Raw genomic sequence first — 57,671 nt, forward strand, 5'->3', positions numbered from 1 at the left:
CGCCGATGGTAGTTGGGACCTTGTCCCTGTGAGAGTAGGACGTCGCCAAGCAAAAACCTAAGTCGATTCGACTTAGGTTTTTTTGTGCTTATTTTTATTTACTAAATTTCATAATCCATAAATTGAATGACGCTAAAGAAGAAAAAAGAATGGAATAGAGGCTGTTTAAAGTACTAGCAATGATTTTTTGTTTTCTAGGTTTTCCGAGTGTTCCTAAAATAATCGTTAGGATAGGAAACGTTATTTCTACCACAAGTATATATTTAAAAAAGTGGGATGATATAAATAAGTATTCAATCATTACAGCAAAGACTGCGATAAAAAGGAATAAATACGAAAAAAGTGTAGTTCGTTTTTTCATTATTGTCTTCCTTATAAATAAAATGAATATAAATGATATGCTTTATATTAAAGCATACGGAATAAGTATACAAACCGTTATGTGTACAATAGATCTCTAGAAATATAAATTCTAATTTCTTATCCTTCTTGCATATAGTTACAATTATTCTTTTGAATATAACTAAAACACGAACGTTATTGGTGAGTAATAAAAAAACATTCGATTATTTATTGACATTGTTTATGAAATATTGTTAATATAGCCATAGAAAGAATAATATATAAGACCTCATATAATCGCGGGGATATGGCCTGCAAGTCTCTACCTAACGACCGTTATTCGTTAGACTATGAGGGAAAGTCACTCGGTATTTTTCTATTCACAAGGGATACGTATGCCTGAGTAGAGCACTTTCTCTCATAGTAAAAGAGAAACTGTTCTATTTCAGGCTTTTTTTATTTGAATCGGGGGGATTCTAATATGAAATCACTAGTTGGAGTCATAATGGGAAGCACGTCAGACTGGGAAACAATGAAATATGCTTGTGACATTTTAGATGAATTAAATATACCGTATGAGAAAAAAGTTGTATCTGCTCATCGGACTCCGGATTATATGTTTGAATATGCAGAGACGGCTCGTGAACGTGGGTTGAAAGTTATTATTGCTGGAGCTGGTGGAGCAGCGCATTTACCAGGGATGGTTGCAGCGAAGACGAATCTTCCTGTAATCGGAGTTCCAGTTCAATCAAAAGCGTTAAACGGCTTAGATTCATTATTATCCATCGTCCAAATGCCAGGAGGGGTTCCAGTTGCAACTGTTGCAATTGGTAAGGCTGGTTCAACAAATGCTGGTTTACTTGCTGCACAAATACTTGGATCATTCCATGATGATATACATGATGCATTAGAATTGAGAAGAGAAGCAATTAAAAAAGATGTGCGCGAAGGTAGTGAGCTAGTATGACGAGAATCATTTTACCTGGAAAAACAATCGGCATTATTGGAGGCGGCCAGCTAGGAAGAATGATGGCATTGGCAGCTAAGGAGATGGGATATAAAATTGCTGTTTTAGATCCTACAAAAAATTCACCATGTGCACAAGTTGCTGATATTGAAATTGTTGCACCATATGACGATTTAAAAGCAATTCAGCATTTAGCGGAGATCAGTGATGTTGTCACATATGAATTTGAGAATATTGATTATAGATGTTTAAAATGGCTTGAAAAACATGCTTACTTACCGCAAGGCAGTCAGTTGTTAAGTAAAACACAAAATCGTTTTACAGAAAAGAATGCGATTGAGAAAGCTGGGCTACCAGTAGCAACGTATAGAATAGTTCAAAATCAAGATCAGCTTACTGAAGCAATCACTGAGTTATCATATCCTTCCGTCTTGAAAACGACGACAGGCGGATATGATGGGAAAGGTCAAGTTGTTTTAAGAAGTGAGGCTGACGTTGATAAAGCGCGAGAGCTTGCGAATGCAGCAGAGTGTATTTTAGAGAAATGGGTGCCTTTTGAAAAAGAAGTATCAGTTATTGTGATTCGTAGTGTAAGTGGTGAAACGAAAGTATTTCCGGTAGCGGAAAATATTCATGTAAATAACATTTTGCATGAATCTATCGTTCCAGCTCGCATTACAGAAGAACTTTCTCAAAAAGCAATTGCTTATGCAAAAGTGCTCGCGGATGAACTAGAACTTGTGGGAACACTAGCGGTAGAGATGTTTGCTACAGCTGATGGTGAGATTTATATTAATGAATTAGCACCAAGACCTCACAATTCAGGACACTATACACAGGATGCATGTGAAACGAGTCAATTCGGTCAACATATTCGAGCAATCTGTAATTTACCTCTTGGAGAAACAAATTTGTTAAAACCAGTTGTCATGGTAAACATTTTAGGCGAACATATAGAAGGGGTCCTAAGACAAGTGAATAGATTAACCGGGTGCTATTTACACTTGTATGGAAAAGAAGAAGCAAAAGCGCAGCGAAAAATGGGGCATGTTAATATTTTAAATGATAATATTGAAGTCGCTCTAGAAAAAGCGAAGAGTTTGCATATTTGGGACCATCAAGAACAACTGTTGGAGGGAAAAAGATGATTAGTCGTTATACACGCCCAGAAATGGGTGCAATTTGGACGGAAGAGAACAAATTTAAAGCATGGTTAGAAGTTGRGATTTTAGCTTGTGAAGCATGGGCTGAGCTTGGCGATATTCCAAAAGAAGATGTTAAAAAAATCCGTGAGCATGCATCATTTGATATTGATCGTATTTATGAAATTGAAAAAGAGACACGTCATGACGTAGTTGCATTCACTCGTGCTGTATCAGAAACACCAACATTAGGTGAGGAACGTAAATGGGTTCATTACGGTTTAACATCTACAGACGTAGTAGATACAGCGCTATCTTACATCTTAAAACAAGCGAATGAAATCATATTAAAAGACTTAGAAAACTTTGTAAGCATTTTAGCTAACAAAGCGAAAGAGCATAAATACACGATCATGATGGGAAGAACACACGGTGTTCATGCAGAACCAACAACATTTGGTTTAAAACTTGGTCTTTGGTATGAAGAAATGAAACGTAACGTAGAGCGTTTCAAACAAGCTGCTGATACAGTTCGCGTTGGTAAATTATCTGGTGCGGTTGGTACATACGCAAATATCGATCCATTCGTAGAAAAGTATGTTTGTGAAAACTTAGGATTAGAAGCAGCACCAATTTCAACACAAACATTGCAACGTGATCGCCATGCTCATTACATGTCAACACTTGCACTAATCGCAACATCTATCGAAAAGATGGCAGTTGAGATTCGTGGTTTACAAAAGAGTGAAACACGTGAAGTTGAAGAGGCTTTTGCAAAAGGCCAAAAAGGCTCTTCTGCAATGCCACATAAACGTAATCCAATCGGATCAGAAAATATGACTGGTTTAGCTCGTGTTATCCGCGGTTATATGATGACAGCGTATGAGAATGTTCCATTATGGCATGAGCGTGATATTTCTCACTCTTCGGCAGAACGCGTAATTTTACCAGATGCTACAATCGCATTAAATTACATGTTAAATCGTTTCGGTAATATCGTTAAAAACTTAACTGTATACCCAGAGAATATGAAACGCAATATGACAAGAACATACGGCTTAATTTATTCTCAGCGTGTAATGCTTACATTAATCGACAAAGGTATGGTACGTGAAGAAGCTTATGATATCGTACAGCCTAAAGCGATGGAAGCTTGGGAAACACAAGTACAATTTAAAGAGCTTGTAGAAGCTGATGAGCGTATTACGAGCAAGTTATCACAAGAAGAAATTAATGAATGCTTCAACTATGAGCATCATATGCAACACGTTGATACAATCTTTGAACGCCTTGGGTTAAACGAAGCGTAAAATTTCATATGGCACAGAATAGAGTCATTCTGTGCCATTCTTTATAAAAACATTATTCACATTTTTCAAACTACAGGGGGCTTGCGAAATGCAAAAGCTAGAATTGCTGTATGAAGGTAAGGCAAAAAGAATTTATCGTACAGAATCAGCAGATATGGTTTGGGTAGAGTACAAAGATAGTGCGACTGCTTTCAATGGGGAGAAAAAAGAGACGATTACAGGAAAAGGTCGTTTGAACAATGAGATTACAACTTTATTGTTCAGAAAGTTACAAGAAGTAGGAATAAAAACACATTTTGTAGAGAAGTTATCTGAAACAGAGCAACTTGTTAAAAAAGTGAGTATTATTCCTCTAGAAGTTGTCACAAGAAATGTAATTGCAGGAAGTCTTTCAAAACGATTAGGAATGGAAGAGGGAACTGTACTTGCAGAACCGATCGTAGAATTTTACTTCAAAGATGATGATTTAGGAGATCCGCTTGTAACGGAAGATCATATTCGTGTATTAAACGTTGCATCACCAGAGCAAGTAAGCGTATTACGAGATATGGCTCTACAAATCAATCAAGTGTTGATTGATCATTTCGCAAGCTGTCGTGTAAGACTAGTAGATTTCAAATTAGAGTTTGGTGTAACAGATGAAGGAAAAATCATTTTAGCAGATGAAATTTCACCAGATACTTGCCGTTTATGGGATGAAACGAGCAATGAAAAATTTGATAAAGACGTATTCCGTCGTGACCTTGGAAATTTAACAGAAGCTTATGAAGAGATTTTAAAACGTTTAGGGGGAATTTCACATGTATAAAGTTAAGGTATATGTAACGTTAAGAGAAAGCGTATTAGATCCACAAGGAACAGCAGTAAAAGGGGCACTTCATAGTCTTTCGTTCACAGAAGTACAAGACGTTCGAATCGGAAAATATATGGAATTAACAATTGATAAATCAGTATCTGACCTTGACGCAAAGGTAAAAGAAATGTGTGAAAAACTATTAACAAACGTTGTAATGGAAGACTTCCGTTATGAAGTTGAGGAGGTTGTCGCACAGTGAAATTTGCAGTCATAGTATTCCCAGGTTCGAACTGTGATGTCGATATGTTCCATGCAATTAAAGATGAGCTTGGTGAAGAAGTAGATTACGTTTGGCACGATAGAGAGAATTTAGATGAATATGATGCAATTTTACTACCTGGTGGATTCTCTTACGGTGACTATTTACGTTGTGGTGCTATTTCTCGCTTCGCGAATGCAATGAAAGCAGTGCAAAAAGCTGCTGAGCAAGGAAAGCCGATTTTAGGTGTATGTAATGGATTCCAGATTCTTGTTGAATCAGGATTACTACCAGGAGCGTTAATGAGAAACGAAAACTTAAAATTTATGTGCCGAACAGTTCAGCTGCGTGTTGAAAATAATGAAACGATGTTTACATCACAATATGAAAAAGATGAAGTAATCAATATTCCAATCGCGCATGGTGAGGGGAATTACTATTGTGATGAAGAGACTCTTAAACAATTAGAAGAGAATAATCAAATCGCATTCCGTTACGTAGAAAATCCGAATGGAAGCGTTTCAGATATTGCTGGTATTGTAAATGAAAAAGGAAATGTACTTGGTATGATGCCACACCCAGAGCGTGCTGTAGATGAATTACTTGGCGGTGCTGAAGGGTTAAAAGTCTTTCAATCTATCTTAAAACAGTGGAGGGAAACATATGTCGTTAATGCTTGAACCAAATCCAACACAAATTAAAGAAGAGCGCATATATGCGGAAATGGGGCTAACAGACGAAGAGTTTGCCATGGTTGAAAAGATTTTAGGCCGTCTGCCAAATTATACAGAAACAGGATTATTCTCTGTTATGTGGTCTGAACATTGCAGTTATAAAAATTCAAAACCAGTACTTCGAAAATTCCCAACAACAGGTGAGCGTGTTCTGCAAGGACCTGGGGAAGGTGCTGGAATTGTAGATATCGGTGATAATCAAGCGGTTGTATTTAAAATGGAAAGTCATAACCATCCTTCTGCTATTGAACCATATCAAGGAGCAGCAACAGGCGTTGGTGGTATTATCCGTGACGTATTCTCTATGGGAGCACGCCCGGTAGCTCTATTAAACTCACTTCGCTTCGGTGAATTACAGTCACCACGTGTGAAATATTTATTCGAAGAAGTAGTAGCAGGGATTGCAGGATACGGTAACTGTATCGGCATTCCGACTGTTGGCGGCGAAGTACAATTTGATCCATGTTATGAAGGAAATCCACTTGTAAATGCAATGTGCGTAGGCTTAATTAATCATGAAGATATTAAAAAGGGGCAAGCGCACGGTGCTGGAAACACAGTAATGTACGTAGGAGCATCAACTGGTCGTGACGGTATTCACGGTGCAACATTCGCATCTGAAGAGTTATCTGAAAGCTCAGAAGCGAAGCGTCCAGCAGTTCAAGTAGGAGATCCATTTATGGAGAAACTTCTTATTGAAGCTTGCTTAGAACTTATTCAGTCGGATGCACTTGTTGGAATTCAAGATATGGGTGCAGCTGGTTTAACATCATCTTCTGCAGAAATGGCAAGTAAAGCAGGTATGGGTATTGAAATGTACTTAGATGATGTACCACAACGTGAAACAGGAATGACACCATATGAAATGATGCTATCTGAATCACAAGAACGTATGCTAATCGTTGTGAAAAAGGGTAGAGAGCAAGAAATAGTAGATTTATTTGAGAAGTATGGTCTTGCAGCCGTTACGATGGGGAAAGTAACGGAAGACAAAATGCTTCGCTTATTCCATAAAGGTGAAAAGGTAGCTGAAGTACCAGCAGATGCTCTTGCAGAAGAAGCACCAATTTATCATAAGCCATCAAAAGAAGCAGCATACTTTGCTGAATTCCAGGCAATGAAAATGGAAACACCAAAAGTAGAAAATTATAAAGAAACGTTATTCGCTCTATTACAACAACCGACGATTGCAAGTAAAGAGTGGGTTTATGATCAATATGATTATCAAGTTCGCACAAGCACAGTTGTTACACCAGGTTCAGATGCAGCAGTTGTACGTGTACGCGGTACAGAAAAAGGATTAGCAATGACGACAGATTGTAACTCTCGCTACATTTATTTAGATCCAGAAGTGGGCGGTAAAATTGCAGTAGCAGAGGCAGCACGTAATATCGTATGTTCTGGGGGAGAGCCACTTGCAATTACAGATTGCTTAAACTTCGGTAATCCAGAAAAACCAGAAATCTTCTGGCAAATTGAGAAATCAGTAGATGGTATGAGTGAAGCTTGTCGCACATTACAAACGCCAGTTATCGGCGGAAACGTATCAATGTATAACGAACGTAGTGGTGAAGCTGTATACCCAACACCGACAGTTGGGATGGTTGGACTTGTACACGATTTAAAACATGTAACAACACAAGAGTTTAAGCAAGCTGGCGATTTAGTTTATATCATCGGAGAGACGAAAGCTGAGTTTGGTGGAAGTGAATTACAGAAAATGATTCACGGCAAAATTTTTGGTCAATCACCAAGCATCGATCTAGACGTAGAATTAAAACGTCAAAAACAAGTATTAGCAGCAATTCAAGCTGGCCTTGTTCAATCTGCTCATGATGTTGCAGAAGGTGGTTTAGCAGTTGCAATTACTGAGAGTGCAATTGGTGCAAATGGTTTAGGTGCTACTGTGAAATTAGACGGAGAAGCAACAGCGGCATTATTTGCTGAATCACAATCTCGCTTCGTTATAACTGTAAAACGTGAAAATAAAGAAGCGTTTGAGACGGCGGTAGAAGCAATTCAAGTTGGAGAAGTGACAAATACAAATGAAGTAACAATTCATAATGAAGAAAATGAAGTATTACTTACAGCAAATGTAGATGAAATGAGAAAGGCTTGGAAAGGGGCAATCCCATGCTTGCTGAAATAAAGGGGTTAAATGAAGAATGTGGCGTTTTCGGAATTTGGGGGCATGAAAATGCAGCACAAGTTTCGTACTACGGATTGCATAGTTTACAGCACCGTGGACAAGAAGGCGCAGGCATCGTCGTAAATAATGGTGAGAAAATCGTCGGTCACAAGGGGTTAGGTTTAATATCGGAAGTATTTTCAAGAGGTGAGCTAGAAGGCTTAAACGGAAAATCAGCAATTGGACACGTACGATATGCGACAGCTGGCGGAAGTGAAGTTGCTAACGTTCAACCATTATTATTCCGTTTTTCTGATCATAGTATGGCATTAGCTCATAACGGAAATTTAATTAACGCAAAGATGCTTCGTCGTGAATTAGAGGCAGAGGGAAGTATTTTCCAAACAAGTTCAGATACAGAGGTACTTTTACATCTCATTAAACGTAGTACGAAAGATTCTTTAATTGAAAGTGTAAAAGAGGCTCTAAATAAAGTGAAAGGTGCGTTTGCATATCTTTTACTAACTGGAAATGAAATGATCGTTGCGCTAGACCCGAATGGATTCCGTCCTCTTTCAATTGGAAAGATGGGAGATGCTTACGTTGTAGCATCAGAAACATGTGCTTTCGATGTAGTAGGTGCAACATACATTCGTGATGTAGAACCAGGTGAATTACTTATCATCAATGATGAAGGAATTCATGTAGATCGTTTTACAAATGAAGTAGATCATGCAATTTGTAGTATGGAGTACATTTACTTTGCACGTCCGGATTCTAATATTGCAGGTATTAACGTCCATGCAGCACGTAAAAACATGGGAAAACGTTTGGCGGCAGAAGCTCCTATTGAAGCTGATGTTGTTACTGGTGTACCAGACTCTAGTATTTCAGCGGCAATTGGTTATGCGGAGGCGACAGGAATTCCATATGAGTTAGGATTAATTAAAAATCGTTACGTTGGACGTACGTTTATTCAACCTTCTCAAGAACTGCGTGAGCAAGGGGTTAAGATGAAGCTTTCAGCAGTAAGAGGCGTAGTTGAAGGAAAACGAGTTGTGATGATTGACGATTCTATCGTAAGAGGAACGACGAGTAAACGAATTGTTCGTATGCTTCGCGAGGCTGGAGCGACAGAAGTCCATGTAAGAATTGCTTCACCACCTCTTAAGTATCCATGTTTCTATGGCATTGATATTCAAACGAGAAAAGAATTAATCGCAGCAAATAATTCAATAGAAGAAATCCGTCAAATCATCGGAGCAGATTCTTTAACGTTTTTAAGTGAAGATGGATTAGTAGATGCAATTGGACGTCCATATGAAGGGAAATACGGCGGTCTATGTATGGCGTACTTCAATGGAGATTATCCAACAGCTCTTTATGATTATGAGCAAGAGCTTTTAGAAAGTATGAAATAAGAAGAAAAAAGCTTCTACTTCTTTTGATGTAGAAGCTAGCTTCTTTCTTAAAATGGCCCGCCCTGAATAGGGAGAAATTAAAAGACGAGGTGTAGATAACGATGGCGAATGCATATAAGCAAGCAGGAGTAGATATTGAAGCTGGATATGAAGCGGTATCTCGCATGAAAAAACACGTACAAACAACAATGAGAAAAGAAGTACTAGGCGGTCTAGGCGGTTTTGGAGGTATGTTTGATTTATCAAAATTTGCATTAGAAGAACCTGTATTAGTATCTGGAACAGATGGCGTGGGAACAAAATTGATGCTCGCTTTTATGGCAGATAAACATGACACAATTGGTATTGATGCAGTAGCAATGTGTGTAAATGATATTGTTGTCCAAGGAGCAGAGCCGCTTTTCTTCCTTGATTATATTGCTTGTGGTAAAGCTGAACCTAGTAAAATTGAAAACATCGTCAAAGGTATATCAGAGGGCTGTCGCCAAGCTGGTTGTGCATTAATTGGTGGAGAAACAGCTGAAATGCCAGGAATGTATTCTATGGAAGAATACGATTTAGCTGGTTTTACAGTTGGAATTGTTGATAAAAAGAAAATTGTAACAGGTGAAAAAATTGAAGGTGGTCAAGTATTAATTGGCTTAGCATCTAGCGGTATTCATAGTAATGGTTATTCTTTAGTACGAAAAGTATTACTAGAAGATGGAGAACTATCTTTAGATCGCATTTACGGACGCTTAGAACTACCTCTTGGTGAAGAATTATTAAAACCAACGAAAATTTATGTCAAACCTATTTTAGAACTATTGAAGAAATATGAAGTATACGGTATGGCGCATATTACAGGTGGCGGATTCATTGAAAATATTCCACGTATGTTACCAGAAGGAATCGGTGCAGAAATTGAATTAGGATCTTGGAAAATTCAACCGATCTTCAGTTTACTTCAAGAAGTGGGAAAACTAGAAGAGAAAGAAATGTTCAATATTTTTAACATGGGTATTGGTATGGTAGTAGCGGTGAAGGAAGAAGAGGCAAAAGATATCGTTCGTCTTCTTGAAGAGCAAGGAGAAACAGCTCGTATTATTGGACGTACTGTACAAGGAACTGGCGTTACCTTCAATGGGGGCACGGCACTATGAGTAGATTAGCAGTTTTTGCTTCTGGAAGCGGCTCTAACTTTCAATCTCTCGTTAATGCGGTAGAAGAAAAAAGATTGGATGCAGAAATTAGTTTATTAGTATGTGATAAACCAGAAGCACGTGCTGTTGGACGGGCACATTATCATCATATTCCGTGTTTCGCCTTTTCAGCGAAAGCATATGAGTCAAAAGAAGCATTTGAAAAAGAAATATTAAAGAAGCTAGAAGAGTATGAGATTGATTATGTTATTTTAGCTGGATATATGCGTTTAATTGGGCCGACTTTATTAGGAGCGTACGGTGGGAAGATTATTAATATTCATCCGTCACTATTACCGAGTTTTCCTGGTAAAGATGCTGTCGGTCAAGCGTTAGAAGCAGGTGTGAAAGTAACTGGAGTAACAATTCATTATGTAGATGCAGGTATGGATACAGGTCCAATTATTGCGCAAGAAGCAGTAGTTGTTTCTGAAGGGGATACGAGAGAAAGCTTACAAAAGAAAATTCAACAAGTTGAACATAAATTATACGTAAATACAGTGAATCAAATTGTTCAGTCTGCGAAAGAAACAACTGTTAACTAACATACAACCAGGGGTGAAGGATAAATGAAAAAGCGTGCATTAGTAAGTGTTTCAGATAAAACAGGAGTAGTAGAATTTGTTAAAGGTTTACTAGAACAAGGGATTGAAGTTATTTCAACAGGTGGTACGAAAAAATTACTAGAAGAAAACGGCTTACAAGTAATCGGTATTTCTGAAGTAACTGGTTTCCCGGAAATTATGGATGGACGTGTAAAAACATTACACCCAAATATTCATGGTGGTCTATTAGCGGTTCGTGATAATGAAACGCATGTAGCGCAAATGAATGAGTTAGGTATGCAGCCAATTGATTTTGTTGTTGTTAACTTATACCCATTTAAAAAAACAATCGCTAAGCCTGATGTAACATTTGCTGATGCAATTGAAAATATTGATATCGGTGGTCCAACAATGATTCGCTCTGCTGCGAAAAATCATAAATTTGTATCAGTAATTGTAGATCCAGTAGATTACGATGTTGTATTAGCAGAACTGAAAGAGAACGGTGAAGTAAAAGAAGAAACAAAACGTAAATTAGCAGCGAAAGTATTCCGTCATACAGCGGCATATGATGCGTTAATCTCTAACTACTTAACAGAGCAAATGGGTGAAGAAAGCCCAGAAACATTAACAGTGACATTTGAGAAAAAACAAGATTTACGCTATGGAGAAAATCCACATCAAAAAGCAACCTTCTATAAAGCACTATTCGCTGTAACTTCTTCTGTTGCATACGCAGAACAATTACACGGTAAAGAATTATCTTACAACAATATTAATGATGCAGATGCAGCACTTAGTATTGTAAAAGAATTTACAGAGCCAGCAGTAGTAGCAGTAAAACATATGAATCCATGTGGTGTTGGAGTGGGTACTGATATTCATGAAGCATACACACGCGCTTATGAAGCAGATCCAGTATCAATTTTTGGTGGAATTATTGCAGCAAATCGTGAAATTGATAAAGCTACAGCAGAAAAGTTACACGAAATTTTCTTAGAAATCATTATTGCACCTTCTTTCTCAAAAGAAGCTTTAGAAGTATTGCAAAGTAAGAAAAACTTACGTCTACTAACTGTAAATATTGAAAAAGCGACAAGTGCAAGCAAAAAACTAACTTCTGTACAAGGTGGTCTTCTCGTTCAAGAGGAAGATACGTTATCATTAGATGAAAGTACAATTTCAATTCCGACAAAACGTGAACCATCAGAGCAAGAGTGGAAAGATTTAAAACTAGCTTGGAAAGTTGTAAAACATGTGAAATCAAACGCAATTGTTTTAGCGAATGATAACATGACAGTTGGTGTAGGCGCGGGACAGATGAACCGTGTAGGTTCTGCAAAAATCGCAATTACACAAGCTGGCGAAAAGGCACAAGGTAGCGCACTTGCATCTGATGCTTTCTTCCCAATGCCAGATACAGTAGAAGAAGCAGCAAAAGCAGGGATTACAGCAATCATTCAACCAGGCGGATCAATCCGTGACGAAGATTCTATCAAAGTTGCGGATAAGTATGGGATTACGATGGTGTTCACTGGCGTACGTCATTTCAAACACTAATAGAGGATATTTAAAAAGTCCGGTCAAGATAACTGTCGCATGTCGTCGTTGCATTGCCAGTGCGGTACTCATGTAGGAAAGCTACATTCCGTGTCCTCCTGTCAAATGCGCCTCGACCTGCTCGGTTCTCTTGATCCTCTCTTTTAAACTTTTATTGATATGGATATTTAAAAGGTCCGGTCAAGATAACTGTCGCATGTCGTCGTTGCTCTTGATCCTCCCTTTTAAACTTTGATTGATATGAAAACAAACTAGGAGCAGAGCTTCTAGTTTGTACTTATTTAAGTATTGGGGGATGAAATATGAATGTTTTAGTAATTGGCCGCGGTGGGCGTGAGCATGCTTTAGCTTGGAAGTTTGCGCAATCTGAAAAGGTGGAAAAGGTATATGTAGCACCTGGTAATGAAGGTATGCGCGATGTTGCAACACCAGTTGATATTGATGAAAATGATTTTGATGCATTAGTTTTATTTGCTAAAGAGAATAAGGTTGAATTAACTTTCGTTGGACCAGAAATTCCGCTTATGAATGGAATTGTTGATCGATTTAACGAAGAGGGACTTCGTGTGTTTGGCCCAAATAAGGCGGCTGCTGTTATTGAAGGTAGTAAGGCTTTTACGAAAGAATTGATGAAAAAATATGATATTCCAACTGCGGCATATGAAACTTTTACAAACTATGAAGAAGCAGTACAGTATATTCAAAAAGTTGGTGCGCCAATCGTTATTAAAGCTGACGGCCTAGCTGCTGGTAAAGGTGTAACGGTAGCAATGACGCTTGAAGAAGCATTACAAGCTGTGAAAGAGATGCTACAAGATGTGAAGTTCGGCGAAGCGAGCAAGAAGGTCGTTATTGAAGAGTTTTTAGATGGACAAGAATTTTCATTAATGGCATTTGTAAATGGAACAACTGTGCATCCGATGGTAATTGCGCAAGATCATAAACGAGCTTTTGATGGTGATAAAGGTCCAAATACAGGCGGAATGGGTGCGTATTCTCCAGTACCACAAATTTCGGAATCAGCAGTTCAAGAGGCGATAAAAACAGTATTACATCCAACTGCTAAAGCGATGATTGCAGAAAATCGATCGTTTACAGGGATTTTATATGCGGGACTTATTTTAACAAATGATGGCCCAAAGGTAATTGAATTTAATGCCCGCTTTGGCGATCCTGAAACGGAAGTAGTATTACCTCGCTTAGAAAATGATCTAGTTGATGTATGTAACGCTGTATTAGATGAAAGTGAATTAACGTTACAGTGGTCAGAGGAAGCGGTAATTGGTGTTGTACTTGCTTCGAAAGGATATCCGGAAGCATATAAAAAAGGTGACATTATTAAAGGATTAGATGCACTGGAAGATGTAATTGTTTTCCATTCAGGTACAGCGATGAAGCATGGTGACTTTGTAACAAATGGTGGCCGTGTACTATTTGTTGCTTGTAAGGCGGACAGTTTACAAGCAGCGAAAGATAAGGTGTATAAAGAAATCGGTAAAATTGAGAGTGATGGTCTATTTTACCGAAGTGATATAGGATATCGTGCAATTGGGCATGAGATGACGAGAAGCTAATATGTAAAAATCCCGCTGAGAAATCAGCGGGATTTTTTATGCATCTTTATCTTTTTTCAATTTTCCTTTTTGCTTTGCCATTTCTCGAAGCAAATATTCGATGTGTGCATTGACGCTACGAAACTCATCATTCGCCCATTTTTCGATGACAGCGTGTAATTCAGGATCAATACGTAATGGAAAGCTTTTCTTTTTAGCCATAATGATTTACAACCTTTTAGTATAGGCTTCCTGTATTAATAACTGGTTGCGCACCTTTATCTGAAACGATGGCAACTAATAAGTTGTTTACCATATTTGCTTTACGCTCGTCATCGAGTTCCAGTACGCCTTCCTCATCTAACATATGGATTGAATCTTTTGCCATCTTCACAGCACCTTCAACAATCTCTTTTCTAGCAGCTAATACTGCTTTTGCTTGTTGACGTTGGAGCATTGCATGGGCAATTTCTGTTGCGTAAGCTAAATGTGTTAAACGAGTTTCTAATACTTCTACGCCAGCGATTTCAAGGCGTGCTTCTAACTCACGTTTTAATTCTTCAGAGATTTCTTCCGTGTTTCCGCGTAACGTGATGCAAGTTTCATCTTGGAAATTGTCATAAGGATATTTTGTTGCAACGTGGCGGATTGCTGTTTCACTTTGAATTTCTACAAATCGATCGTAATGTTCAACACCGAACATTGCTTTTGCAGAATCAACAACTTTATATACGATAACGGCTGCAATTTCAATCGGATTTCCCTCAACATCGTTTACTTTTAATTTCTTACTATTAAAGTTTTCAACACGTAACGATACAGTTTGACGGAATGCGAAGGGAATTGTTAAAAATAAACCGTTTTGACGAATTGTTCCTAAATAATTACCGAAAAACGTAATGACTTTCGCTTGGTTGGGTTGAACAATACCAATACCTGTAGCAAGAACTGCGGCTAAAATAATAGTTAATGCTGCTCCTATGAAAATTTCTTGTATAAGGAAAAATACACCAATAGCGGCTAAAATCAAAATTCCAATAATCCCAAGAAAACCATTAACATAAAATACTTGTTTTTCTTTCATATGATCGCCTCCTGATATAAAAATGATATCACTTTTATATCATTTTAAGCAAGGTATTTACACCTAATTTTCTGAATTTTATTGATTGGGTACCTCTTATGTATATTTTAAGGTCTAAAATGAGAATGTACGTTCTGTTTTATGGTAAAATAAAGAAGACTTAACCGCCCACTGCAGCAGCTAAGTCCCTTTGAGAGCATCTTGCATCGTGACAAATGATTCAAAGCGGTTTTGCCAGGATTATATCTTCAATCGCTGACTCAATCTCTTTGTCAGAAGCGTCAAAACTTCCATTTGACCGTGGTTTGTCGTGATTGGAAGTTTGATTCACTTCTTCTTTAGCATGTCCCTTTTCAGTAAAATTCATGCTAGGCATTTTTAATGCCCCCATATTCATGTATTTTCCGAATTTCCACATTTCAACAACAGGGCAGAAACGAACAATTCCCTCTGCAATTTTCATTGCACCAATCCATAGCAATACGTTAGACCAAGTACACCACGGCTTGCGTACAAGTTTAGCGCTACTACAGCCGAAGAGGATAAGTCCGAGTGTAATTCGAATTAGGGCATTTATTGTACCGATGTTTTGCTTCATTAGAAAAACACTCCTTTTTATGAAAGTTGAAATAGATAATACTATTTCTTTTATTAGTATTCCGTGTGATTTTTGGGATATGTAATCCAACATTTGACGTTGAAAAAGATGTTGGAATGTGCGTGTGTGTAAGTAGCTTTTTTTGTTATAATGAAAGAATGCATAAAAGGAAGTTCAAAATTAAATCCTCTAGATTGAAAAAATGTGGAAGAGGGAATTCCAAACTTAATTCTCCGTTTTAAACAAATATTTAAGATGAAGTTAAAAAATCCTAATGAAAATAAACTGTTATTTTGAGCAGAAATATATAAATAGAGAAAAGAAAGGGTGTTTTCATGTACGATATTTCCGGGTGGAAACATGTATTTAAGCTTGATCCGAATAAGGAGTTAAGTGATGAACATTTAGAAATGATTTGTGAGTCTGGAACAGATGCTGTTATTGTAGGCGGAAGTGATGGAGTGACAATTGATAATGTACTACACATGCTAGTTAGCATTCGTAGATATGCGGTTCCTTGTGTGTTAGAGGTTTCTGATGTGGAAGCAATTACACCAGGATTTGATTTTTATTATATCCCAAGCGTTTTAAATAGCCGAAAAGTAGAATGGGTAACAGGCGTTCATCATGAGGCTTTGAAAGAATTTGGGGATATTATGGATTGGGATGAAATTTTCATGGAGGGGTATTGTGTTTTAAATCCTGAAGCGAAAGTAGCTCAGCTTACAGATGCGAAATGTGATGTAACAGAAGATGATGTGATTGCATATGCGCGTTTAGCAGACAAGCTATTACGTTTACCGATATTTTATTTAGAATATAGCGGTACGTATGGGGACAGTGAACTTGTTAAAAATGTAAAAGCAGAATTAAAACAAGCGAAGTTGTATTATGGCGGCGGTATTTCTAATGCTGAACAAGCGAAGGAAATGGCGCAATACGCTGATACAGTTGTTGTTGGAAATATTATTTATGATGATATAAAAGCAGCGTTAAAAACAGTTAAAGCAGTAAAAGGAGAGTAGGTGCAGGCGTATATGAGTAAGACAGACAGGTTATTAAATGGTTTAAATCCGCAGCAACAAAAAGCAGTACAAACAACGAATGGGCCACTTCTATTAATGGCAGGTGCAGGTAGTGGTAAAACACGTGTGTTAACACATCGTATTGCGTATTTACTTGGTGAAAAAGGTGTAGCACCATGGAATGTACTAGCTATTACCTTTACAAATAAAGCGGCTCGTGAAATGCGTGAGCGTATTGATACACTTGTCGGACCAGAAGCAGAAGATATTTGGATTTCTACGTTCCACTCTATGTGTGTACGTATTTTACGACGTGATATCGATCGTATTGGTATTAATCGTAACTTTACAATCTTAGATTCAGGCGATCAGTTAACGGTTGTGAAGAAAATCATGAAAGAACGTAATATTGATCCGAAGAAATTTGAGCCTCGCTCTATTTTAGCGGGTATTAGTAATGCGAAAAATGAATTGTTATCTGCAGATAAATATGCAAAGAAAATTACAATCGCTGATCCATATGAAAAATTAACGAGCGATGTATATACAGAATATCAAAAACGTCTTCTGAAAAATAATTCATTAGACTTTGATGATTTAATTATGACAACGATTCAGTTATTTGAACGTGTTCCAGAAGTACTAGAGTTTTATCAGCGCAAGTTCCAATATATTCACGTGGATGAGTATCAAGATACGAACAAAGCGCAGTACCTTCTTGTTAAACATTTAGCAGCACGGTTTAAAAATTTATGCGTTGTAGGTGACTCAGACCAGTCTATTTACCGCTGGCGCGGGGCTGACATTTCTAACATTTTGTCATTTGAAAAAGACTATGAGAATGCGCAAGTTATTCTGTTAGAACAAAACTATCGTTCGTCACAAAATATTTTAAATGCAGCGAATGCTGTTATTGAAAAAAATTCAAACCGTAAACCGAAGAAATTATGGACAGATAATCAAGTTGGAAGCAAAATCTCATATTACCGTGCTGCAACGGAAAAAGACGAAGCATATTTTGTTGCGAAAAAAATCCGTGACGATATTCAAATGGGTAAACGAAAATATACTGATTTTGCAGTGTTATATCGTACAAATGCGCAGTCTCGTATGGTCGAGGAGATTTTCCTGAAATCTAATATTCCTTACAAAATTGTCGGCGGTACGAAGTTCTACGATCGTAAAGAGATTAAGGACATTTTGGCGTATTTACGTTTAATTGGGAATCCAGATGATGAGATTAGTTTCGCACGTATTATTAACATGCCAAAGCGCGGAATTGGTGCGACTTCTATCGATAAAATTATTAATTACGGTGTACAAAATGGAATTTCATTAACTGCTGTATTCGATGAGATTGAGCATGTTGGAGTAAGTGCAAAAATTACAAAGGCAGTAAAAGAATTCGCAGGTTTATTACACAATTGGGTAAATATGCAAGAGTATTTATCTGTTACGGAATTGGTAGAAGAAGTTATTGAAAAAACAGGCTACCGTGATATGTTGAAAAACGAGCGTACTTTAGAAGCGGAAGGTCGTTTAGAGAACTTAGATGAGTTTTTATCTGTTACGCAAACATTTGAATCTCAAAGCGAAGATAAGAGCCTCGTTGCCTTCTTAACAGACTTAGCGCTTGTTGCTGATATTGATCGTGTCGATGAAGATCCAACTGCTGGTGAGGAAGTTATTTTAATGACGATGCACTCAGCGAAAGGGTTAGAGTTCCCAGTTGTCTTTATTGTTGGGTTAGAGGAAGGAATATTCCCGCATACTCGTTCTCTAATGGAAGAAGATGAAATGCAAGAAGAGCGTCGCCTTGCTTATGTAGGTATTACGCGTGCAGAAGAAGAGTTATATTTATCCAATGCACAAATGCGTACTTTATTTGGTAGAACAAGTATGAATGCCGCATCGCGATTTATTACAGAAATCCCGGCAGAGCTAGTGGAATCGTTAAATGAAACAGCGCCGAAGCGTGAAACATCGTTTGGTGCAAAAGGAAGAACGGCTAGTAGCAGTAGAACGACAACGACAACTACAACACGCTCTCGTTCAGCTTTCGCACGTCCGACGGCTAAGACGACAGGCGGCGAACAAATTGGCTGGGCAGTAGGAGATAAAGCTTCCCACCAAAAATGGGGAGTCGGTACAGTTGTCAGTGTAAAAGGTGAAGGTGATGCAAAAGAATTAGATATTGCGTTCCCAAGCCCAATTGGTGTTAAACGTTTGTTAGCAAAATTTGCACCTGTGACGAAACAATAGGAAAGGAATGAGGATATGTCAAAAGAGATAGCAAAACAACGTATAGAAGAATTGCGTGATTTGTTAAATACATTTAACTATCAGTATCACGTATTAGACAATCCTTCTGTTTCTGATGCGGAGTATGACCGTAATATGCAGGAGCTTATAAAATTAGAAGCAGAGAATCCAGAGTTTATGAGTGAAGACTCTCCCTCCATTCGCGTTGGGGGGACTGTTCTTGATATATTTGAAAAAGTAACACATAAGTCACCGATGTTAAGTTTAGGAAATGCATTTAACGAAGGAGATTTACGTGATTTCGACCGACGAGTACGCCAAGGAATTGATGATGCGAATGTAAGATATATATGCGAATTAAAAATTGACGGACTTGCTGTTTCACTTCATTATGAAAAAGGACGCTTCATTCAAGGGGCAACACGTGGTGATGGTGTAACAGGTGAAGATATTACCCAAAATTTAAAAACGATTAAAGCGATCCCGCTCCGTTTAAATGAAGAAGTAACGTTAGAAGCACGAGGCGAAGCTTATATGCCGAAGCGTTCATTCGTTAAGTTAAATGAAGAAAAAGAACAAAATGGTGAAGATGTATTTGCGAATCCGCGTAATGCGGCGGCAGGTTCAATACGCCAACTTGATCCAAAAATTGCAGCGAAGCGTAACTTATCTATGTTTGTGTATGGTCTTGCGAATGTAGAAGAAAAAACAATTCCATCACATAGTGAATCGCTGGATTTCTTAGGTGAACTTGGATTCAAAACAAATCCAAATCGACGTACATGTGAGACAATTGAAGAAGTTATAGCTTATGTAGAAGAATGGCAAGAAAAACGTCCGCATCTTGATTATGAGATTGATGGAATCGTTATAAAAGTAGATGATGTTGCTCTTCAAGAAAGTTTAGGAACTACAGCAAAGAGTCCAAGATGGGCAATTGCTTATAAATTCCCGGCTGAAGAAGTTGTAACAAGATTAACAGGCATTGAATTAAGTGTTGGTCGCACAGGAGTTGTAACACCGACAGCAGAGCTAGAGCCAGTGCGAGTAGCTGGTACTATCGTTCGTCGTGCTTCTTTACATAACGAAGATTTAATTCGTGAAAAGGACATTCGAATTGGTGACTATGTTGTAGTGAAGAAGGCTGGAGATATTATTCCTGAAGTTGTGAACGTTATTTTCGATAAGCGTACTGGTGAGGAAGAAGAATATCATATGCCAACGCATTGTCCAGCATGTGAGAGTGAACTAGTTCGTTTAGAAGAAGAAGTAGCACTTCGTTGTATAAATCCAACTTGTCCAGCTCAAATTCGAGAAGGGTTAATTCATTTCGTTTCAAGAAATGCAATGAATATTGATGGACTTGGAGAACGTGTCATTACACAACTCTTTGATGCGGATTATATTCGTACATTTGCTGATTTATATTCGTTGACGAAAGAGCAATTATTGCAGCTAGAACGATTCGGTGAAAAATCAGCAACGAATTTAGTGCAAGCAATTGAGAATTCTAAAGAAAACTCATTGGAGCGATTATTATTTGGCCTTGGTATTCGCCATGTCGGAGCAAAAGCAGCACGTACATTTGCAGAGCATTTCGAAACGATGGATGCGCTTGTGAAAGCAACGGAAGAAGAACTAAAAGCAATTAATGAGATTGGTGAAAAAATGGCTCAATCCGTCGTGACGTATTTTGATAATGAAGACGTATTAGAGTTATTACAACAATTTAAAGAGTATGGCGTGAATATGGCATACAAAGGTATAAAAATTGCTGATTTACAAAATGTTGAGTCGTACTTCGCAGGAAAAACTGTCGTTTTAACAGGTAAATTAGAAGTTATGGGACGTAGTGAAGCGAAGAAGAAGATTGAGGCATTAGGTGGAAAAGTCACAGGAAGTGTTAGTAAAAGTACGGATTTAGTTGTTGCAGGTGAAGCAGCAGGTTCGAAATTAGCACAAGCGGAGAAGCATAATGTTGAGGTTTGGAATGAAGAGAGGTTCTTACAAGAGCTAAATAAGTAAGAGGTGCAAACTTACCATGAAAAAAATAGCATTAGCGGTATTAAGCCTTGGTCTACTTGTAAGTGGATGTAGTGCAGGTGCCGATAAAGATGAAAAAGTGGCTGAGAAATCGGGGAAAGCAAAAGAACAAGCAATCGTTCCGAAGTACTCTATTTCGGATGAATATTATAAGACGACTATTCCATTTTATGGAGGAAACGCCCGTGGCTTAGTTGTGCAAGGAGTAAGTAATCGTCTTGATATAGATGAATTTGAAACAGGATTAATGCGTATTGCGAAAGAATCATTTAGTACGAAAGATAATGTTTTAAAAGGCGGAAAGTCCCTAAATACTCAGTATATACAGATGCTTGTTAAAAGAAAACGTACAGATGCAGAGCAAAAGGAACTAGAAAATACACTAAAAAAAGATGCGGTTAAATTCCCGAACATAGGGTTAAATCCCGCATTAGGTGCAGGATCCGAATCATTAGAGGCAAAAAATAAAAAAAATCCAATATATATTTCAAATATTTTAGAGCATGATTATTATGTGAACAAAGGCGAAAAAGATGAGCGTAGTGGCATTGTAGTCGGTTTAGCAATGAATTCGGTTCATTATTATGAGGAAGAGCATGGGTATCCGCGTGAGGCTGCGATTTCGAATGAAAAAATGTTAGCTGAAGGGAAAAAAATGGCGCCAGAAATCTTGAAAGTTATGCATCAACAAGATCCTGAAACAAAAAACCTTCCGATAACATTTGCAATTTATCGTCAGGCTCCGAAGTCTTCGCTCGTACCAGGTAACTTTGTTTCTTATGCGAATGTTGAAAAAGGCAGTGAAACGGTTGAGGATTGGAAACAAATTAATGAGAAATATTATTTGTTCCCATCTGAACAAGCGAAAACAGATAATAAACGTGAAGACCTTGCGAGAGTATCGAACTTTAAAGCAAAACTAAGCGATTATTTCCAAGGCGACTATACAGCTGTTATCGGTACTGGTATGTATAGAGATGATGAATTAAGAGAAATAAAGCTTGATATTCCTGTCCAGTTTAATGGGAAAGCAGAAATAATTGGTTTTACACAATATGTAGCTGGGCTTGTTATGGAATACTTCCCGAATTATATGAAAGTACAAGTAACGATTAAATCTGTAGAACGTCCAGAAGCGATTATTATACGTGAAGCGAAGCAAGATGAACCATTTGTGAAAATTTTAGATTAAATAGAAGGGCCGTTCCTTTATGGAACGGCTTTTTTTCTTGGGTAATTTTGTTATAATTTAAAATGTTATAAATAATGGGGGTAAGGGGTAAAGCACATGGACGAATTAAGTTTTCAAGTCATTATTTTATTAATTGCATTCGGCTTTTTAGCAGCTTTTATTGATTCAGTTGTTGGCGGTGGAGGATTAATTTCGCTTCCAGCACTTATGTTTGTTGGTTTACCACCAGCTTCGGCAATTGCAACGAATAAATTAGCTGCAACGATGGGGACGTTTACGAGTGCAGTTTATTTTATTCGATCAGGAAAGGTCGATTTTAAAATTGTAGGAAAGTTAATCCCGTTAACTGTTATAGGAGCGGTCGCAGGCGCTTTAGTAGTAAAGTTTATTCCGCCGGATATTTTACGTCCGTTAGTGCTTGTGATGTTGGTGTTTATTGCCATTTATATTATTGCAAAAAAGGATTGGGGAAGTGTATCTACCTATAAGAAGATGACGAAAAGAAAAACATTAATATTTTTCTTTGTTATTTTAATGATAGGGTTTTACGATGGATTTTTTGGACCAGGGACAGGATCCTTTTTAATTTTTGCATTTTTATTAGTTGGTTTGGATTTTATTCAAGCGGCAGCATCTGGAAAACTTTTGAACTTTGTTAGTAATATCGTATCTTTAATTACTTTTTTATTTTTAGACGTAATTCATTTTGAATACGGTATTATTATGGGATTGTCGATGATTTTTGGCGCTTATTTTGGATCGAAGTTTGCAGTCCAAAAAGGTGTTGGATATGTAAGAACTTTATTTTTGTTAGTAACTATTTTATTGATTGGAAAAAACATTTTGGAATATACTCATATTTTGTAGAGTTATACGTATGTATAACTCTATTTTTTTATTATATTTTAAAAATTAATTAATTTTTAAAATATAAGTCTAGGAATATTTGAATAAATCTAAATTATCGTGTAGAATAATGTTGTAAAATGTAAACGTTTTTCTAAGGGGAGGCTAAAAAGAATGGTAGTAGCATACAAACATGAGCCATTTACAGATTTTTCAGTGGAGGCTAACAAATTAGCGTTTGAAGAAGGTTTAAAGAAAGTAGAATCTTATCTTGGACAAGACTATCCATTAATTATTGGGGGAGAAAAAATCACTACAGAAGACAAAATTGTTTCTGTAAACCCTGCAAATAAAGAGGAACTTGTTGGTCGCGTTTCAAAAGCAAGCCGTGAGTTAGCTGAAAAAGCAATGCAAGTAGCGGATGAAACATTCCAAACTTGGAGAAAATCAAAGCCAGAAATGCGTGCAGACATTTTATTCCGTGCTGCAGCAATCGTTCGTCGCAGAAAGCATGAATTCTCTGCTATTCTTGTAAAAGAAGCAGGTAAACCATGGAATGAGGCAGATGCTGATACAGCAGAAGCAATCGACTTTATGGAATATTATGGTCGTCAAATGTTAAAATTAAAAGACGGAATTCCAGTAGAAAGCCGTCCAATTGAATATAATCGTTTCTCTTACATTCCATTAGGAGTAGGTGTTATCATTTCTCCTTGGAACTTCCCATTCGCAATTATGGCAGGTATGACAACAGCTGCTTTAGTTTCTGGTAACACAGTATTACTAAAACCAGCTAGTACAACTCCTGTAGTAGCAGCGAAATTCATGGAAGTGTTAGAAGAAGCTGGCTTACCAGCTGGCGTAGTAAACTTCGTTCCAGGTAATGGTTCTGAAGTTGGTGACTACTTAGTAGATCACCCTCGTACACGTTTCGTGAGCTTCACTGGATCTCGTGATGTAGGTATCCGTATTTATGAGCGTGCAGCGAAAGTAAACCCAGGCCAAATTTGGTTAAAACGCGTTATCGCTGAAATGGGTGGTAAAGATACAATCGTTGTTGATAAAGAAGCAGATCTTGAATTAGCAGCTAAATCTATCGTAGCATCAGCATTCGGATTCTCAGGACAAAAATGTTCTGCATGTTCTCGTGCAGTAATCCATGAAGATGTATACGATTACGTATTAAATCGTGCTGTTGAATTAACGAAAGAATTAACAGTTGCTAATCCAGCTGTTTTAGGTACAAACATGGGTCCTGTTAATGACCAAGCTGCATTTGATAAAGTGATGAGCTATGTTGCAATTGGTAAAGAAGAAGGTAGAATCTTAACAGGTGGCGAAGGAGACGATTCTAAAGGCTGGTTCATCCAACCAACAATCGTTGCTGACGTTGCAGAAGATGCTCGCTTAATGAAAGAAGAAATCTTCGGACCAGTAGTAGCATTCTGTAAAGCAAAAGACTTTGATCATGCACTTGCAATTGCAAACAATACAGAATACGGTTTAACAGGTGCTGTTGTTACTAATAACCGTGACCATATTGAAAAAGCACGTGAAGAATTCCATGTGGGTAACTTATACTTCAACCGTGGATGTACTGGTGCAATCGTAGGTTACCAACCATTCGGTGGCTTTAACATGTCTGGTACAGACTCTAAAGCTGGTGGCCCTGACTACTTAGCACTTCACATGCAAGCAAAAACTACTTCTGAAACTTTATAAGAAATAGTAGAAGAGATCTTCGCAGTCTGCGAAGATCTCTTTTTTTTTTTTTTTTTGAAAAAATTTCTATATATGGATTAAGATAGATATAAGTAGAGAAACTAATAATGTAATAAGGTTTACTTCAGTAAATAAGGTATATTATATTTGTTGAATAGATTCTCTTTAAAGACAAGAAAAGTAGGTGAACAAAGTGGGAAAATATCAATTGGATTACAAAAGTCAGGTATCTGTGGCAAAGTTTCATGAAAAACAGACGCCTGCCAAATTTGATAAAAAGCAGCAAATTGAAAAATTGCGTGCGGAGTATTTGAAAAAGAAGCAAAAACAAACAGATAAATAATATGTTACGTTTTTAATAGGAGAAACTAGTTCTAATTACCGTATATTACCATTCGATAATTAGAACTAGCTAAATCCTATTAATATCGGGATAAACATGTAAATAGAAACAAAACAATGAGAAAAGTTGACTTATTAGTCATATTTTTTAGTATTCATTTTAAGGATTTCCTGTATAATACAATTTGAAAGAAAATCTATGGTTTGACAAGAAACACTCTTTTCGGTTTTGCTCATTGAAGGGAGTGTTTTTTTGTAGCCACAAACTCCTCTGTACTCATTACAGTTGCGTATACTCCATTTAAACTAGCCAAAATTGTGTTATGAATATAAACGGCTGGTATAGTAGCATTCTTAAAAGAAAGATCTTTTGTAGCACAAGCATCATGTATAACGGTACATGGAAAGCCGAAATCAAAAGCAGCCCTTACGGTAGCATCAATACACATATGAGTCATCATCCCGCATATGACGACGTGTTCAATGTCTAAACGTTGTAATTGTTCTAGAAGATCAGTTTCGCGAAAACTATTTGGATAATGTTTGAGTATAACGGTTTCTTCTCTAAGTGGACGTACGCTTTCATGAATATGTACACCCTCTGTATTGGGTAGGAAAAAAGTAGCGTCATCTTTTATTGCTACATGTTGGATATGAAAAATAGGTTCGTTTTTCGTTCTAAAGAGTTGTAGCAGCTGACGAGCATATTTGCTTGCTTCTATTGGATTACGCAATTCCATCTTTCCGTGTTGAAAATAATCATTTTGAATATCAACGAGTAAAAGAGCTGTTTTCATATATTTATCTTCCTCCGGTTTCATATTCAAATAATGGTATTCAATTTATAGAGGTGATTCTCCTTTTAAAAAAATATGAAGGAGAAGAATTTTACATAACTTTAAAAAGCAATATTATATTGTGATTTTTTATTTGAAAATTTTAATAGAGAAATAATTAATATTTTTCTAAAAAATGTATTGACTCTTATTATTCTGAGTTCTATAATGAGAATTAATTAAACGACAATTAAATCGATACATTCTTATCCAGAGAGGTGGAGGGACTGGCCCTACGATACCTCAGCAACGGGTTTTTTAATACCGTGCTAACTCCAGCAAGCCTTATAAAAGGCTTGGAAGATGAGAAGATGTGACCGAGTACATATAAGTGCTCTCCTTCTTATCTTTACGGTTGATAAGAAGGAGAGCACTTTTTATTTTACCTCGAAAGCTCTACTTCAAGTTTTTACAGCATATAGGAGGGGAAAAAATGATTTCTTTTAACAACGTAAGTAAAGTATATGAATCAGGTGGGCAATCTGTTCATGCGGTGGAGGATGTAACATTATCAGTTGAGAAGGGCGAAATTTTTGGCATTATCGGTTTTAGTGGCGCTGGAAAGAGTACGTTATTACGCCTAGTAAATATGTTAGAGAGACCAACGGCGGGAACGATTTCAATAGATGATAAAGATATTACATCACTATCGACGAAAGAATTACGGAAGCTAAGACAAAGAATCGGGATGATTTTTCAAAGTTTTAATTTATTTAATTCAAGAACAGTGTTTGGGAATATTGCTTATCCATTAAGGTTAGCGAAAGTACCAAAAAATGAGATAAAAGAAAGAGTAAATGAACTGCTAAAGTTTGTAGGATTAGAAGATAAAGCAAACTATTATCCAGAGCAACTATCAGGCGGACAAAAGCAGCGTGTTGGCATTGCAAGAGCTCTTGCAACATCGCCAGACATTCTTATATGTGATGAGGCAACATCAGCTTTAGATCCAGAAACAACGACAGAAATTTTGAACTTATTAAAGAAAGTAAATCGAGAATACAATGTAACAATTCTTCTTATTACACATGAAATGCATGTTGTGAAAGAAATTTGTCACCGTGTAGCTGTAATGGAGAAGGGAAAGGTTATTGAAGAAGGAAAACTGTTTGATGTTTTCACACAACCAAAAACAAAGACAACTCAAAACTTTGTACGCTCCATTATTAATGATCATTTACCGGAAAGTGTTCTAGGGAAAATTCAAAATGGTGGACAGATTTATCGCTTAACATTTACTGGGGAAGAGACAGGGCAGCCGGTACTATCATATATCGCGAAAAACTATAACGTCGATGTAAACGTACTGTATGGAAATATTATTGAACTCCAAAATGTGCTATTTGGAAATCTTCTTGTAGAATTGCAAGGTGAACAGAAGGAAATTCAAAAAGCATTACAACATCTAAGACTGCAAGTGCAGCTGAAGGAGGTAGAAGCTCATGCGAGTTGATTGGAGTATATTTTGGCCTCGCATAGTAGATGCGACGGGGGATACCCTCTTAATGGTAATCGTAACCCTTATATTTGCTACAATTCTTGGTATACCCCTAGGTTTACTGTTGTATGTAACGAGGAAAGGAAACTTTTTAGAAAATAAATGGGTCTTTTCTATTCTTAATATCATTATTAATACAATTCGTCCGGTTCCATTCATCATCTTCTTAGTAGCTTTAAGCCCACTAACAAGAAGTGTTATCGGAACGACGATTGGAACAGCAGCAGCAATCTTTCCAATGACGTTAGTTGCGTCAATTGGTATTGCTAGAATGGTTGAAACAAATCTTGTTTCAGTTCCAAAGGGAGTCATTGAAGCAGCTCAAGCGATGGGTGCTTCACCATTTAGAATTGTTTTTGAAATTCTTGTACCAGAAGCGTTAGCGCCATTGATTTTAGGTGTTACGTTTATGACAGTTGGTTTAATTGAATTTTCTGCAGTTGCTGGGCTTGTCGGTGGTGGCGGTCTTGGTGACTTAGCGATGACATATGGTTATCAACGTTTTGATACATCAGTTATGTTCGTAACGGTCGTTTTACTTATTATTCTCGTACAGGTAGCTCAAAATTTAGGAAACTACTTTGCGAAAGTCTTTTTACGTAGATCATAAAAAGGAAGAGGGGAAAAGAAAATGAAGAAAATTTTAGCATTTGCATTATCAGCGATTGTAGGAATTTCAGCGTTAAGCGGCTGCTCAAGTGGAGACACGGGGGTAGGAGCAAAAGAGAAAGTAGTTCGCGTTGGCGTAACCGGAACAGATGGAGACGCTTGGGAAATTTTAAAGAAAAAAGCTGAAAAAGAGGGAATTAAAATTAAACTGGTTGAGTTCTCTGATTACACAACGCCAAATAAAGCGTTAGCTGATGGAGATATTGAACTAAACTCATTCCAGCACGTTGCTTTCTTAGAGCAATTTAAAAAAGAGCATAAGTTAGATATTACAGCTGTCGGTACAACGCAAATTGCACCAATGGGCTTATACTCTGAAAAATATAAGAAGGCAAATGAAATTCCAGATGGTTCAGAAATTGCGATTCCAAATGATCCAACGAACCAAGCTCGTGCATTAAAACTTCTTGATGCAGCTGGATTATTAAAGCTTAAGAAAGACTTTGGCTTATTCGGAGATCCAAGTGGCATTGCTGAAAATCCGAAGAAGTTAAAAATTACACCGGTTATCGCACAGCAAACACCTCGTGTATTAAAAGATGTTGCAGCTTCAGTTATTAATAACGGTGTTGCTGGTCAAGCTGGATTAGATCCAGCGAAGGATCCAATTTTCTTAGAAGATCCAAAGAATGAAAATGCGAAGCCATATATTAATATTTTCGCAGCTCGTACAAAAGATAAAGATGATCCAACACTGAAAAAAGTAATTGAACTATATCATTCAAAAGAAGTAACAGATGCAATTAAGAAAGAAACAAATGATGGTTCCATTTCAGTAGATCTTTCACTTGAGGAGCTTGAAAAAATCGTAAAATAATTATCGGGTTTAACGATTAACAGTAGGAACCCCTCCGCTGTTAGCTCGTTCAACATATAATCTACTTAACAAACAAAACCCTAATTCTGTACCTTCCAATTCTGTATAACGTAGAATCCAATGTTTGTTAAGTAGAGTGATGGACCAGGAGTTTTCCTGGTCTTTTTTTATGAATGAAAGTAGCTAGCGAATAGTAAGGTAATCCAAATTATAAAAGGGTAAGCAAATAAGCTGAAAATGAGTGTAATTATGAATTGTTTTTTATGAATGAGGTGTTTTTCGAATGAAAAAAAGAAAATAGAAAAAATCATAATGAAAACGGCTGATATTACGCCAGGATTATATGAACGATAAATGAAAAACAAAATAATATGTTGAACAGAGTTGAAGAATATCGCCCCCTGTATAAAAATAATCCAGTATATAGAAGACAAGAAGTTTAGTTGATATAGAAAGACGATAAGTAAGACAAAGATTGTTAATACGAAAATCGCAATGAAAAATTGTCGGCTTGTTATAAAATGAATTGAAAATTGATTAGCAAGATATTGTGGCATTTGAAAAGATTCTTCAAGGTTATGAACGAAAAATAATAAAGGAATGATCCAGGGTATAATAGTTGAATGTTTTTTCATCAACTTACATCACTCCAATAAAATATAGAAAGCCTAAAAAAGGCCCTCTATACAGGGATAGTTATTCAATTATGATACTTTTTAAATTATCCTCATGATGCTCTTGTTTTTTCGGATAAGTAGCTAGTTCCTCTTGCAAAATGTTTAGTGCTTGCTTAGCTGATTGCTGGATTGGGGCAGGTAACTCTTCTAATATATTCATACCGACTTTTATTTTTGTACGAATTACCTTCCTTAGTAGTTCCTCACGCATGCACTACACCTCCAAATCGAATGTTTAGTACATCATCTTCGAATTTTGCTCCTTGAATAGAAAGGTGTGTTAACGTTTTTGGTAATGTGATGTTCCGTTTCACAGAACCTGAACGAATGATAAGTTCATCACCTTTTTGATTTAATGAAAGTTCACTTTTGTTTGAGAAGGGAATGGAGAGAACGAAAATATACTCATCGCCATCTTTTTTTACATATTGAGTGCGACCGTTAAATTTCACTTCCGTAGGAGAAGAATCTGATTTAAATAAAGCATCTCCTACACGCTCTAACATAGACAAACCGACAACCTCTTGTTCAAACATAGGAGCTTCGTAAATAGGAAGCGGCTGAAAACTATCTTGAATCAATGTTTTATATTTCTTTTGAGTATCTTTCCATGCTTGAAAATAAGGATCGGTGACAGTGTTAGGGATGACGCGATTAATCATAATGGCATCCACGTTATAATCGTATAAGTTTAAATACGTAAAGCTGCGCTGAGCTTCTTTAATGACCATCTTTTCAGGATTTACAACGATGCGGATACTTGTTATGTCTCGGTTTGATAAAATATCTCTCATTTCTCCAAGTTGTTCAAGTGTATTCGTTAATTCGTCCATAATATCATCGGTTGGAAGGGGGACACCAAGAAGTGGTTGAGCTACAGGACGAACAACTTTTAAAACTTTTCTTTTAATAGGAAAGAGTTTTTCCATCCACCAGCCGAGCATGTCTGGAAAGCTGAGCATTGCTAATGTTTCTCCTGTTGGAGCACAATCAATGATAATAACATCATATGTGTTTTGTTTATAATAATCGAGTACGCGAAGTAAGCTAATTAAATCTTCCATACCAGGAAACATCGTTAATTCTTCTGTTGTAATATCATCAGCTGCTTTGGAGGTGAAGAGTAGCGTAATATATTTCTGTAATTTCCCCCAGCCTTTTTCCATCTCATAAATCGTATTAATTTCTTGTGCCCACAAATTTTCACGAATTGCTAATGGCTCAGAAGATAGCTTTATACCAAATGAATCTCCTAAACTATGAGCAGGATCTGTACTCATTACTAATGTTTTTAATCCTTGTTTTGCGCTTTGAAGTGCTGTTGCTGCTGAAATGCTAGTTTTTCCTACGCCGCCTTTACCTGTATACAAAATAATTCTCATTATTCTATCCCCTTTGTTTCGAGTATCGAATATTACGAGTTCCGAAATAAAATGTTGAATAAAAACCCAACTAGGGTTTTATTCAATCGGAATGTTTTTCATTTTAGGTGTAGAAACCTTTTCTTCTGTTTTTTGCTGTGACGTAGCAATGTGATTCATGATCTTTTGGAAGATTTGTAGTAAGAATGCTTTTTCTTCTTCTGATAATGCTTCTGTCACTAGGTTAAAGTAATGGGCTGCATTTTGTTTTACTTCTTGAACGAGCATTACGCCGTTTTCTGTTAAACGAATTAATACAATGCGTCGGTCGTTTTCATCACGGTACCTTTCAATATATCCCTTTTTTACGAGGCGATTTACAACACCTGTCGTTGTACTCATCGGTATATCAAGAAGGTCAGCGATTTTTGTCATTGTAATATCTGTATTTCGCTCCATCCAAAGTAAACAAAATACTTCTGTTTTAGAAAGTGTTAAATCTAGGCTTACCCATTCTTCAGGATAAAAAAGTTTCTTGGCGTTATCTAGCAGTAAGTCTAAAAAATGTTCGTATTGCAACAATTATTTCCACTCCCGTATATTTCGAGGTTCGTAATATTTGTTTTTATTTTATGCAGAATTGAAATAAATGTCAATAGTTTTAACTGTTTTTTCAGATTAGACAGAAAACTAACTTTAAAATAGTATTCTTTTATGATAGATTTATAAATATAAAACTAGAATTTACATAAAAATCCATCATAGTAAATATACTTATCTATAATGGATGTACAGCTAACGAGGGGGAGAACAATGAGAAGACGTAATACGCAAGCGTTCACGTTTTTAGCATGGACTTCATTTGTTTGTGCACTTTCAGGTATGCTAATTGGAATTTATACGTTAGATGAAACGCTTAGTGTAAAAGGATATTATTTAATTGGAACATTATTTTTAACGATGTCTTGTTTTGTATTACAAAAAACAATTCGTGATAATGAAGAAGATAACGAGAGATTTCCGAAAAATAAACCGTTAGATAAAGAGTAAATCGTAAAGAAAGGCATTTGCCTTTCTTTTTTTATGTAAAAATGCAGTAAGTGCCGTGTGTTGACTTGCTTGAAGTACTGAAAATTTGGTATCATCAATAGTATTGTAGATTGAACGATATATTATGGAGGTGGCCTAGCCGTGTCAAGAATTTCCGTTGAGAATGTAAAGCACGTAGCACATTTAGCACGTCTTGCAATTACTGATCAAGAAGCTAAAAAATTTCAAAAACAACTAGATGCAATTGTTACATTTGCAGAACAGTTAAATGAATTAGATACAACTGATGTAAAACCAACAACTCATGTATTAACTATGAAAAATGTTATGCGTGAAGATGTACCAGAAAAAGGTTTACCAGTCGAAGAAGTATTAAAAAATGCACCGGATCACAAAGATAATCAAATCCGTGTTCCAGCAGTATTAGAATAGAGGAGGGGAATTTCGATGTCATTATTTGATCATTCCGTATCAGAGTTACATAAGAAGTTAAACAACAAAGAAATTTCCGTTACAGATTTAGTAGAAGAATCTTACAAACGTATTGCGGATGTTGAAGATAACGTAAAAGCTTTTCTTACATTAGATGAAGAAAACGCACGCGCGAAAGCGAAAGAATTAGACGCGAAAATTGGTGCTGAAGATAATGGTTTATTATTCGGTATGCCAATTGGTGTAAAAGATAACATTGTAACTAACGGTCTTCGTACAACTTGTGCGAGCAAAATGTTAGCAAACTTTGATCCAATTTATGATGCAACAGTTGTGCAAAAGCTAAAAGCTGCTGACACAGTTACAATCGGTAAGTTAAATATGGACGAGTTCGCAATGGGTTCTTCAAATGAAAACTCAGGTTTCTACGCTACGAAAAATCCATGGAACTTAGATTACGTTCCAGGCGGATCTAGTGGTGGTTCTGCAGCAGCTGTAGCAGCAGGAGAAGTATTATTCTCTCTAGGTTCTGATACGGGTGGTTCTATCCGTCAGCCAGCTGCATATTGCGGCGTTGTAGGTTTAAAACCAACTTACGGACGCGTATCTCGTTACGGATTAGTAGCATTCGCATCTTCACTTGACCAAATCGGACCGATTACACGTACAGTAGAAGATAATGCATACTTATTACAAGCTATTTCAGGTATTGACCGTATGGATGCAACTTCTGCTAACGTTGAAGTAGGAAACTACTTAGCTGGTTTAACAGGCGACGTTAAAGGTTTACGCATTGCTGTACCGAAAGAATACTTAGGAGAAGGTGTTGGCGAAGAAGCTCGTGAGTCAGTACTAGCTGCTTTAAAAGTATTAGAAGGTATGGGCGCAACTTGGGAGGAAGTATCTCTTCCACACTCTAAATACGCTCTAGCAACGTATTACTTATTATCTTCTTCTGAAGCATCTGCTAATCTTTCACGCTTTGATGGCGTACGTTACGGTGTTCGTTCTGATAATGTAAATAATTTATTAGACCTTTACAAAAACACACGTAGCGAAGGTTTTGGTGATGAAGTAAAACGTCGTATTATGCTTGGTACATTTGCACTTAGCTCTGGTTACTATGATGCATACTACAAGAAAGCACAACAAGTACGTACATTAATTAAAAACGACTTTGAAAATGTATTTGCTAACTACGATGTTATTATTGGACCAACAACGCCAACTCCGGCATTTAAAGTGGGCGAAAAAGTTGATGATCCAATGACAATGTATGCAAATGACATTTTAACAATCCCAGTAAACTTAGCGGGTGTTCCAGCGATTTCTGTTCCATGTGGATTCGGTGCTAACAACATGCCACTTGGTCTACAAATCATTGGTAAACACTTCGATGAAGCGACAATTTACCGCGTTGCACATGCGTTTGAGCAAGCAACAGACTATCATACAAAAAAAGCAAGTCTGTAAGGAGGCGAGCATAGATGAATTTAGAAACAATTATTGGTTTAGAGGTTCACGTTGAGTTAAAAACAAATTCGAAAATTTTCTCTGCGAGTCCAACAGAATTCGGAGCGGAGCCAAATACACAAACAAGTGTAATTGACTTAGGATACCCAGGGGTACTTCCTACTTTAAATAAAGAAGCAGTTAACTTTGCAATGAAAGCTGCAATGGCATTAAACTGTGAAATCGCAACGGAAACGAAGTTCGACCGTAAAAACTATTTCTACCCAGATAATCCGAAAGCTTACCAAATTTCTCAATTCGATAAGCCAATTGGTGAAAATGGTTGGATTGAAATTGAAGTAGATGGTAAAAAGAAACGTATCGGTATTACACGTCTTCATTTAGAAGAAGATGCTGGTAAATCAACGCATACAGCTGATGGTTCATTAGTAGATTACAATCGTCAAGGTATGCCTTTAATCGAGATCGTATCTGAGCCAGATATGCGTACGCCAGAAGAAGCATATGCATACTTAGAGAAGTTAAAATCAATCATTCAATACACTGGCGTATCTGATTGTAAGATGGAAGAAGGTTCCTTGCGTTGTGATGCGAACATTTCCCTTCGTCCAGTTGGACAAGAGAAGTTCGGTACAAAAGCGGAACTGAAAAACTTAAACTCATTCACTTACGTACAAAAAGGTCTTGAGCACGAGCAAGTGCGCCAAGAGAAAGAATTGTTATCTGGTGGTATCATCCAACAAGAAACACGTCGTTATGATGAAGCAACGAAGAAAACAATCTTAATGCGTGTGAAAGAGGGATCTGACGATTACCGTTACTTCCCAGAGCCAGACTTAGTTGAACTTTACATCGATGATGAGTGGAAAGAAGAAATTCGTGCTTCGATTCCAGAACTTCCAGATGCACGTAAAGCTCGCTACGTTGCAGAAATTGGCTTACCAGCTTATGATGCACACGTATTAACATTAACGAAAGAGATGTCTGATTTCTTTGAAGCAGCAATTGAAGATGGAGCAGATGCGAAACTAACATCAAACTGGTTAATGGGTGAAGTGCTTGCATACTTAAACAAACAACAAAAAGAATTAAAAGACGTTGCATTAACGCCTGCTGGTTTATCTAAAATGGTTCAATTAATTGAAAAAGGTACAATTTCTTCTAAAATCGCGAAGAAAGTATTTAACGAGTTAATTGAAAAAGGTGGAGACCCAGAGGAAATCGTTAAAGCAAAAGGTCTTGTTCAAATTTCTGACGAGGGTACACTTCGTAAAGTTGTAACAGAAATTCTTGATAATAATGAGCAATCTATCGAAGACTTTAAAAACGGTAAAGACCGTGCAATTGGCTTCTTAGTTGGTCAAATTATGAAAGCTACAAAAGGACAAGCAAATCCGCCGCTTGTTAACAAAATCTTACTTGAAGAGATTAATAAGCGATAATAATAGTAACTTGTAAAGATTAAGCAGAAAAACACCCGTACATGGGTGTTTTTCTAGGTTAATCAAACGTTTGTTTAAATGAGAGAAGATCGTTTAAACAAACGTTTGATTAACTGTCAAAAGTGTAAAAATGTTTGTATAGCAACTATGGTATGATAGTTGCAAAAAGGTGGGAATAATGATAAATCTAGACATAGAGGTTTTTTTCATCTCATGAAATAATAGATAATTATTATTCGTTATATGTAAATTGTTGTGAGGAAATAGATGGACATAAATTTTTTGTCAAATAAAACAAAACCATTGAAATGAATATTTACTTTTGATGGACTACACGAATCGGGTTCTTACTGCCTGTTTGAGCGAGATAAAAGAAGGATAGGAAGATGAGAGGAGGTAGGCATGGGAATACTGAATAGAAGTTCGGTATGTTCTTTTTCAATATATAAAGAAATTTCCTGTGCTAATAAATGATGAAGCGAGCAAGAATTATTTATAATCCTACTTCTGGGCGCGAGCTATTTAAGAAGAGCTTACCGGAAGTATTACAAAAATTAGAACAAGCTGGATATGAAGCGTCTTGTCATGCGACAACTGGTCCTGGGGATGCGACTGTGGCAGCGAGGCAAGCTGCGGATCGTAAGTTTGATGTTGTTATCGCAGCTGGTGGTGATGGTACATTAAATGAAGTGGTGAACGGCTTAGTAGGACATGAACATCGTCCAAAGTTTGGAATTATTCCAGTTGGAACGACAAATGATTTTGCGCGTGCGATCGGTGTACCTCGTGCTATTGAAGAGGCTGCGGATATTATTTGTGAAGGGAAAACAGTTCCGTTAGATCTTGGTAGAGCGAATGATACATATTTCATTAATATCGCTGGTGGCGGCCGTATTACAGAATTAACATATGAAGTGCCAAGCAAGCTAAAGACGGTATTAGGCCAACTTGCTTACTATTTAAAAGGAATCGAAATGTTACCGTCATTACATCCAACATATGTTGAAATTGAGTATGATGGGAAATTACTACAAGAAGAAATTACGATGTTTTTAATTACGAATACTCGTTCAGTGGGCGGCTTTGAAAAGGTAGCACCATATGCATCGATTAATGATGGATTATTTGATTTATTAGTACTGAAAAAAGGTTCTATTGCTGACTTAATTAAAGCAGCAACACAAGCGCAGCGTGGTGAACATATTAATAACCCAAAAGTGCTATACACACAAGCAAATCGAATTAAAGTGCATTCACCAGATAAACTAATGATTAACTTAGACGGTGAATACGGTGGAGATGCACCGATGGAATTCGAAAATATATATCATTGTCTTGAACTATTTGTTCCTGAACAACAAGAGGATGCCCTGTAAAGGCATCCTTTTTATTATATAGAGGAATTGTAAATTGGAAGTTAGTTTGATTTTTATGGTATTTTTACAATTCGTTTATTTTATATCCATACTTTATTGATACACTGGAGGAGATAAGAAACGAGAGGTAGGATGCTATGGAGAAGGTAAAGGCAATACTATTTGATAAAGATGGGACATTAATGGATTTTCATTCAATTTGGATAAAAGTGGCTGAAGAGCTTGTCGCTGAATGTATAAAATTATATCAACTCCCACAGTCAATGCAGCAGGCTTTATTAAAAGAAATCGGTGTGGATGGGGCATTTGTTCATCCTCGTAGTGCAATAGCTGCTGGAACAAGCCTCGATGTAGCAAAGGGGCTTTGTAAGTATATTACGTCATCTAAGGAAGAGGAAATGCATGAGTGGGTAAGTGAAAAATTATTTTCTCTTATGTATGAACACCGCTCCTATATGAAAATGACGGCGGATTTACCGAGGATTTTACAAGGTTTAAAGGATAGAGGATTTATTTTAGGTGTTGTGACAGCTGATGATTTTGCACCAACAGAATTATTTTTGAAACAATATCAATTAGAGTCCTTTTTTGATTATGTTGTAGCTTCAGATACATTTCCGGCACAAAAACCAGATAAAAGAATTGTAGAATCTTTTTGTGAGAAGTTTCATTTAGAAGCATGTGAAGTAGCCATCGTTGGAGATACACCAACTGATTTATATTTAGCGAGAAATGGTGGCAATTGCTATGCAATTGGAGTACTGTCTGGTACAGGAGATCGTCAAACGTTAGAACCACTTGCAGATTTAGTAGTACAATCTGTTGGGGAGTTTATTTCTCATTCGGGTGAGTTGATTTGGGAACAAGGAAAGTCTAATGTGTAAGAAAAATAAGTCTATAAGGACTCTTAATGAGTCTTTATAGACTTATTTTTTATGTTGACATAGAAGGTATGCAGGATGAATGCTGGGAAAGAACGTTGGCATACATTTTGCAATGAAAAGAGAAAACAATGTAAAGAAAAGGATGGGGTACGTAATGAACACAAAAAAATTTGCTAAAGTAAATGAACAAATTCCTGGACCGAAAGCAGCGTCTTTATTAGAACGCCGCCAAAATATAGTACCAAAAGGAGTAAGTAACGGCATCCCAACGTTTGTACAATCTGCAAATGGTTCTCTTGTAACAGATGTTGATGGCAATCAGTACATTGATTTCGCGGGAGCAATCGGAACAATTAACGTAGGGCATTGTCATCCAGCTGTTAAAGAGGCGCTCCATAAACAAGTAGATCAATACATTCATACTGGATTTAATGTCATGATGTATGAGCCATATATTGAATTAGCAGAAAAACTTGCGGCATTAGCGCCGGGAAGTTTTGATAAGCAAGTACTATTTTTAAATAGTGGTGCAGAAGCGGTTGAGAACGCTGTGAAAATCGCTCGTAAATATACAAAAAGACCTGGTATTATCGCATTTTCTAAAGGATTCCATGGGCGTACATTAATGACAATGACGATGACAAGTAAAGTAAAACCATATAAATTTGGATTTGGTCCATTTGCGCCTGAAGTCTATAAAGCACCATTCCCGTACGAATATCGCCGCCCAGAAGGATTAACGGAAGAGCAGTACGATGACTTTATTATTGAAGAGTTTAAGAATTTCTTCATATCAGAAGTAGCACCAGAAACAATTGCAGCCGTTGTAATGGAACCTGTTCAAGGGGAAGGCGGATTTATCGTTCCAAGTAAGAAGTTTGTGCAAGAAGTACGCAATATTTGTTCAGAACACGGCATCTTATTTGTAGCGGATGAAATTCAAACAGGATTTAGTCGTACAGGAAAATATTTTGCCATTGATCATTATGATGTCGTTCCAGATTTAATTACGGTATCTAAATCATTAGGCGCTGGTGTACCGATTAGTGGTGTTATTGGGCGCAAGGAAATTATGAATGAGTCTGCGCCGGGAGAGCTTGGTGGAACGTATGCAGGAAGCCCACTAGGATGTGCAGCAGCATTGGCAGTACTTGATGTAATAGAAAAAGAGAATTTAAATGATAGAGCGATAGAATTAGGAAAAGTCGTAATGAACCGATTCGAAGAGATGAAAAATAAATATAATTGCATTGGTGATGTGCGTGGTTTAGGAGCAATGTGTGCATTCGAGCTCGTTCAAGATCGTAAGACGAAAGCACCTGATAAAACGTTAACAGCTAATTTGTGCGCAGAGGCAAATAAACGCGGATTACTTCTACTATCAGCAGGGACATACGGTAATGTTATTCGTGTGTTAATGCCATTAGTTATTACAGATGAGCAACTTGAAGAAGGATTAACTATAATTGAAGAATCATTGCAAGTCTGTTATGAGAAAGCGAATACTGCTCGTGTTTAAAAGTTAAATAATAAATCGCAAACATTCTAGCTGACTCTATATAAAATACAGAAAATTCACTTTATAATAAAGGTAGTGAAGTGAATCGATGGATTGGAAGTTAGGGGTGGCTAGGATGGTTGGAGAAAAGGAACGAGTGTTAATGGATTTACAAGATGTATTTGAATATGCGTTTGACGAAATTTTTGTGACTGACGAAAAGGGAATCGTTGTGCGTGTAAATAGTACATGTGAAAGGCACTATCAACTAGCTGCTAAAGAGTTGGTAGGTAAGCATGTGAAAGAATTGCAGAAGGATGGTATCTTTTATCCATCGGCAACGTTAGAAGTAATTGAAAAAAAGAGACCGATTGAACTCGTTCAAACGACAAAATCAGGAGAGTATTTACACGTTCGTACAAGGCCTGTTTTTGATAATGAGGGAAATTTAAGAAGAGTAATTAGTTATTCACGTGATCTGACAGAGCTCTACCAATTACGTCAAAAGGTAGAGGAAATGGATAATCAGTTAAAAACATATAAAAAAGAATTAAGAGAAACATATGAACATGAAGGACTTATTTTTAAAAGTATCGCTATGCAAAAAATAGTCGAGACAATCAAGAAAGTATCCGTGGTAGATAGTACAGTTCTCGTTTTAGGTGAGACAGGAGTAGGGAAGAGTCGATTAGTACGTCATTTACATGAAGTGAGTAACAGGAAGAATGAAAGTTTCTATGAAATTAATTGTGCGGCATTGCCAACGAATTTAATTGAATCAGAGCTTTTTGGATACTCAGGTGGATCTTTTACAGGTGCGAATCGTGAAGGGAAAAAGGGATTATTAGAATCGGCTCATAAAGGAACCCTTTTCTTAGATGAAATTGGCGAAATGCCACTTGAAATTCAAGCGAAACTTTTGCAAGTGTTGCAAGAAAAAACGTTTCGTCCTATTGGCGGAAGAGAATTAAAAAAGGTGGACGTTAGAATTGTAGCGGCTACAAATAGAGATTTAAATATGATGGTGAAACAAGGAACATTCCGGAAAGATTTATATTATCGTCTAAATGTCATTCCAATTGTAATTCCACCACTCAGAGAAAGAACTGAAGACATTTTGCCACTCATTTATCATTATTTACAGCACTTTAACGAGAAATATGGTCGGAATGTAAAATTAGCGCCTAGCACATTGCAAATGTTTGTTGGTTACCGGTGGGAAGGAAATAATAGAGAAATTGAAAATGTGATTGAGCGAATTGTTATAACTGCTGATGATATCGTTACGATAGAAGATTTGCCAATAGCGATGCAAGAATCAACGGTTGAACAGTCCGGCCAAAGTCTCTATAAAATGTTAGAAGAAGTAGAACGGAATATTATTTTGAAAGCATATAAAACATATGGATCGAGTTATAAAGTAGCGGAGTTTTTAAAAATAAGTCAATCTGCTGCCACTAGGAAGATAAAGAAACTTATAGAGGAGGAAGAAAACATTGGATAAAAAAGCGACGTTTGTAAATGTAGAGAAAAAGGCGATGTATATAAATGGTGAGTGGATTACATTGCAAGAACAAATCGAAGTAAATAATCCAGCAACGAAGGAAATATTTGCGACGGTACCAAAGGGCGGGGTAACAGAGGCAAAGCAAGCTGTTGATGCTGCTCATGAAGCTTTTAAATCATGGTCTAAGTTAACAGCAGCAGACCGTGCAGTGAAGTTAAAAAAATGGTTCACACTTATCGATGAAAATAAAGAAGAGATTGCAGCGATTATGACGAGAGAACAAGGAAAGCCATTTGTAGAAGCACTTGGTGAAGTGAATTATGCCAATAGCTTTGTTGAATGGTATGCAGAAGAAGGTAAACGCGTATATGGCGAAATGATCCCTGCTTCTCATCCGAATAAACGTATTTTAGTTATGAAACAACCGGTTGGAGTTATGGCCGCTATTACACCTTGGAACTTCCCGGCTGCTATGATTACGAGAAAGGTAGCCCCGGCGCTTGCAGCGGGATGTACGGCAGTTGTAAAACCGGCAAGCCAAACGCCTTTAACTGCTTTGAAATTAGCTGAATTAGCCCATGAAGCGGACATTCCAAAAGGCGTAATAAATATTGTAACAGGTAGTGCGAAAGCAATTGCTGATACGTGGATGGAAGATGGGCGTGTTCGAAAAGTTTCCTTTACAGGATCAACTGAGATTGGGAAAGAATTAATGGCTAGTGCTGCACAAACGATGAAAAAGGTTTCACTTGAGTTAGGTGGTCACGCGCCGTTTATTGTTATGAATGATGCGGACTTAGATAAAGCGGTAGAGGCGGTAATCGGTTCGAAATTCCGTAACGCAGGACAAACGTGTATATGTACAAACCGAGTATTTGTTCAGGAAGAAGTGTATGAAGTATTTGCAGAGAAGTTTCAAAAGGCAGTAGGGCAGTTAAAAGTAGGAGACGGTTTCGGTGATGGAACGACTGTAGGACCACTTATTGACGAGAATGCAGTTTCGAAAGTACAGGAACATATTGAAGATGCTATTCAAAAGGGTGGAACAGTCCTATTTGGTGGTCATAAGGTTGCAGAGCTAGATGGACACTTTATGCAACCAACTGTAATTGGATTGGCGAACGATACGATGCTTTGTATGAATGAAGAAACATTCGGACCAGTAGCACCAGTTGCGAAATTTAAAACGGTTGAAGAAGTAATCGAACGTGCAAATAATACACCATATGGTTTAGCTGCTTATATTTTCACAAAAGATATTAGTCAAGCATTCCAAGTTAGCGAGGCATTAGAGTACGGTATTATCGGATTAAATGATGGACTTCCATCAGTTGCACAAGCACCATTCGGTGGCTTTAAAGAAAGTGGTATTGGCCGTGAAGGAGGGCATTTCGGTATCGAGGAATATTTAGAAATTAAATATATTTCATTAGGACTATAAGTAGTATACTAGAATCTCTATAAGGTAACAGAGAAGGAGATTCTAGTATGGTATATTGGTTATTATTACTTGTTACAATTATTTTTGAAGTAGCTGGAACAATTGCGATGAAACTATCAAATGGTTTAACAAAGCTTGTTCCAAGTGTACTTATTTTCGTATTTTATGGAATTTGTTTCAGCGTATTTGCTATCGTTGTCAAAAAAATTCATTTAAGTATTGCTTATGCGATTTGGTCTGGTGTAGGAACATTACTTATTACAATTATTAGCGTGTATTTCTTCAAAGAGCACATTAACTTATTCCAAGTATTTTGTATTCTTTTTATTGTTTTAGGAGTAATTGGGCTTAAGGTTTCATCGGCATCATAAAAGGCTATCTTCCGGTGTGGAAGATAGCCTTTTGTTTTTATTAAAATGCCCAGTTACCTTTACGGAAGATTGGTTCATGTCTTCCATCATCTGTAATACCATCGATATCAAGCTCAGCGGATCCGATCATGAAGTCGTTGTGTGTAATACTATTGTTTGCTCCGTTTTCAGCAAGTTCTTCTTTAGACATTGTTTTTCCGCCAATTAAGTTGAATGCATAGGCACTTCCGATTGCAAGGTGGCAAGATGCGTTTTCGTCAAATAGTGTATTGTAGAATAAAATATTTGTATTTGAAATTGGTGAATCATGAGGTACTAAAGCAACCTCGCCTAAGAAGTGAGAGCCTTCATCTGTTTCTACTAAATGTTTTAAAGCCTCTTCACCAGTTTCAGCTTTATAGTCTACGATACGTCCGTTTTCAAATGTTAACGTGAAGTTATCGATAATGTTACCTGCAAATGCTAACGGTTTTGTGCTAGATACTTGGCCGTTTACACCTGTTTTAAGTGGCATTGTAAATACTTCTTCAGTTGGAATGTTCGCCATAAATGGTACGTTCTTTTCATTTAAGCTACCAGCACCAGCCCATACATGCTTTTCTGGAAGTTCGATCGTTAAATCTGTTCCAGGAGCTGTATAGTGAAGGGCTTTATAATGCTTTTCGTTTAAGTAATCAACTTTTGTATGTAACGTTTCATCGTGTTCTTTCCATGCTTCCACAGGATTTTCTAAATCCGCACGAGTAGCTTTGAAAATAGCATCCCATAGTTTTGCTTCTTGTTCTTCTGGTGCAACGTCAGGGAATACTTTCGCAGCCCATTCTTTCGTAGGAACAGAAATGACACACCAGCTTACTTTATCAGCTTGTACGTAATCACGGTATACTTTCATTGCTTCACCAGCTACTTTATGAGCTGTTGCGATACGCGTTGCTTCTACACCTTTTAATAAATCCGGGTTTTCTGCATAAATAGACATAAATGCAGCGCCTTCTTTTGCTAATTCTTCACGAGCGTGTGCTTTCCAAGATGGGAACTCAGCGAATGCTTCTTCAGGAGCTAGGTCGAACTTTAAGCGTGTTAACGTCTCATCATTCCAGTCCACATATACGTGTTTTGCACCAGAGTTATATGCTTTTTCTGTAACGAGGCGCACAAATTGTACAGCTTCAAGAGGTGCACTAATTGATAGTGTTTGTCCTGGTTGAATATTAACACCAACATTGACTGCAAGGGCAGCATATTTCTCTAACGTTTGTTCAAATGACATATGTATAATCTCCTTTAGTTTGAAAGATTTCTTACTATATATAATACAAGAAAATTCAAAAAATATATATAAATATAGCGTAAAAAGAGAGCTCAAAATATATTGAGCTCTCATCGTTATTTAATCGAAGAAGCAAATTGTTCTACGGTCGTCGTGTGGTGTATGCGAACACGCCTCATTTTTAACAACTCATCGGGTTCACCTTTCGTAATGAACTTTCCGGGTTTTGTTGTCGTCGCAAATTGATAATATTTCTTCGTTTCTGCAACGACTTTATCATCCACATGACCGAATGGATAAGCAACTGCGATAACGGGCTTACCAGTTATTTTTTCTAGCTTTTCTTTCGATCCTTTTAATTCTTCTTCATAGTTTGTAATCTTAGGTAAGTCTGCATGTGTTGCAGTATGAGATTGCATGGAGAAAATGCCGGAATCAACGATTTCTTTTATGTCAGATGTAGAAAGAGATCCTTCAGCATCGACATTATTAATAATCATATATTCTGTTGCTGTTGGTTTAAATGTATCGTCTTTTAGCTTTTGTAAAATATGAAATGCATTCATATTATTTTTCATACCGTCATCAAATGTAACAAAGATAGGTTTATTCACTTTATTTATATCGCCCCAGCGTTCAAAAGTTAGTAATGTATAGCCGTTGTCTTTTAAATATTTCATTTGGGCTTCAAAATTAGCAGGTGATACGAATAAATCTTTAATGCCTTGTCCGTGATAATCATCGATTGCATGGTACATAAGAACGGGAACCTTTTGCTCGAAAATAATAGTAGATTTTGTGAGTGGAATGTTTTTCCCATCTTCTTTCATTCCTATTGCTTCAATTTGAAACTCACCGCGTTTTCCTTCAAATTCTTTTATGTCAAAAGGAAGTGTAAATTGTTTCTCCTTTTCTTTAGAAGAAAAAGATTTAGCACTTTCCTTCCCATCAGCTGTGCGCCAAATTTTATATTGTACCTCACTTAAAGTATCCTTTATATCTGTCATATGAATAGTAGTGTTTGTAGATTCGTGTGTAATCGGATGATAAGAAATTTTACCTTGTTCTTGCACAGTCTCTTCTTGTTTCTTAACTTCTTGAACCTTTTTCTCTTTTTTAGGTTCCTGGTTTACATCGCTACTTTTACAGCCAGCTAAAATGGCAGACGTACATAAAGCGATTGCTGCGTATTTTCTCATAAAATCACCTTCTATTGTGTATTATGTTGCATACTTATATTTAAAATCCCCACCGCTGTAAGAGAGGTGGGGACATACCCTTGTTCATCATATCATTTTAGTAATGAGATAGGTTAGTGACTTATTTCTATCATCTTTTAGTAAAGTTTACTTTATCCCGCTATTTGTGGGCAGTAAGACTCCACCTCAGAATTCAGCAAAAGCAAAGAGGTTAGGTGGGGGTGAACAAAACCCCTACTGATCAAGTTTTACTTTATAAGAGATATGAATTTTTCCATTGATGTATTAGGCCCTACAAAGTGGCGTTTAATTAAGTACTGTTCGTTTGGCATCCCTTTTGTAATGTGATTACCGTGATCAGTAGTTACTGCGAACTCATAATGTTTTTTTGTTTCTTCAACAGCTGGGTCATTATAAGAACCTACTGGATAGGCGAGAGCGATGACCTTTTTACCAGTAAGGGCTTCGATTTTTTCTTTCGAACTACGTAATTCCTCATCATAATTGCTTGAATGAGCCATCATCGTATGATTAGCAGTATGTGATTGAATAGAAAAAATGCCTGAATCCATCATTTGTTTTATCTCATCTGTTGATAGACGATTTGGTTTGTCTATCTCATTTGCAGTAAGAAATTCAGTAGCCGTAGGTTGGAATCTATCATCCTTTAATTTTTGTAAAATATGAAGAGCATTCATATTATTTTTTCGACCATCATCCATCGTTACAAAAACAGGTTTATTTACACGATTTATATCATTCCAACGTTCAAACGTAAGCATTGTATAACCGTTATCTTTCAAATATTGCATATGCTTTTCGAATTGCTCAGGTGGTACGTATAAGCCGTAATCCCCATCACTTGGTCCAGGGTATTTTTCAATCGCATGGTACATTAATACGGGTACATGTTGCTGGAATGTAATTTTAGATGTTACTAGATTTGTTTCAGTATGATCTTCTTTGATTCCTACTGTTTCAATTTGAAATTCGCCACGTTTTAAATGAAATGATTTTAAATGTAGTGGGAGGGCAAAGTCACGTTCTTTTTCTTGTGAAGTAAAAGTTTGTTTGCTTTCAGGACCATCAGCAGTACGCCAAATATTGTAACGTACTTGTGTGAATGAATCTCTTAAATCCTTTGTATAAAGCGTGGTGTTTTGTGCGTTATATTCATACGGATCCCATGTAATAATCCCTTGTGTTAAAGGCAGTTCAACCGCTTTCGCTTTTTTTTGTTCAACTGTTTGTTTCGCCGTTGCTTCTTTTATTTGTTTATCACTAGTGCTACTAGTGTTACAACCTACGAGAATAGCAGAAGAAAGTAAAGCGATATATGTATATTTTTTCATTCTATCATCCTTCTATTGTGTTTTAATTATCATCACTTATGTCTTGAAATTATCATTCGTATAAGTGACAATAATTCAAATTTTCGATTTTAAAAATTTGAATTATACCCTTGTACATCATATCACTATAGAATATAGAGGGGAATACATTTTTGGAATAATTCGGAAAAAACACCTTATATTTTTCTGGTGGAGTTTACATAAAAATACATATAGAAGAAAGTAAAAAAACTCCACCTAAATTTCCTTTTGAAAAAGGAGAAGTAAGGTGGAGTTTTTTTATTATATAAACAATCCAGCGATTGTTGCAGATAAAATAGAAGCAAGTGTTGATGCAAATAACATTTTCCAACCGAATCTAGATACGACACTTCCCTGTTTTTCAGAAAGAGCACGGATTGTCCCAACGATCGCACCAATTTGGCTAATACTTGCGAAGCTAATTAAGAATACTGTAACGATTCCGACTGTACGTGGAGATAATGTTGATGCAACACCTTTTAAATCAAGGATTGCTACAAACTCGTTTAATACAATCTTCGTACCCATAATTCCACCAGCTGGGATAATATCTTGAGTTGGAATACCCATTAAGAATGCGAATGGAGCAAGTATATAACCGAAGATTTGTTGTAAAGTAACAGCATATCCCATTGCACCTGAAGCTGCGCTAATTACGTAGTTTACAACTTCCATCACACCGATGAAGGCAATCATTAATGCAGCAACGATACCAGCTACTTTTAAACCATCAAGCGCACCGTTAATCATTGCGCCGATAAAGCTGTCTCCGAATAAAGTTCTATCAAATTTTTGAATCACTTCATCTTCTTTCTTCGTATCAACTGGTGTTAATAGCGAACAAACGATCAAGCTTGAGAATAAGTTTAGCGGAAGAGCGGCTAGTACATATTTCGCATCTAACATCATTACGTATGATGCTGTAACAGAAGCAGAAACGGAACTCATTGCAGAACAACAAATGATAAACATACGGTTTTTGTTAAAATGCTGTAAATCGTTTTTAATAACGATTAACGCTTCACTTGAACCGAAGAATACAGAGTTTACTGCGTGGAATGACTCGACGCGTGGTAAACCAGTAATTTTTGAAATTGCACCACCGACAACGCGAACGATGAATGGTAAAACACCTAAATAACTAAAGATAGAAAGTAGTGCTGAGAAAAATACGATAATTAATAATACATTTAAGAAAAAGACAAAATCTCTTTGAATTCCATTAAAGAGAAAATCGACACCTGTCGTACCAAGTTTAATTAGTTTGTTGAAAACTTTACTAATGAAGATGATAATTTGTTGACCAATTTTTGTGCCAAACATAAACCAACCGATTAAAATTTGGAAACCAATCATAATAGCAATTGCACGGAAGTTGATTTTACTTCTATTGTTTGACAAAGCAAAGCATAAACCTAAAACGACAAGAATACCGATAATGCTCATTACATATTGCATGTAGTTGCCCCTTTCAGAAGTTCGTATAAAGTTTGTACATAAAACGCTCGTTATATTACTAAAAATAAAACAAAGAGGTTTTATGTCATACGTAAGATGTCTGACCTTTTAGAAAAATAAAAATAAAAAAAGACCCATATGGATTCACTTTCATCTATGAGAGAAAGCTAATCAATATGAGTCCTTTTTTGCACATAGGCTAATATTCATTAGTTTTCCCCATAGTCCAGCAATTTAAGGTTGCCGGGTAGAAACTCTCGATCCATATTATCGAATATATATGAGGTAACATCGTCCGTATTAAATTAGTAGTAGCGTAACATTAACAGAGAACTATCGTCAATAGCTTTTTTTCTTCCGATAGAAATAGACCATATAAGTATGATAAAATGTAACGCAGTGTTATGAAAAAGAGAGGTCGGAAAATGAGTACAAAAATGACGCCACCAGTTGAGAAAAATGAGTTTATAGATGTAGTATTTGAAGATTTAACACATGATGGTGCCGGTGTTGCGAAAGTAAAGGGCTATCCTATTTTCGTTAAAAACGGATTACCAGGTGAAGAAGCACAAATTAAAATTATTAAAGTGAAGAAAAACTTCGCATTCGGTCGTTTAATGAAGCTTCATACAGAGAGCCCATATCGTAAAGATGCAGAATGCCCAGTGTACAATCAGTGCGGCGGTTGTCAGCTTCAGCACTTAACATATGAAGGACAATTACAAGCGAAAGAAAAACAAGTACGTGACGTTATGCAGCGCATTGGCGGATTAAGCGATGTTCCTGTGCACCCTGTACTTGGTATGAAGAACCCATGGGTATACCGTAACAAAGCACAAGTACCAATTGGAGAACGTGAAGGTGGACTTGTCGCTGGTTTTTATCGCCAAGGAACACATGACATTATTAATATGGAATCATGTTTAATTCAGGCAGAAGAAAACGATACATTAATCCAGGAAGTAAAACGTATTTGTGAAAAACACGGTATTTCGGCATACAACGAAGAGCGTAACAAAGGAACACTTCGCCACGTAATGGCTCGTTACGGACAAGTAACAGGGGAAATCATGCTTGTCTTCATTACTCGTACAGCAGAATTACCAAACAAAAAAGCAATCATTGAAGAAATTGCTGCGAAATTCCCAGAAGTAAAATCAATTGTTCAAAACGTAAACACGAAACGTACAAACGTAATCTTTGGAGACACAACGACAGTACTGTACGGATCGGAATATATTTATGACTTTATCGGTGACATTAAATTTGCAATTTCAGCACGTTCATTCTATCAAGTAAACCCAGAACAAACGAAAGTGTTATACGATAAAACGTTAGAATATGCAAAACTAGATGGTAACGAAACAGTAATTGATGCCTATTGTGGAATTGGATCAATCTCCTTATTCCTAGCGCAAAAAGCGAAAAAAGTGTACGGCGTTGAAATCGTCCCAGAAGCAATCGAAGACGCAAACCGAAACGCAGCACTAAACAACATGACAAACGCTGAGTTTGGCGTAGGAGAAGCAGAAGTAGTTATTCCAAAATGGTACAAAGAAGGCATAATCGCCGACACAATGGTCGTAGATCCACCGCGTAAAGGTTGTGATGATGCACTACTAAACACAATCATCGACATGAAACCAAAACGCGTCGTATACGTATCATGTAACCCAGCAACATTAGCACGTGACTTAAAAGTACTAGAAGAAGGCGGATATAAAACGCAGGAAGTACAACCTGTTGATATGTTCCCGCATACGACTCATGTGGAGTGTGTGGCTTGGCTTAAGTGGGTATAATAGGAAAGCAGTTGATATAGGAGAATCTATACCATCTGCTTTTTGGTTTATCCCGCTTTAATGGGCAGTAAGACCCCCACCTCAAAATTCAGCGAAAGCAAAGAAGTTAGGTGGGGGATCAACTGCCCATAAAAGTCCGATTGGTTCAACTAATAATCAGTGGGGGATGAAGAAACCCCCCACTGATTAAAGTTTCACTTTATTGAGAGTTTGAAATTGTATTCATAGTGAGAGGATTTGAATTTGAAATGATAGATAATTTTTGGAGTGATTTACCACGACCATTTTTCGTACTTGCACCAATGGAAGATGTGACAGACGTTGTTTTCCGTCACGTAGTAAGTGAGGCAGGTCGCCCAGACGTATTCTTCACAGAGTTCACAAACTCGGATAGCTATTGTCATCCAGAAGGTATGAAAAGTGTACGTGGCCGTTTAATCTTTACAGAAGATGAACAACCGATCGTGGCGCATATTTGGGGAGATAATCCTGAATATTTCCGTCAAATGAGTATTGGTATGGCAGAGTTAGGATTTAAAGGTATTGATATTAACATGGGTTGCCCTGTACCGAACGTAGCATCAAGAGGAAAAGGTAGTGGCCTTATTCTACGTCCAGACGTTGCGGCAGAACTTATTCAAGCAGCAAAAGCGGGCGGACTACCTGTCAGCGTAAAAACACGACTGGGCTTTAAAGAGTTAAGCGAATGGGAAGATTGGTTAACGCATATTTTCAAACAAGATATCGCAAACCTTTCTATTCACTTACGTACAAGAGAAGAAATGAGCCAAGTCGATGCGCACTGGGAACTAATTCCGGAAATTAAAAAATTGCGTGATCGTATTGCACCAAATACGCTAATAACAATAAACGGAGACATTCCTGACCGTCAAACTGGACTGGAACTTGCTGGAAAATACGGCATTGATGGTGTTATGATCGGACGAGGTATCTTTAAAAATCCATTTGCTTTCGAAAAAGAGCCAAGAGAGCATAGCAGTAAAGAACATTTAGATCTTTTAAGACTACAACTCGATCTTCAAGATCAATATGCAGAAGTATTACCACGCTCCATCACAGGGCTTCACCGCTTCTTCAAAATTTATGTAAAAGGCTTCCCTGGAGCTGCTGAACTAAGAAATCAATTGATGAGCACAAAATCGACGGATGAAGTGCGTGCGTTGCTTGATAAGTTTGAGGCGAGTGTTAATGTGGTAGAAGGTAGTGAAACAGTGTAACTTTTGAAAGTTACACTGTTTCATTTTAATTAAGGTAAACCGTATCATAAGTAAGTGAGGTATTCTATGTAAAAAAGGGTAAGAAAAGAATACAGGAGAAAAGTGAAAATGGTAGGTTGGTCTTGATTTTCAATGATAGTATCATGTTTATTTTATTATGCCTATAATTGGAGGCCATGTGAATGTTAAGTGATCAGGCGAGATATTCTAGGCTCGCGAATATAACAAAAATAATAAATACAAAATTAGAACTACGTGAAGTATTGCAGCGTGTAACAATGGCGATATCAGAGGAGATTGTTAAGTGCAACGCTGTTGGAATCTATTTACCCCAGGAAGATGGAACATTTAGAGGGTTTGCAGGAAAACCAGAGACAATAAATGGCGTAACGCTCGATACTCAGGTAATTGATCCTGAAATAGACTTACTGGCAAAAGAAGTTATTGAAACAAAAAAAACTATTTATATCCCTGATACATCAAAGGATGATCGGCCTGATTCGAGACCAGTTGCTGCGTTCAAAATTAAGTCCTTATTAGCTCTGCCCATCTCATTTGGGCAAGAGTTATTTGGTCTAGTTTTTTTATTTGATTATGGAATTCCAATGAACTTAACAAATTCAGAAATTCAAAGTGTTGAAGCTTATGTAAATATGGCTGCGGTCGCAATTCAAAATGCAAATAATTTAAAACAAAAGGAAAACCTTATCGTCGAGAAGCAGCTATTACTAAATGTTACCCGTGATTTATCAATGTGTTCCTCGATACAGGAGAGTTTTGATAAATGTTTTTTTTACTTAGGACAGATTTTAGAGAGTAAAAACATGGCAGCCCACCTTTTAGACCCCCTAGACAAAACAACGATTAAAACAACGAAGTTAAGCAAGGAATGTGATTGGACAGAAGCGGATTGGCTGGAGAAAAGCTATGAAGCCAAGATCCAAGAGGTTATTCAAACAAAAAATATAGATAGTAATGGTCTACTGATGATTCCATTGGTTTCAATGGGAGAAGTATTAGGGGTAATCGTCGTTGACAAAGAGGGAAAAGCTCATAATTATGATAATTCCCAGATGCAACTGGCAAAATCTATCGTTGATGCCACAGCGCCTACGTTTTCAAACTTGTTATATATGGATCGACTTGAAAGCATGGTGGAAGAGCGAACGAAAGAACTAGCTGTTGCTAATGAAAAAATTACAAGTGTGATTGAAAGTATTACAGATGGATTTTTTACTTTGAATAATACATGGGAATTTACGTACGTAAATAAGCATCAATATTTTCCACAAAGAAAAACAGCAAAAGATGTATTAGGCAAGAATATATGGGAGATTTTCCCGAATAGCATTGACGAAGTCATGTATAAGGAACTTCATCGTGTAATGTCAGAGCGAACTACAGTGTATTTTGAATTTTTTTCTGCCCCTGATGAATATTGGTACGAAGTTATTGCATACCCGTATGATGATGGTATTTCTTGTATTTTTAAAAACATAACGGAAAAAAAGCAATATGAGCAGGAATTGAAAAGGTTATCGAACATAGATTTAATAGGGAAAATGGCAGCAGGTATCAGCCATGAGATTAGAAATCCAATGACAACAGTACGAGGATTTTTGCAGTTATTAAAAGAAGAGCCCATCTATGAGAAACATAATAAGCACTTTAATTTAATGATTGAAGAACTTGACCGTGCCAATTCTATTATTACTGAATTTCTCTCAATGGGTAATACAAGGAAATTGGATTTGCAGATGTTAGATTTAAATTCAATTATCCGCGATATTATTCCTTTAATAAAGATTGATACGCATAATCAAAATAAATATATTCAAGTCGATACAAATGACATTCCGGAATTACTTTTAAATCGTAATGAGATACGGCAATTATTAATAAACTTATACCGGAATGGCTTAGAAGCGATGGACAAAGAGAAAGTTCTAACCATTAGCACCTATAAAGAAGGTCGAGGTTGTGTCGTGCTTGCAGTGCGGGATCAAGGAAAAGGTATCACGCCTGAAGTATTAGAGAAACTAGGTACTCCATTTTACACGACCAAAAATAATGGAACTGGATTGGGGTTAGGTGTATGTTATGCCATTGCTGCCCGTCATAATGCAAAAATAGAAATTCAAACGGGATCCGAAGGCACTACCTTTTTTGTTAAATTTAATTATAAAAATAATGAACAATAACCTCATTTAGATTAGTTACGGTGAACCGTACCACAAATAAAAAGTAAAACCTAAGTAAACATAATCAATCTATTTCACCTGAATTTTGCGTAACATTCACGTTTGAGTTGCCTACTAAATTAGAGTTGCATAAAAAGAAATGGACTAACCTATATTAGGTTAGTCCATTTTTAAGTTTGTTAATTAATGGTAAATCCCCATCCTTTTTTTGCTTTATTAATATCATCCTTAAATGAAGGAGCTATCCCACTACCAACTAAAATATTTTTTACAGTATTTGAAGGCGTTTCTATCGATAGGATCTTTCTTAATTTCTAATACAACAAATTCGTTATTAGAAGTATCTTAATAATAAATAAAATCATCCCCACAACCATTAATCCACCTAAGGCTACAAAACCTCCCCCTAAAATGTTAAAGTAGTAACTTAACGACATTCATTTACACATGCTAAAAGCATTACTATAATCAACATTTCAGGAGGCAAAATAATGGCAATGAGCAACAACGATATATTAAAAAGAGTAAGGTACGCTTTAGATATAAGAGATATAGATATGGTAGAAATCTTTAAACTTGGTGGTATGGAAGTAACGAAAGAAGATGTAGTTGATATGCTTACAAAAATAAAGAGAGCTCCTCAGCATGAAGCTGAAAATGATGATGTAGCTGAAGACGAGTACGTAAAAACATGCGATATGATGATGTTAGAGGCATTTTTAAATGGATTTATTACTTTAAAAAGAGGAAAGCAAGATCCGAAACCAGGACAACCAGCACCTGTACAAAGCAAAGAGAGTGCGAATAACCTTCTGCTAAAGAAAATGAAAATTGCACTATCTTTAACGAGTGAGGATGTACTTGATATATTAGATAGCGTAGGCGTTACGGTAACAAAGGGAGAACTAGGCGCTCTATTAAGAAAAAAAGGCCATAAAAATTACAAAGAGTGCGGCGATAGATACGCAAGGAATTTCATTAAGGGATTAGGTGTAAAGTATAGAGGGTAATGAGTCGGTTAACGCGGTAAATGATATAATAGGTAGAGTAGGGCGTTCGTATCCTACTCTTTTTTATTTGTAAAAATAATACGCTAGGTGATGAAATGGTACATACATATTTAGGTGAGACAATTAATTTTCATATAAATTATAAAAAGAAAAAGTCCGTGCGTCTTTTTGTAGATTCGTATGGAAATGTGGAAGTGCAGGCTCCGAAAGGGACACCTGTTGAATACTTAGTCCAGCTGCTGGAGGAGAAGTGGGATTGGATTCAGAAAACACGTAAGGAAATGCAGGAGCGAGCGCTTGGGCCACAGGAAAAGGATTATGATCAAGGAGAGGGTTTTCTGTATTTAGGAAGTACGTATCCGATACAGATCTCCCAAGATACAAGTATTACGCAAGACAATGCAGTGTTTGAAGGAGATAAATTACACATTTATGTGAAAGAGCTTAAGGATGAGAAAATCCAGCAGGCTTTAAAACGATTTTACTATAAGCAGTGTAAGTCATTAGTAGAGAAGAGTATTAAAGTGCATCAAAGTAACTTCAAAACAAAACCGCGTTCTATTCGTATTACAGATAGTAGCCGCACATGGGGCACCTGCGATTCAAATTTACAGCTAACATTTAATTGGAAACTAGCGATGGCACCACAGCGAGTAATTGATTATGTAGTTGTCCATGAAATGTGTCATATGGTTCATTTGAATCATGATCGCTCTTTTTGGCGTCTTGTCGGGAAAATAATGCCTGATTATAAGGAAATGGAGAATTGGTTAGCGTTATCTAGTTGGAAGATGACGGTTTAGTGGTGAAATTTATATAGGTTGCGATTATTGTCAATACTTGTCGGTAAGTCGATATAATTCAAAAATCGCTGATATATTTGGAGTTGCAATCGATATGATCAATGAAGAGAAAGTAAAAGGAGATGTCACAGCAGACATCTCCTTTTTTTCAGGTATATAAATCATCGTCCAAACTTCACAACAAAATCTCCGTCTACTTTCTCCATTCCATACCCACGATAACCGTTCGAAAGTAAAGCTTGCTGTCCAACAGCATCACTCATCGGAACACTCTTAACATCCGTCCAATTTCTTTTCTTGCTTCCACGCAATTCCTTCACAAACACATACCGCATACTACCACTATACTTCTCCTTCAATGCAGCAATCTCCATTCCTTGCGAAAACTTATCTTTTAAACTTGGAATGTTAAAAGGAGCAACGGTGCAGCAAACGTAATCGTATTTGCTATCTTCGTTTTGTAATTCGTCCATGATGACTGTTGCTAATATTTTTTGGATCCCATTTCCTCGGCTGTTCGGGTGAACATTTGAAATTTCTTGATAGATGACGCGATGTAGTTCGCTTTCTGCTATGCCAATATCAAGTCCTAAATGTTCGTCGTCGATAGGAGGAACGAGTAGGGCACGAAATGCGATGAGTTCGTTTTCGATAAAAGCACCGATCATCATGCCGTTTCCTTCTAGAATGTATTGAAATTCTTCTAGCGAGAGTGGCTGTAAGCGACTTTTATCCTCTAGCGCCTCAACTACAACGTTTTGTAGTGATAAGGTTTGTTCAATGTTCTCTAGTGTTAGTAATGTAACGTGAAATGGTTCGTTATTTTGTTTTAATGATCCTTTGTATAGAACTGTCATGCGTTAGTCCTCCTTTAGCGTACAACGTCTTGAAAGACGGTTAGTTCTTGTAATGTATTTTGGTTTATTTCAATGCCAAGTCCTGGCTTTTCGTTTAAGCGAATAAGTGGTACGTCGTAATGTAAGTTTCCGATGTCTTTCGTGAACTTTAATGGACCTGTTAGCTCGACGCTCGTAATAATTTTTTTCGAGAAAGCGACATGGAATCCTGCGGAAGAGGCAACGGATGATTCGACCATGGATCCAACTTGGCATTCAATGCCTGCCATTTCTGCTTGATGAGCGAGTTTTACAGCGGGATATATGCCGCCGCATTTCATTAGTTTTATATTTACTTTATCAGCCGCGTCTAATTTAATGATTTGGCGCATTTCACGAGAACCTTTTAATCCTTCATCAATCATAAGCGGAAGGTCTGTTTTAGAACGAATGTGAGCCATTGCGTCAATATCGTCTGCGAAAACAGGCTGTTCAATCCAGTCGATGCTTAAATGACCTAATGAACGAAGTGCCGCTAATGTGTTGGCGCTATTTTTCCATCCTTGGTTTACATCAACGCGAATCGCAATATCATTTCCTACACGTTCACGTACAGCTTCAATTCTTTTTACATCCTCTTTTACATTCGTACCGACTTTCATTTTGAAAGATTGGTAACCTTTTTGAATCATGGAAGCAGCTTCTTCAGCCATGTCTTCAGGTTCGGCGATACTTAAGACGTGAGTGACAGGGAAGTCTTCATGGTAGCGTCCGCCAATTAATTGATATACAGGTTGATTTAGTTTTTTGCCCATTATATCAAAACAAGCAATATCTATTACGGCTTTTGCAGTAGGAACACCGTAAATGGTATTGTTCATCATATCGTGTATTTTCTCGATATTCATTGGATTTTGCCCGATGAGCGCAGGAGCAAGTGTATGTTTTAAAGTATGGAAAGTACTTTCCCATGATTCGCCTGTAACGTGATCATCAGCAACGCCCTCACCGTAACCGATAATGCCTTCATCTGTTTCCATTTTGACGATAATAGAAGGCATGTCAGAATAAGAACCATAACTAATAACAAACGGATCGCGAAGTGGTAAACGAATTGCGTAAAGATGAATAGCTGTAATTTTCATTAGGTAGAGACCCCTTCCTGTTTACAATAGTTTTGTACATTTGATATAGTTGACGTTAAATAGTCGTTAATTAATGATAAGGAGTTAAAGAAATGATGATAAAAATTGCAGTTGTCGGTTCAAAAGAGTTTATGGAGAATCTTTTACCTATTGCTCATAAACTAGAAGAAATAGAGATTGATCCATATATTTACCTCCATCCGGCGGAATCTTCTGAACTTTTAAAGCGTTTAAAGCCTTGTGATTTCATCTTTTTCTCAGGTGCTTTACCTTATTATATGGCAAAAGAAATAAGAGAACAATTACGAATTCCAAGTACGTACTTACAGCAAGACGAGACAACTGTCGCATCTTCCATTCTTTCTGTCATGTATCACCAACGTATTCAACCACATAAAATTTCAATTGATTTAGTAGACCGCTCATTCATTACAAATGTGTTCCATGATATCGGTATAAAAGAAAATCCACAAGTGTTAGATTATGAAAATATGCTGTGGAGTAAAGATGAAATAAATAGAGTTATTGATTTTCATGTAGCTAAATATCAATCTGGAGATGCTCATTTAGCTTTAACTAGTATTCACGCTGTCTATGATGAACTTCAAAAAATAGGTATTCCTTCAGAGCGTATGATAGATCCGAAGCAATCCATTATACATGGGTTAAAAGATGCGAAAATAAAAGCTGAGTTAGCAAAAAGCCATTCAGCTACTGTTGGTGCTTGTATGATTTCTTCTTTAGAATTACGAGAAGGTTTGCTTGAGCAATTAGATGCTATTTCAAAAGAACTACGGGGTTCATTTAAAAAAGTTGATGAAATGACGTTCATTTTGTATACGACTCGTGGTGATATTGAATCGATTATAAAAACAAATATGATAAATAATTTATTTGCGAGTATAGAAGGAACAATAGCTATTGGATTTGGTTACGGAAAAACTGTGAAAGA

Annotated in this window: 53 protein-coding genes and 3 riboswitches (1 of these 56 running past the window's edge); of the genes, 38 read left to right on the forward strand and 15 right to left on the reverse strand. The window is 36.9% G+C overall.

The features are described from left to right. Nucleotides 1-94: 94 nt before the first annotated feature. The gene (locus AC1DMU_RS20170) at nt 95-361 is read right to left on the reverse strand and encodes a hypothetical protein (RefSeq protein ID WP_088061518.1); all 267 of its coding nucleotides are present in this window, start codon (nt 359-361) and stop codon (nt 95-97) included. Between the two features lie 250 nt (nt 362-611). Continuing rightward, nucleotides 612-713: riboswitch (purine riboswitch) on the forward strand. A 110-nt stretch (nt 714-823) separates the two neighbouring features. Here AC1DMU_RS20170 and purE point away from each other — a divergent pair. The 12 genes from purE (at nt 824) to purD (ending at nt 13,959) form a co-directional block, all read left to right on the forward strand. Beyond that, nucleotides 824-1,309, forward strand: coding sequence for a 5-(carboxyamino)imidazole ribonucleotide mutase (gene purE, locus AC1DMU_RS20175; RefSeq protein ID WP_000839368.1), 486 nt, complete (start codon nt 824-826; stop codon nt 1,307-1,309). After that, nucleotides 1,306-2,457, forward strand: a complete 1,152-nt coding sequence (gene purK, locus AC1DMU_RS20180; protein ID WP_088061521.1) for a 5-(carboxyamino)imidazole ribonucleotide synthase — start codon at nt 1,306-1,308, stop codon at nt 2,455-2,457. Before purE ends, purK begins: the two co-directional genes overlap by 4 nt. Then, on the forward strand, nt 2,454-3,761 hold the full coding sequence (gene purB, locus AC1DMU_RS20185) for an adenylosuccinate lyase (protein WP_476941555.1): 1,308 nt from the start codon (nt 2,454-2,456) through the stop codon (nt 3,759-3,761). Before purK ends, purB begins: the two co-directional genes overlap by 4 nt. Nucleotides 3,762-3,849: 88 nt before the next feature. Next, nucleotides 3,850-4,569 carry a phosphoribosylaminoimidazolesuccinocarboxamide synthase gene (gene purC, locus AC1DMU_RS20190; protein ID WP_087982204.1) on the forward strand — a complete coding sequence of 240 codons (720 nt, stop codon included), beginning with the start codon at nt 3,850-3,852 and terminating at the stop codon, nt 4,567-4,569. Beyond that, complete coding sequence (gene purS, locus AC1DMU_RS20195) at nt 4,562-4,816, forward strand: phosphoribosylformylglycinamidine synthase subunit PurS (protein WP_000278821.1); 255 nt, start codon at nt 4,562-4,564, stop codon at nt 4,814-4,816. Before purC ends, purS begins: the two co-directional genes overlap by 8 nt. Further along, nucleotides 4,813-5,496, forward strand: a complete 684-nt coding sequence (purQ, locus tag AC1DMU_RS20200; RefSeq protein WP_000666772.1) for a phosphoribosylformylglycinamidine synthase subunit PurQ — start codon at nt 4,813-4,815, stop codon at nt 5,494-5,496. Before purS ends, purQ begins: the two co-directional genes overlap by 4 nt. After that, on the forward strand, nt 5,480-7,699 hold the full coding sequence (gene purL, locus AC1DMU_RS20205) for a phosphoribosylformylglycinamidine synthase II (RefSeq protein ID WP_046958904.1): 2,220 nt from the start codon (nt 5,480-5,482) through the stop codon (nt 7,697-7,699). Before purQ ends, purL begins: the two co-directional genes overlap by 17 nt. Beyond that, a complete protein-coding gene (gene purF / locus AC1DMU_RS20210; RefSeq protein WP_000879030.1) occupies nt 7,684-9,099 on the forward strand; it encodes an amidophosphoribosyltransferase in 1,416 nt (471 codons plus the stop codon). Before purL ends, purF begins: the two co-directional genes overlap by 16 nt. Before the next feature lie 101 nt (nt 9,100-9,200). Continuing rightward, complete coding sequence (purM, locus tag AC1DMU_RS20215) at nt 9,201-10,241, forward strand: phosphoribosylformylglycinamidine cyclo-ligase (protein ID WP_088061523.1); 1,041 nt, start codon at nt 9,201-9,203, stop codon at nt 10,239-10,241. Then, nucleotides 10,238-10,825: a phosphoribosylglycinamide formyltransferase gene (purN, locus tag AC1DMU_RS20220; protein WP_000088583.1), complete on the forward strand. Its 588-nt coding sequence runs from the start codon at nt 10,238-10,240 to the stop codon at nt 10,823-10,825. The genes purM and purN overlap by 4 nt, the downstream gene beginning before the upstream one ends. 24 nt (nt 10,826-10,849) lie before the next feature. Beyond that, nucleotides 10,850-12,385, forward strand: coding sequence for a bifunctional phosphoribosylaminoimidazolecarboxamide formyltransferase/IMP cyclohydrolase (gene purH, locus AC1DMU_RS20225; RefSeq protein ID WP_088061525.1), 1,536 nt, complete (start codon nt 10,850-10,852; stop codon nt 12,383-12,385). A gap of 302 nt (nt 12,386-12,687) precedes the next feature. Beyond that, entirely contained in the window at nt 12,688-13,959 is a 1,272-nt protein-coding gene (gene purD / locus AC1DMU_RS20230; protein ID WP_088061527.1) for a phosphoribosylamine--glycine ligase, read from the forward strand. Between the two features lie 36 nt (nt 13,960-13,995). Here purD and AC1DMU_RS20235 read toward each other — a convergent pair whose 3' ends face one another. From AC1DMU_RS20235 to AC1DMU_RS20245, 3 genes are all read right to left on the reverse strand, one after another. Further along, entirely contained in the window at nt 13,996-14,160 is a 165-nt protein-coding gene (locus tag AC1DMU_RS20235; RefSeq protein ID WP_001085171.1) for a type II toxin-antitoxin system antitoxin, read from the reverse strand. 16 nt (nt 14,161-14,176) lie between these two features. Beyond that, entirely contained in the window at nt 14,177-15,022 is an 846-nt protein-coding gene (locus AC1DMU_RS20240; RefSeq protein ID WP_000660678.1) for an SPFH domain-containing protein, read from the reverse strand. A 220-nt stretch (nt 15,023-15,242) separates the two neighbouring features. Beyond that, nucleotides 15,243-15,620 carry a YgaP family membrane protein gene (locus AC1DMU_RS20245; protein WP_073518066.1) on the reverse strand — a complete coding sequence of 126 codons (378 nt, stop codon included), beginning with the start codon at nt 15,618-15,620 and terminating at the stop codon, nt 15,243-15,245. A 335-nt stretch (nt 15,621-15,955) separates the two neighbouring features. Between AC1DMU_RS20245 and pcrB the strand changes: the two genes are divergently transcribed. The 7 genes from pcrB to AC1DMU_RS20280 all read left to right on the forward strand — a co-directional run bounded on the left by pcrB (nt 15,956) and on the right by AC1DMU_RS20280 (nt 25,053). Further along, complete coding sequence (gene pcrB / locus AC1DMU_RS20250; protein WP_000272087.1) at nt 15,956-16,645, forward strand: heptaprenylglyceryl phosphate synthase; 690 nt, start codon at nt 15,956-15,958, stop codon at nt 16,643-16,645. Nucleotides 16,646-16,657: 12 nt separating this feature from the next. Next, a complete protein-coding gene (gene pcrA, locus AC1DMU_RS20255; RefSeq protein WP_142291662.1) occupies nt 16,658-18,907 on the forward strand; it encodes a DNA helicase PcrA in 2,250 nt (749 codons plus the stop codon). A gap of 15 nt (nt 18,908-18,922) precedes the next feature. Then, nucleotides 18,923-20,932, forward strand: coding sequence for an NAD-dependent DNA ligase LigA (gene ligA, locus AC1DMU_RS20260; RefSeq protein ID WP_000031462.1), 2,010 nt, complete (start codon nt 18,923-18,925; stop codon nt 20,930-20,932). 16 nt (nt 20,933-20,948) lie between these two features. Next, nucleotides 20,949-22,142 (forward strand): CamS family sex pheromone protein, encoded by a 1,194-nt coding sequence (locus AC1DMU_RS20265; RefSeq protein WP_088061530.1) that lies wholly within the window; start codon nt 20,949-20,951, stop codon nt 22,140-22,142. A gap of 96 nt (nt 22,143-22,238) precedes the next feature. Beyond that, complete coding sequence (locus AC1DMU_RS20270) at nt 22,239-23,009, forward strand: TSUP family transporter (protein ID WP_048567196.1); 771 nt, start codon at nt 22,239-22,241, stop codon at nt 23,007-23,009. 153 nt (nt 23,010-23,162) lie between these two features. Then, complete coding sequence (pruA, locus tag AC1DMU_RS20275) at nt 23,163-24,710, forward strand: L-glutamate gamma-semialdehyde dehydrogenase (protein ID WP_087982225.1); 1,548 nt, start codon at nt 23,163-23,165, stop codon at nt 24,708-24,710. Nucleotides 24,711-24,903: 193 nt separating this feature from the next. Beyond that, nucleotides 24,904-25,053, forward strand: coding sequence for a hypothetical protein (locus AC1DMU_RS20280; RefSeq protein ID WP_000521654.1), 150 nt, complete (start codon nt 24,904-24,906; stop codon nt 25,051-25,053). A gap of 232 nt (nt 25,054-25,285) precedes the next feature. Here AC1DMU_RS20280 and AC1DMU_RS20285 read toward each other — a convergent pair whose 3' ends face one another. Beyond that, the gene (locus AC1DMU_RS20285) at nt 25,286-25,849 is read right to left on the reverse strand and encodes a cysteine hydrolase family protein (RefSeq protein ID WP_088061531.1); all 564 of its coding nucleotides are present in this window, start codon (nt 25,847-25,849) and stop codon (nt 25,286-25,288) included. A 242-nt stretch (nt 25,850-26,091) separates the two neighbouring features. Beyond that, nucleotides 26,092-26,198, forward strand: a riboswitch (SAM riboswitch). Nucleotides 26,199-26,321: 123 nt separating this feature from the next. On the opposite strand from AC1DMU_RS20285, the gene AC1DMU_RS20290 reads away from it, so the two are divergent. The 3 genes from AC1DMU_RS20290 to AC1DMU_RS20300 are packed head-to-tail and all read left to right on the forward strand — an operon-like array spanning nt 26,322 to nt 28,872. Continuing rightward, entirely contained in the window at nt 26,322-27,341 is a 1,020-nt protein-coding gene (locus tag AC1DMU_RS20290; protein ID WP_046953719.1) for a methionine ABC transporter ATP-binding protein, read from the forward strand. Further along, nucleotides 27,331-27,996, forward strand: coding sequence for a methionine ABC transporter permease (locus AC1DMU_RS20295; RefSeq protein ID WP_001261880.1), 666 nt, complete (start codon nt 27,331-27,333; stop codon nt 27,994-27,996). The genes AC1DMU_RS20290 and AC1DMU_RS20295 overlap by 11 nt, the downstream gene beginning before the upstream one ends. A 21-nt stretch (nt 27,997-28,017) precedes the next feature. Beyond that, complete coding sequence (locus AC1DMU_RS20300; protein ID WP_088061533.1) at nt 28,018-28,872, forward strand: MetQ/NlpA family ABC transporter substrate-binding protein; 855 nt, start codon at nt 28,018-28,020, stop codon at nt 28,870-28,872. A gap of 167 nt (nt 28,873-29,039) precedes the next feature. On the opposite strand, the gene AC1DMU_RS20305 is transcribed toward AC1DMU_RS20300, so the two are convergent. From AC1DMU_RS20305 to AC1DMU_RS20320, 4 genes are all read right to left on the reverse strand, one after another. Continuing rightward, on the reverse strand, nt 29,040-29,507 hold the full coding sequence (locus tag AC1DMU_RS20305; protein ID WP_046958899.1) for an HXXEE domain-containing protein: 468 nt from the start codon (nt 29,505-29,507) through the stop codon (nt 29,040-29,042). A gap of 61 nt (nt 29,508-29,568) precedes the next feature. Further along, on the reverse strand, nt 29,569-29,760 hold the full coding sequence (locus tag AC1DMU_RS20310; RefSeq protein WP_087982231.1) for a DUF3926 domain-containing protein: 192 nt from the start codon (nt 29,758-29,760) through the stop codon (nt 29,569-29,571). After that, complete coding sequence (locus tag AC1DMU_RS20315; protein ID WP_088061535.1) at nt 29,753-30,934, reverse strand: ArsA family ATPase; 1,182 nt, start codon at nt 30,932-30,934, stop codon at nt 29,753-29,755. Before AC1DMU_RS20315 ends, AC1DMU_RS20310 begins: the two co-directional genes overlap by 8 nt. A 75-nt stretch (nt 30,935-31,009) precedes the next feature. Further along, the gene (locus tag AC1DMU_RS20320; protein ID WP_000942477.1) at nt 31,010-31,492 is read right to left on the reverse strand and encodes a MarR family winged helix-turn-helix transcriptional regulator; all 483 of its coding nucleotides are present in this window, start codon (nt 31,490-31,492) and stop codon (nt 31,010-31,012) included. A gap of 231 nt (nt 31,493-31,723) precedes the next feature. Between AC1DMU_RS20320 and AC1DMU_RS20325 the strand changes: the two genes are divergently transcribed. The 10 genes from AC1DMU_RS20325 to AC1DMU_RS20370 all read left to right on the forward strand — a co-directional run bounded on the left by AC1DMU_RS20325 (nt 31,724) and on the right by AC1DMU_RS20370 (nt 42,384). Beyond that, nucleotides 31,724-31,960 (forward strand): YiaA/YiaB family inner membrane protein, encoded by a 237-nt coding sequence (locus AC1DMU_RS20325; RefSeq protein ID WP_001254393.1) that lies wholly within the window; start codon nt 31,724-31,726, stop codon nt 31,958-31,960. 141 nt (nt 31,961-32,101) lie between these two features. After that, nucleotides 32,102-32,392 (forward strand): Asp-tRNA(Asn)/Glu-tRNA(Gln) amidotransferase subunit GatC, encoded by a 291-nt coding sequence (gene gatC, locus AC1DMU_RS20330; RefSeq protein ID WP_088061537.1) that lies wholly within the window; start codon nt 32,102-32,104, stop codon nt 32,390-32,392. Between the two features lie 15 nt (nt 32,393-32,407). After that, a complete protein-coding gene (gene gatA / locus AC1DMU_RS20335; RefSeq protein WP_000051449.1) occupies nt 32,408-33,865 on the forward strand; it encodes an Asp-tRNA(Asn)/Glu-tRNA(Gln) amidotransferase subunit GatA in 1,458 nt (485 codons plus the stop codon). 14 nt (nt 33,866-33,879) lie between these two features. Then, nucleotides 33,880-35,307, forward strand: a complete 1,428-nt coding sequence (gene gatB / locus AC1DMU_RS20340; protein ID WP_001047688.1) for an Asp-tRNA(Asn)/Glu-tRNA(Gln) amidotransferase subunit GatB — start codon at nt 33,880-33,882, stop codon at nt 35,305-35,307. 470 nt (nt 35,308-35,777) lie between these two features. Continuing rightward, the gene (locus AC1DMU_RS20345) at nt 35,778-36,683 is read left to right on the forward strand and encodes a diacylglycerol kinase (RefSeq protein ID WP_000977669.1); all 906 of its coding nucleotides are present in this window, start codon (nt 35,778-35,780) and stop codon (nt 36,681-36,683) included. A 137-nt stretch (nt 36,684-36,820) separates the two neighbouring features. Beyond that, entirely contained in the window at nt 36,821-37,567 is a 747-nt protein-coding gene (locus AC1DMU_RS20350) for an HAD family hydrolase (RefSeq protein WP_088061539.1), read from the forward strand. 154 nt (nt 37,568-37,721) lie between these two features. Then, the gene (gene gabT, locus AC1DMU_RS20355) at nt 37,722-39,086 is read left to right on the forward strand and encodes a 4-aminobutyrate--2-oxoglutarate transaminase (protein WP_088061541.1); all 1,365 of its coding nucleotides are present in this window, start codon (nt 37,722-37,724) and stop codon (nt 39,084-39,086) included. A gap of 115 nt (nt 39,087-39,201) precedes the next feature. Continuing rightward, complete coding sequence (locus AC1DMU_RS20360; protein WP_088061543.1) at nt 39,202-40,569, forward strand: sigma-54 interaction domain-containing protein; 1,368 nt, start codon at nt 39,202-39,204, stop codon at nt 40,567-40,569. Continuing rightward, nucleotides 40,562-42,013: an NADP-dependent succinate-semialdehyde dehydrogenase gene (gabD, locus tag AC1DMU_RS20365; protein WP_088061545.1), complete on the forward strand. Its 1,452-nt coding sequence runs from the start codon at nt 40,562-40,564 to the stop codon at nt 42,011-42,013. The genes AC1DMU_RS20360 and gabD overlap by 8 nt, the downstream gene beginning before the upstream one ends. 47 nt (nt 42,014-42,060) lie before the next feature. Then, entirely contained in the window at nt 42,061-42,384 is a 324-nt protein-coding gene (locus tag AC1DMU_RS20370; protein ID WP_075312009.1) for a DMT family transporter, read from the forward strand. 40 nt (nt 42,385-42,424) lie between these two features. Here the strand turns inward: AC1DMU_RS20370 and AC1DMU_RS20375 are convergent, their stop codons facing one another. From AC1DMU_RS20375 to AC1DMU_RS20390, 4 genes are all read right to left on the reverse strand, one after another. Beyond that, on the reverse strand, nt 42,425-43,654 hold the full coding sequence (locus AC1DMU_RS20375; RefSeq protein WP_088061547.1) for an aminopeptidase: 1,230 nt from the start codon (nt 43,652-43,654) through the stop codon (nt 42,425-42,427). Nucleotides 43,655-43,770: 116 nt separating this feature from the next. After that, nucleotides 43,771-44,853: a polysaccharide deacetylase family protein gene (locus AC1DMU_RS20380; RefSeq protein WP_088061549.1), complete on the reverse strand. Its 1,083-nt coding sequence runs from the start codon at nt 44,851-44,853 to the stop codon at nt 43,771-43,773. A gap of 248 nt (nt 44,854-45,101) precedes the next feature. After that, nucleotides 45,102-46,205, reverse strand: a complete 1,104-nt coding sequence (locus AC1DMU_RS20385) for a polysaccharide deacetylase family protein (RefSeq protein ID WP_076542007.1) — start codon at nt 46,203-46,205, stop codon at nt 45,102-45,104. 282 nt (nt 46,206-46,487) lie between these two features. Continuing rightward, nucleotides 46,488-47,684 carry a NupC/NupG family nucleoside CNT transporter gene (locus tag AC1DMU_RS20390; RefSeq protein WP_001200511.1) on the reverse strand — a complete coding sequence of 399 codons (1,197 nt, stop codon included), beginning with the start codon at nt 47,682-47,684 and terminating at the stop codon, nt 46,488-46,490. 202 nt (nt 47,685-47,886) lie between these two features. Then, a riboswitch (purine riboswitch) is annotated at nt 47,887-47,988 on the reverse strand. A gap of 121 nt (nt 47,989-48,109) precedes the next feature. On the opposite strand from AC1DMU_RS20390, the gene rlmD reads away from it, so the two are divergent. The 5 genes from rlmD to AC1DMU_RS20415 all read left to right on the forward strand — a co-directional run bounded on the left by rlmD (nt 48,110) and on the right by AC1DMU_RS20415 (nt 54,738). After that, nucleotides 48,110-49,486: a 23S rRNA (uracil(1939)-C(5))-methyltransferase RlmD gene (gene rlmD / locus AC1DMU_RS20395; protein ID WP_476941556.1), complete on the forward strand. Its 1,377-nt coding sequence runs from the start codon at nt 48,110-48,112 to the stop codon at nt 49,484-49,486. 248 nt (nt 49,487-49,734) lie between these two features. Next, complete coding sequence (locus tag AC1DMU_RS20400; RefSeq protein WP_088061550.1) at nt 49,735-50,724, forward strand: tRNA dihydrouridine synthase; 990 nt, start codon at nt 49,735-49,737, stop codon at nt 50,722-50,724. A 182-nt stretch (nt 50,725-50,906) separates the two neighbouring features. After that, nucleotides 50,907-52,925 carry a GAF domain-containing sensor histidine kinase gene (locus tag AC1DMU_RS20405; RefSeq protein ID WP_088061552.1) on the forward strand — a complete coding sequence of 673 codons (2,019 nt, stop codon included), beginning with the start codon at nt 50,907-50,909 and terminating at the stop codon, nt 52,923-52,925. Nucleotides 52,926-53,416: 491 nt separating this feature from the next. After that, nucleotides 53,417-53,935, forward strand: coding sequence for a YehS family protein (locus AC1DMU_RS20410; protein ID WP_088061554.1), 519 nt, complete (start codon nt 53,417-53,419; stop codon nt 53,933-53,935). A 95-nt stretch (nt 53,936-54,030) separates the two neighbouring features. Next, on the forward strand, nt 54,031-54,738 hold the full coding sequence (locus tag AC1DMU_RS20415) for a M48 family metallopeptidase (RefSeq protein ID WP_088061556.1): 708 nt from the start codon (nt 54,031-54,033) through the stop codon (nt 54,736-54,738). 161 nt (nt 54,739-54,899) lie between these two features. Here the strand turns inward: AC1DMU_RS20415 and AC1DMU_RS20420 are convergent, their stop codons facing one another. Together AC1DMU_RS20420 and AC1DMU_RS20425 are read right to left on the reverse strand one after the other, a co-directional pair. Then, nucleotides 54,900-55,595: an N-acetyltransferase gene (locus AC1DMU_RS20420; RefSeq protein ID WP_088061558.1), complete on the reverse strand. Its 696-nt coding sequence runs from the start codon at nt 55,593-55,595 to the stop codon at nt 54,900-54,902. Between the two features lie 14 nt (nt 55,596-55,609). Further along, nucleotides 55,610-56,719 carry a mandelate racemase/muconate lactonizing enzyme family protein gene (locus AC1DMU_RS20425; protein ID WP_088061560.1) on the reverse strand — a complete coding sequence of 370 codons (1,110 nt, stop codon included), beginning with the start codon at nt 56,717-56,719 and terminating at the stop codon, nt 55,610-55,612. A gap of 92 nt (nt 56,720-56,811) precedes the next feature. On the opposite strand from AC1DMU_RS20425, the gene AC1DMU_RS20430 reads away from it, so the two are divergent. Next, a protein-coding gene (locus AC1DMU_RS20430) for a transcriptional regulator (protein WP_088061561.1) crosses the window boundary here: on the forward strand, nt 56,812-57,671 show its 5' portion. The gene runs 412 nt beyond the window's last position; 860 of the gene's 1,272 nt are visible here — the first part of the coding sequence; its start codon is at nt 56,812-56,814; its stop codon lies beyond the right edge, outside the window.

Source organism: Bacillus sp. 01N45 (genome assembly GCF_056399205.1).

Excerpts from the sequence above, each read along its gene's own strand:
- AC1DMU_RS20170 (WP_088061518.1), bottom strand. The coding sequence starts at position 361 with ATGAAAAAACGAACTACACTTTTTTCGTATTTATTCCTTTTTATCGCA.
- purE (WP_000839368.1), top strand. The coding sequence starts at position 824 with ATGAAATCACTAGTTGGAGTCATAATGGGAAGCACGTCAGACTGGGAA.
- purK (WP_088061521.1), top strand. The coding sequence starts at position 1,306 with ATGACGAGAATCATTTTACCTGGAAAAACAATCGGCATTATTGGAGGC.
- purC (WP_087982204.1), top strand. The coding sequence starts at position 3,850 with ATGCAAAAGCTAGAATTGCTGTATGAAGGTAAGGCAAAAAGAATTTAT.
- purS (WP_000278821.1), top strand. The coding sequence starts at position 4,562 with ATGTATAAAGTTAAGGTATATGTAACGTTAAGAGAAAGCGTATTAGAT.
- purL (WP_046958904.1), top strand. The coding sequence starts at position 5,480 with ATGTCGTTAATGCTTGAACCAAATCCAACACAAATTAAAGAAGAGCGC.
- purF (WP_000879030.1), top strand. The coding sequence starts at position 7,684 with ATGCTTGCTGAAATAAAGGGGTTAAATGAAGAATGTGGCGTTTTCGGA.
- purM (WP_088061523.1), top strand. The coding sequence starts at position 9,201 with ATGGCGAATGCATATAAGCAAGCAGGAGTAGATATTGAAGCTGGATAT.
- purN (WP_000088583.1), top strand. The coding sequence starts at position 10,238 with ATGAGTAGATTAGCAGTTTTTGCTTCTGGAAGCGGCTCTAACTTTCAA.
- purH (WP_088061525.1), top strand. The coding sequence starts at position 10,850 with ATGAAAAAGCGTGCATTAGTAAGTGTTTCAGATAAAACAGGAGTAGTA.
- purD (WP_088061527.1), top strand. The coding sequence starts at position 12,688 with ATGAATGTTTTAGTAATTGGCCGCGGTGGGCGTGAGCATGCTTTAGCT.
- AC1DMU_RS20235 (WP_001085171.1), bottom strand. The coding sequence starts at position 14,160 with ATGGCTAAAAAGAAAAGCTTTCCATTACGTATTGATCCTGAATTACAC.
- AC1DMU_RS20240 (WP_000660678.1), bottom strand. The coding sequence starts at position 15,022 with ATGAAAGAAAAACAAGTATTTTATGTTAATGGTTTTCTTGGGATTATT.
- AC1DMU_RS20245 (WP_073518066.1), bottom strand. The coding sequence starts at position 15,620 with ATGAAGCAAAACATCGGTACAATAAATGCCCTAATTCGAATTACACTC.
- pcrB (WP_000272087.1), top strand. The coding sequence starts at position 15,956 with ATGTACGATATTTCCGGGTGGAAACATGTATTTAAGCTTGATCCGAAT.
- pcrA (WP_142291662.1), top strand. The coding sequence starts at position 16,658 with ATGAGTAAGACAGACAGGTTATTAAATGGTTTAAATCCGCAGCAACAA.
- ligA (WP_000031462.1), top strand. The coding sequence starts at position 18,923 with ATGTCAAAAGAGATAGCAAAACAACGTATAGAAGAATTGCGTGATTTG.
- AC1DMU_RS20265 (WP_088061530.1), top strand. The coding sequence starts at position 20,949 with ATGAAAAAAATAGCATTAGCGGTATTAAGCCTTGGTCTACTTGTAAGT.
- AC1DMU_RS20270 (WP_048567196.1), top strand. The coding sequence starts at position 22,239 with ATGGACGAATTAAGTTTTCAAGTCATTATTTTATTAATTGCATTCGGC.
- pruA (WP_087982225.1), top strand. The coding sequence starts at position 23,163 with ATGGTAGTAGCATACAAACATGAGCCATTTACAGATTTTTCAGTGGAG.
- AC1DMU_RS20285 (WP_088061531.1), bottom strand. The coding sequence starts at position 25,849 with ATGAAAACAGCTCTTTTACTCGTTGATATTCAAAATGATTATTTTCAA.
- AC1DMU_RS20290 (WP_046953719.1), top strand. The coding sequence starts at position 26,322 with ATGATTTCTTTTAACAACGTAAGTAAAGTATATGAATCAGGTGGGCAA.
- AC1DMU_RS20295 (WP_001261880.1), top strand. The coding sequence starts at position 27,331 with ATGCGAGTTGATTGGAGTATATTTTGGCCTCGCATAGTAGATGCGACG.
- AC1DMU_RS20300 (WP_088061533.1), top strand. The coding sequence starts at position 28,018 with ATGAAGAAAATTTTAGCATTTGCATTATCAGCGATTGTAGGAATTTCA.
- AC1DMU_RS20305 (WP_046958899.1), bottom strand. The coding sequence starts at position 29,507 with ATGAAAAAACATTCAACTATTATACCCTGGATCATTCCTTTATTATTT.
- AC1DMU_RS20310 (WP_087982231.1), bottom strand. The coding sequence starts at position 29,760 with ATGCGTGAGGAACTACTAAGGAAGGTAATTCGTACAAAAATAAAAGTC.
- AC1DMU_RS20325 (WP_001254393.1), top strand. The coding sequence starts at position 31,724 with ATGAGAAGACGTAATACGCAAGCGTTCACGTTTTTAGCATGGACTTCA.
- gatA (WP_000051449.1), top strand. The coding sequence starts at position 32,408 with ATGTCATTATTTGATCATTCCGTATCAGAGTTACATAAGAAGTTAAAC.
- gatB (WP_001047688.1), top strand. The coding sequence starts at position 33,880 with ATGAATTTAGAAACAATTATTGGTTTAGAGGTTCACGTTGAGTTAAAA.
- AC1DMU_RS20345 (WP_000977669.1), top strand. The coding sequence starts at position 35,778 with ATGATGAAGCGAGCAAGAATTATTTATAATCCTACTTCTGGGCGCGAG.
- AC1DMU_RS20350 (WP_088061539.1), top strand. The coding sequence starts at position 36,821 with ATGGAGAAGGTAAAGGCAATACTATTTGATAAAGATGGGACATTAATG.
- gabT (WP_088061541.1), top strand. The coding sequence starts at position 37,722 with ATGAACACAAAAAAATTTGCTAAAGTAAATGAACAAATTCCTGGACCG.
- AC1DMU_RS20360 (WP_088061543.1), top strand. The coding sequence starts at position 39,202 with ATGGTTGGAGAAAAGGAACGAGTGTTAATGGATTTACAAGATGTATTT.
- AC1DMU_RS20370 (WP_075312009.1), top strand. The coding sequence starts at position 42,061 with ATGGTATATTGGTTATTATTACTTGTTACAATTATTTTTGAAGTAGCT.
- AC1DMU_RS20375 (WP_088061547.1), bottom strand. The coding sequence starts at position 43,654 with ATGTCATTTGAACAAACGTTAGAGAAATATGCTGCCCTTGCAGTCAAT.
- AC1DMU_RS20380 (WP_088061549.1), bottom strand. The coding sequence starts at position 44,853 with ATGAGAAAATACGCAGCAATCGCTTTATGTACGTCTGCCATTTTAGCT.
- AC1DMU_RS20385 (WP_076542007.1), bottom strand. The coding sequence starts at position 46,205 with ATGAAAAAATATACATATATCGCTTTACTTTCTTCTGCTATTCTCGTA.
- AC1DMU_RS20390 (WP_001200511.1), bottom strand. The coding sequence starts at position 47,684 with ATGCAATATGTAATGAGCATTATCGGTATTCTTGTCGTTTTAGGTTTA.
- rlmD (WP_476941556.1), top strand. The coding sequence starts at position 48,110 with ATGAGTACAAAAATGACGCCACCAGTTGAGAAAAATGAGTTTATAGAT.
- AC1DMU_RS20400 (WP_088061550.1), top strand. The coding sequence starts at position 49,735 with ATGATAGATAATTTTTGGAGTGATTTACCACGACCATTTTTCGTACTT.
- AC1DMU_RS20405 (WP_088061552.1), top strand. The coding sequence starts at position 50,907 with ATGTTAAGTGATCAGGCGAGATATTCTAGGCTCGCGAATATAACAAAA.
- AC1DMU_RS20410 (WP_088061554.1), top strand. The coding sequence starts at position 53,417 with ATGGCAATGAGCAACAACGATATATTAAAAAGAGTAAGGTACGCTTTA.
- AC1DMU_RS20415 (WP_088061556.1), top strand. The coding sequence starts at position 54,031 with ATGGTACATACATATTTAGGTGAGACAATTAATTTTCATATAAATTAT.
- AC1DMU_RS20420 (WP_088061558.1), bottom strand. The coding sequence starts at position 55,595 with ATGACAGTTCTATACAAAGGATCATTAAAACAAAATAACGAACCATTT.
- AC1DMU_RS20425 (WP_088061560.1), bottom strand. The coding sequence starts at position 56,719 with ATGAAAATTACAGCTATTCATCTTTACGCAATTCGTTTACCACTTCGC.